At 70.4% G+C, this 56,435-nt stretch carries 55 protein-coding genes and 1 pseudogene (2 of these 56 only partly in view); 43 read left to right on the top strand and 13 right to left on the bottom strand.

Annotated elements, in window-relative coordinates:
* Positions 1-457, bottom strand: the 5' portion of a protein-coding gene (locus ACFMRZ_RS07680) for a hypothetical protein (protein ID WP_400178486.1). The gene continues 146 nt to the left of window position 1, outside the view; only the first 457 of its 603 coding nucleotides appear in the window; the start codon lies at positions 455-457; the stop codon falls past the left edge of the window.
* A gap of 119 nt (positions 458-576) precedes the next feature.
* Between ACFMRZ_RS07680 and ACFMRZ_RS07675 the strand changes: the two genes are divergently transcribed.
* Positions 577-1,398: an acyl-CoA thioesterase gene (locus ACFMRZ_RS07675; RefSeq protein ID WP_400178485.1), complete on the top strand. Its 822-nt coding sequence runs from the start codon at positions 577-579 to the stop codon at positions 1,396-1,398.
* A gap of 94 nt (positions 1,399-1,492) precedes the next feature.
* A complete protein-coding gene (locus tag ACFMRZ_RS07670) occupies positions 1,493-2,140 on the top strand; it encodes a response regulator transcription factor (RefSeq protein ID WP_280272536.1) in 648 nt (215 codons plus the stop codon).
* Here ACFMRZ_RS07670 and ACFMRZ_RS07665 read toward each other — a convergent pair whose 3' ends face one another.
* Both ACFMRZ_RS07665 and ACFMRZ_RS07660 read right to left on the bottom strand, forming a co-directional pair.
* On the bottom strand, positions 2,141-3,109 hold the full coding sequence (locus ACFMRZ_RS07665) for an Acg family FMN-binding oxidoreductase (RefSeq protein WP_400178484.1): 969 nt from the start codon (positions 3,107-3,109) through the stop codon (positions 2,141-2,143).
* Positions 3,110-3,223: 114 nt separating this feature from the next.
* Positions 3,224-3,982, bottom strand: a complete 759-nt coding sequence (locus ACFMRZ_RS07660) for a GAP family protein (RefSeq protein ID WP_400178483.1) — start codon at positions 3,980-3,982, stop codon at positions 3,224-3,226.
* A gap of 47 nt (positions 3,983-4,029) precedes the next feature.
* Between ACFMRZ_RS07660 and ACFMRZ_RS07655 the strand changes: the two genes are divergently transcribed.
* The 4 genes from ACFMRZ_RS07655 to ACFMRZ_RS07640 all read left to right on the top strand — a co-directional run bounded on the left by ACFMRZ_RS07655 (position 4,030) and on the right by ACFMRZ_RS07640 (position 7,404).
* Complete coding sequence (locus ACFMRZ_RS07655) at positions 4,030-5,223, top strand: sensor histidine kinase (RefSeq protein WP_400178482.1); 1,194 nt, start codon at positions 4,030-4,032, stop codon at positions 5,221-5,223.
* Positions 5,220-5,885, top strand: coding sequence for a response regulator (locus tag ACFMRZ_RS07650; RefSeq protein ID WP_400178481.1), 666 nt, complete (start codon positions 5,220-5,222; stop codon positions 5,883-5,885). Before ACFMRZ_RS07655 ends, ACFMRZ_RS07650 begins: the two co-directional genes overlap by 4 nt.
* Before the next feature lie 61 nt (positions 5,886-5,946).
* Complete coding sequence (gene pdxT, locus ACFMRZ_RS07645; RefSeq protein WP_400178480.1) at positions 5,947-6,561, top strand: pyridoxal 5'-phosphate synthase glutaminase subunit PdxT; 615 nt, start codon at positions 5,947-5,949, stop codon at positions 6,559-6,561.
* A gap of 90 nt (positions 6,562-6,651) precedes the next feature.
* Positions 6,652-7,404 (top strand): YebC/PmpR family DNA-binding transcriptional regulator, encoded by a 753-nt coding sequence (locus ACFMRZ_RS07640; protein ID WP_280272530.1) that lies wholly within the window; start codon positions 6,652-6,654, stop codon positions 7,402-7,404.
* A 57-nt stretch (positions 7,405-7,461) separates the two neighbouring features.
* On the opposite strand, the gene ACFMRZ_RS07635 is transcribed toward ACFMRZ_RS07640, so the two are convergent.
* A complete protein-coding gene (locus tag ACFMRZ_RS07635; RefSeq protein WP_280272529.1) occupies positions 7,462-7,737 on the bottom strand; it encodes a YggT family protein in 276 nt (91 codons plus the stop codon).
* A gap of 408 nt (positions 7,738-8,145) precedes the next feature.
* Positions 8,146-9,564 carry an alpha/beta hydrolase gene (locus ACFMRZ_RS07630; protein WP_400182800.1) on the bottom strand — a complete coding sequence of 473 codons (1,419 nt, stop codon included), beginning with the start codon at positions 9,562-9,564 and terminating at the stop codon, positions 8,146-8,148.
* 255 nt (positions 9,565-9,819) lie between these two features.
* On the opposite strand from ACFMRZ_RS07630, the gene ACFMRZ_RS07625 reads away from it, so the two are divergent.
* The 4 genes from ACFMRZ_RS07625 to ruvB all read left to right on the top strand — a co-directional run bounded on the left by ACFMRZ_RS07625 (position 9,820) and on the right by ruvB (position 12,628).
* The gene (locus tag ACFMRZ_RS07625; protein ID WP_400178479.1) at positions 9,820-10,269 is read left to right on the top strand and encodes an acyl-CoA thioesterase; all 450 of its coding nucleotides are present in this window, start codon (positions 9,820-9,822) and stop codon (positions 10,267-10,269) included.
* Positions 10,270-10,362: 93 nt separating this feature from the next.
* Entirely contained in the window at positions 10,363-10,932 is a 570-nt protein-coding gene (gene ruvC / locus ACFMRZ_RS07620; protein ID WP_400182799.1) for a crossover junction endodeoxyribonuclease RuvC, read from the top strand.
* On the top strand, positions 10,929-11,534 hold the full coding sequence (ruvA, locus tag ACFMRZ_RS07615) for a Holliday junction branch migration protein RuvA (RefSeq protein WP_280362945.1): 606 nt from the start codon (positions 10,929-10,931) through the stop codon (positions 11,532-11,534). The genes ruvC and ruvA overlap by 4 nt, the downstream gene beginning before the upstream one ends.
* Before the next feature lie 8 nt (positions 11,535-11,542).
* Positions 11,543-12,628 carry a Holliday junction branch migration DNA helicase RuvB gene (gene ruvB, locus ACFMRZ_RS07610; RefSeq protein ID WP_400178478.1) on the top strand — a complete coding sequence of 362 codons (1,086 nt, stop codon included), beginning with the start codon at positions 11,543-11,545 and terminating at the stop codon, positions 12,626-12,628.
* A gap of 6 nt (positions 12,629-12,634) precedes the next feature.
* Here the strand turns inward: ruvB and ACFMRZ_RS07605 are convergent, their stop codons facing one another.
* Positions 12,635-13,597, bottom strand: a complete 963-nt coding sequence (locus ACFMRZ_RS07605; RefSeq protein WP_400178477.1) for a hypothetical protein — start codon at positions 13,595-13,597, stop codon at positions 12,635-12,637.
* Positions 13,598-13,742: 145 nt separating this feature from the next.
* Entirely contained in the window at positions 13,743-14,375 is a 633-nt protein-coding gene (locus ACFMRZ_RS07600; protein WP_400182798.1) for a TetR/AcrR family transcriptional regulator, read from the bottom strand.
* Between the two features lie 71 nt (positions 14,376-14,446).
* On the opposite strand from ACFMRZ_RS07600, the gene ACFMRZ_RS07595 reads away from it, so the two are divergent.
* From ACFMRZ_RS07595 to ACFMRZ_RS07565, 7 genes are all read left to right on the top strand, one after another.
* Entirely contained in the window at positions 14,447-15,940 is a 1,494-nt protein-coding gene (locus tag ACFMRZ_RS07595; RefSeq protein WP_400178476.1) for a flavin-containing monooxygenase, read from the top strand.
* 105 nt (positions 15,941-16,045) lie between these two features.
* Positions 16,046-16,465: a preprotein translocase subunit YajC gene (gene yajC, locus ACFMRZ_RS07590; protein ID WP_400178475.1), complete on the top strand. Its 420-nt coding sequence runs from the start codon at positions 16,046-16,048 to the stop codon at positions 16,463-16,465.
* A gap of 103 nt (positions 16,466-16,568) precedes the next feature.
* A complete protein-coding gene (gene secD, locus ACFMRZ_RS07585) occupies positions 16,569-18,344 on the top strand; it encodes a protein translocase subunit SecD (protein WP_400178474.1) in 1,776 nt (591 codons plus the stop codon).
* A gap of 2 nt (positions 18,345-18,346) precedes the next feature.
* Entirely contained in the window at positions 18,347-19,537 is a 1,191-nt protein-coding gene (gene secF / locus ACFMRZ_RS07580; RefSeq protein WP_400178473.1) for a protein translocase subunit SecF, read from the top strand.
* 206 nt (positions 19,538-19,743) lie between these two features.
* Positions 19,744-21,396 (top strand): ABC transporter substrate-binding protein, encoded by a 1,653-nt coding sequence (locus ACFMRZ_RS07575; RefSeq protein ID WP_400182797.1) that lies wholly within the window; start codon positions 19,744-19,746, stop codon positions 21,394-21,396.
* Positions 21,397-21,430: 34 nt separating this feature from the next.
* The gene (locus ACFMRZ_RS07570; RefSeq protein WP_400178472.1) at positions 21,431-22,003 is read left to right on the top strand and encodes an adenine phosphoribosyltransferase; all 573 of its coding nucleotides are present in this window, start codon (positions 21,431-21,433) and stop codon (positions 22,001-22,003) included.
* Between the two features lie 51 nt (positions 22,004-22,054).
* On the top strand, positions 22,055-22,462 hold the full coding sequence (locus tag ACFMRZ_RS07565) for a hypothetical protein (protein ID WP_400178471.1): 408 nt from the start codon (positions 22,055-22,057) through the stop codon (positions 22,460-22,462).
* On the opposite strand, the gene ACFMRZ_RS07560 is transcribed toward ACFMRZ_RS07565, so the two are convergent.
* Positions 22,459-22,764 (bottom strand): hypothetical protein, encoded by a 306-nt coding sequence (locus tag ACFMRZ_RS07560; protein WP_280272517.1) that lies wholly within the window; start codon positions 22,762-22,764, stop codon positions 22,459-22,461. The genes ACFMRZ_RS07565 and ACFMRZ_RS07560 overlap by 4 nt on opposite strands.
* A gap of 278 nt (positions 22,765-23,042) precedes the next feature.
* On the opposite strand from ACFMRZ_RS07560, the gene ACFMRZ_RS07555 reads away from it, so the two are divergent.
* The 5 genes from ACFMRZ_RS07555 (at position 23,043) to ACFMRZ_RS07535 (ending at position 27,221) form a co-directional block, all read left to right on the top strand.
* Positions 23,043-23,486, top strand: coding sequence for a nitroreductase/quinone reductase family protein (locus ACFMRZ_RS07555; RefSeq protein WP_400178470.1), 444 nt, complete (start codon positions 23,043-23,045; stop codon positions 23,484-23,486).
* A gap of 197 nt (positions 23,487-23,683) precedes the next feature.
* The gene (locus tag ACFMRZ_RS07550; RefSeq protein ID WP_400178468.1) at positions 23,684-25,276 is read left to right on the top strand and encodes an ABC-F family ATP-binding cassette domain-containing protein; all 1,593 of its coding nucleotides are present in this window, start codon (positions 23,684-23,686) and stop codon (positions 25,274-25,276) included.
* 61 nt (positions 25,277-25,337) lie between these two features.
* On the top strand, positions 25,338-25,793 hold the full coding sequence (gene msrB / locus ACFMRZ_RS07545) for a peptide-methionine (R)-S-oxide reductase MsrB (RefSeq protein WP_280272514.1): 456 nt from the start codon (positions 25,338-25,340) through the stop codon (positions 25,791-25,793).
* A gap of 44 nt (positions 25,794-25,837) precedes the next feature.
* Complete coding sequence (gene msrA, locus ACFMRZ_RS07540) at positions 25,838-26,305, top strand: peptide-methionine (S)-S-oxide reductase MsrA (RefSeq protein WP_400182796.1); 468 nt, start codon at positions 25,838-25,840, stop codon at positions 26,303-26,305.
* A gap of 103 nt (positions 26,306-26,408) precedes the next feature.
* Complete coding sequence (locus tag ACFMRZ_RS07535; RefSeq protein ID WP_280370930.1) at positions 26,409-27,221, top strand: DUF1460 domain-containing protein; 813 nt, start codon at positions 26,409-26,411, stop codon at positions 27,219-27,221.
* 3 nt (positions 27,222-27,224) lie between these two features.
* On the opposite strand, the gene ACFMRZ_RS07530 is transcribed toward ACFMRZ_RS07535, so the two are convergent.
* Both ACFMRZ_RS07530 and ACFMRZ_RS07525 read right to left on the bottom strand, forming a co-directional pair.
* Positions 27,225-27,578 (bottom strand): MmcQ/YjbR family DNA-binding protein, encoded by a 354-nt coding sequence (locus ACFMRZ_RS07530; RefSeq protein ID WP_400178467.1) that lies wholly within the window; start codon positions 27,576-27,578, stop codon positions 27,225-27,227.
* Positions 27,579-27,629: 51 nt separating this feature from the next.
* Entirely contained in the window at positions 27,630-28,433 is an 804-nt protein-coding gene (locus ACFMRZ_RS07525) for a metallophosphoesterase (protein WP_400178466.1), read from the bottom strand.
* A gap of 350 nt (positions 28,434-28,783) precedes the next feature.
* Here ACFMRZ_RS07525 and ACFMRZ_RS07520 point away from each other — a divergent pair, with 350 nt between their 5' ends.
* Positions 28,784-31,075 carry a RelA/SpoT family protein gene (locus ACFMRZ_RS07520; RefSeq protein WP_400182795.1) on the top strand — a complete coding sequence of 764 codons (2,292 nt, stop codon included), beginning with the start codon at positions 28,784-28,786 and terminating at the stop codon, positions 31,073-31,075.
* A gap of 81 nt (positions 31,076-31,156) precedes the next feature.
* Positions 31,157-31,900, top strand: a complete 744-nt coding sequence (locus ACFMRZ_RS07515; RefSeq protein ID WP_400178465.1) for an SDR family NAD(P)-dependent oxidoreductase — start codon at positions 31,157-31,159, stop codon at positions 31,898-31,900.
* Positions 31,901-31,906: 6 nt separating this feature from the next.
* Here ACFMRZ_RS07515 and ACFMRZ_RS07510 read toward each other — a convergent pair whose 3' ends face one another.
* Positions 31,907-32,806 carry a DMT family transporter gene (locus tag ACFMRZ_RS07510; RefSeq protein ID WP_400178464.1) on the bottom strand — a complete coding sequence of 300 codons (900 nt, stop codon included), beginning with the start codon at positions 32,804-32,806 and terminating at the stop codon, positions 31,907-31,909.
* A 661-nt stretch (positions 32,807-33,467) separates the two neighbouring features.
* Between ACFMRZ_RS07510 and ACFMRZ_RS07505 the strand changes: the two genes are divergently transcribed.
* The 17 genes and pseudogenes from ACFMRZ_RS07505 (at position 33,468) to ACFMRZ_RS07425 (ending at position 52,582) form a co-directional block, all read left to right on the top strand.
* On the top strand, positions 33,468-35,054 hold the full coding sequence (locus ACFMRZ_RS07505) for a cutinase family protein (RefSeq protein ID WP_400178463.1): 1,587 nt from the start codon (positions 33,468-33,470) through the stop codon (positions 35,052-35,054).
* A gap of 54 nt (positions 35,055-35,108) precedes the next feature.
* Entirely contained in the window at positions 35,109-36,077 is a 969-nt protein-coding gene (locus ACFMRZ_RS07500) for a hypothetical protein (RefSeq protein ID WP_400178462.1), read from the top strand.
* A gap of 15 nt (positions 36,078-36,092) precedes the next feature.
* Entirely contained in the window at positions 36,093-36,971 is an 879-nt protein-coding gene (locus ACFMRZ_RS07495; RefSeq protein WP_280272504.1) for a hypothetical protein, read from the top strand.
* A complete protein-coding gene (locus tag ACFMRZ_RS07490) occupies positions 36,968-37,654 on the top strand; it encodes a hypothetical protein (protein ID WP_280370917.1) in 687 nt (228 codons plus the stop codon). Before ACFMRZ_RS07495 ends, ACFMRZ_RS07490 begins: the two co-directional genes overlap by 4 nt.
* Positions 37,651-37,947, top strand: coding sequence for a hypothetical protein (locus ACFMRZ_RS07485; protein WP_024805544.1), 297 nt, complete (start codon positions 37,651-37,653; stop codon positions 37,945-37,947). The genes ACFMRZ_RS07490 and ACFMRZ_RS07485 overlap by 4 nt, the downstream gene beginning before the upstream one ends.
* On the top strand, positions 37,947-38,207 hold the full coding sequence (locus ACFMRZ_RS07480; RefSeq protein WP_195095976.1) for a hypothetical protein: 261 nt from the start codon (positions 37,947-37,949) through the stop codon (positions 38,205-38,207). Before ACFMRZ_RS07485 ends, ACFMRZ_RS07480 begins: the two co-directional genes overlap by 1 nt.
* A gap of 13 nt (positions 38,208-38,220) precedes the next feature.
* The gene (locus ACFMRZ_RS07475) at positions 38,221-38,868 is read left to right on the top strand and encodes a hypothetical protein (RefSeq protein ID WP_280277177.1); all 648 of its coding nucleotides are present in this window, start codon (positions 38,221-38,223) and stop codon (positions 38,866-38,868) included.
* Between the two features lie 49 nt (positions 38,869-38,917).
* Positions 38,918-39,760 carry a hypothetical protein gene (locus ACFMRZ_RS07470; protein WP_400178461.1) on the top strand — a complete coding sequence of 281 codons (843 nt, stop codon included), beginning with the start codon at positions 38,918-38,920 and terminating at the stop codon, positions 39,758-39,760.
* Entirely contained in the window at positions 39,754-40,593 is an 840-nt protein-coding gene (locus ACFMRZ_RS07465) for a hypothetical protein (RefSeq protein ID WP_400178460.1), read from the top strand. The genes ACFMRZ_RS07470 and ACFMRZ_RS07465 overlap by 7 nt, the downstream gene beginning before the upstream one ends.
* Positions 40,587-42,059, top strand: a complete 1,473-nt coding sequence (locus ACFMRZ_RS07460; protein WP_400178459.1) for a hypothetical protein — start codon at positions 40,587-40,589, stop codon at positions 42,057-42,059. Before ACFMRZ_RS07465 ends, ACFMRZ_RS07460 begins: the two co-directional genes overlap by 7 nt.
* Positions 42,056-43,548 (top strand): annotated as a pseudogene (locus ACFMRZ_RS07455) (SCO6880 family protein). The gene ACFMRZ_RS07460 and the pseudogene ACFMRZ_RS07455 overlap by 4 nt, the downstream one beginning before the upstream one ends.
* Positions 43,549-43,633: 85 nt before the next feature.
* Entirely contained in the window at positions 43,634-47,272 is a 3,639-nt protein-coding gene (locus ACFMRZ_RS07450) for a hypothetical protein (RefSeq protein WP_400178458.1), read from the top strand.
* A gap of 127 nt (positions 47,273-47,399) precedes the next feature.
* A complete protein-coding gene (locus tag ACFMRZ_RS07445) occupies positions 47,400-47,708 on the top strand; it encodes a transposase (protein ID WP_280277250.1) in 309 nt (102 codons plus the stop codon).
* 262 nt (positions 47,709-47,970) lie between these two features.
* On the top strand, positions 47,971-49,662 hold the full coding sequence (locus ACFMRZ_RS07440) for a peptidoglycan DD-metalloendopeptidase family protein (protein ID WP_400178457.1): 1,692 nt from the start codon (positions 47,971-47,973) through the stop codon (positions 49,660-49,662).
* A gap of 92 nt (positions 49,663-49,754) precedes the next feature.
* Positions 49,755-50,291, top strand: coding sequence for a hypothetical protein (locus ACFMRZ_RS07435; protein WP_280365101.1), 537 nt, complete (start codon positions 49,755-49,757; stop codon positions 50,289-50,291).
* Positions 50,292-50,330: 39 nt separating this feature from the next.
* On the top strand, positions 50,331-52,190 hold the full coding sequence (locus ACFMRZ_RS07430) for a type IV secretory system conjugative DNA transfer family protein (protein ID WP_400178456.1): 1,860 nt from the start codon (positions 50,331-50,333) through the stop codon (positions 52,188-52,190).
* Positions 52,187-52,582 carry a DUF4913 domain-containing protein gene (locus tag ACFMRZ_RS07425; RefSeq protein ID WP_280274144.1) on the top strand — a complete coding sequence of 132 codons (396 nt, stop codon included), beginning with the start codon at positions 52,187-52,189 and terminating at the stop codon, positions 52,580-52,582. Before ACFMRZ_RS07430 ends, ACFMRZ_RS07425 begins: the two co-directional genes overlap by 4 nt.
* A 9-nt stretch (positions 52,583-52,591) precedes the next feature.
* Here ACFMRZ_RS07425 and ACFMRZ_RS07420 read toward each other — a convergent pair whose 3' ends face one another.
* Together ACFMRZ_RS07420 and ACFMRZ_RS07415 are read right to left on the bottom strand one after the other, a co-directional pair.
* Positions 52,592-53,092, bottom strand: coding sequence for a hypothetical protein (locus tag ACFMRZ_RS07420; protein WP_280274145.1), 501 nt, complete (start codon positions 53,090-53,092; stop codon positions 52,592-52,594).
* A 442-nt stretch (positions 53,093-53,534) separates the two neighbouring features.
* Positions 53,535-54,407 carry a peptidylprolyl isomerase gene (locus ACFMRZ_RS07415; protein WP_400178455.1) on the bottom strand — a complete coding sequence of 291 codons (873 nt, stop codon included), beginning with the start codon at positions 54,405-54,407 and terminating at the stop codon, positions 53,535-53,537.
* A gap of 124 nt (positions 54,408-54,531) precedes the next feature.
* On the opposite strand from ACFMRZ_RS07415, the gene hisS reads away from it, so the two are divergent.
* Entirely contained in the window at positions 54,532-55,809 is a 1,278-nt protein-coding gene (gene hisS, locus ACFMRZ_RS07410; RefSeq protein WP_280274147.1) for a histidine--tRNA ligase, read from the top strand.
* Positions 55,810-55,855: 46 nt separating this feature from the next.
* A protein-coding gene (locus tag ACFMRZ_RS07405) for a hypothetical protein (RefSeq protein WP_400178454.1) crosses the window boundary here: on the top strand, positions 55,856-56,435 show its 5' portion. It continues 65 nt past the right edge of the window; the window shows 580 of its 645 coding nt (coding positions 1-580); the start codon lies at positions 55,856-55,858; its stop codon lies beyond the right edge, outside the window.

Raw genomic sequence — 56,435 nt, 5'->3', positions numbered from 1 at the left:
GCAGTTCGATGGTCAGGTCGAAGTCGAGGCCACGGCCCAGGAGCATGGGGCCCGCGACGAACAGGACCGTGTCGGGGGTGGCGGGAAGCGTTGTGGCGCGGGCGGATCGGTCGGTGCTCTCGTCCCAGAGGGCGGGTAGCCAGCGGTGCTGCTCGCGCAGTGCTTGCAGGACTTCGCGGTTCAGGCCGGGGTAGTCGAACCAGGCTGTGCGATAGGTCGTTTCGTCGCGGCCGAACTCCAGGCGCAGCGAGGCCGGACGGATGTAGTCGTGCAAAGCGACGACCCCGGACGGGCGGCCCAGGGCGGGCAGGCGGGCGGCGACGGTGCGGGCGAACCCCACCGGATCGGCCGTGTCGGCGCCGTCGACCGCGACGACGGCCGGTCCGGGCAGGGCGAGCGCGCGCTCGGCGACGAGATCCGCCAGGGCGTCGGCGGTGATCGGAGCGAACGGGGGCACCCGACCATCATGCCCGCGCCGCGCCGGGCGAGATCCGGATCACCGGGCCGGTGAGCCGGGCACCGGAAGATGTTCGCCATTGTTTAACCTGAGCAGGTTGATTCCCGGAAGGACGGTTGATGGCGACGATCGAAGAGGCCCTCGAGATCGAACGGCTCGAGCGGGACATCTTCCGTGGCGCGTCCACGAAGACCCAGCTGCCGCGGACGTTCGGCGGGCAGGTCGCCGGACAGGCGCTGGTCTCGGCCGTGCGGACGGTGGACCCGTCGTACCAGGTGCACTCGCTGCACGGCTACTTCCTGCGGCCGGGCAACCCGCAGGAGCGCACGGTCTACCTCGTCGAGCGCATCCGCGACGGGCGATCCTTCTGCACCCGCCGGGTGACCGGCGTGCAGAACGGCGAGGCCATCTTCACCATGTCGGCGTCGTTCCACAGCGGCGACGAGGGCCCCGAGCATCAGGACGAGATGCCGGAAGTCCCACTGCCGCATGACCTTCCGGACGCCCGCATCTCCATGAGCCCCGAACGGCTGTGGGCCATGCGGGAATGGGAGCACTGGGACATCCGCACCATCCCGCAGGATCAGGTGACCCGCAAGGACGGCCTGGTCGCGCAGCAGCAGGTGTGGTTCCGCTACCGGCACTCGCTGCCCGACGACCCGCTGTTCCACGTCTGCACCCTGGCCTACATGAGCGATATGACGCTGCTGGGATCGTCGAAGGTCATCCACCCCGACGAGCCGACCCAGAACGCGTCGCTGGACCACGCCATGTGGTTCCTGCGCCCGTTCCGCGCCGACGACTGGCTGCTCTACGACCAGGCCTCGCCGTCGGCCGGCTTCGGCCGCGCGCTGACCGGCGGGCGGATCTTCAACCACGACGGCCAACTCGTCGCGGCCGTGGTCCAGGAGGGCCTGATCCGCAACCTGCGCGAGGGCTGACGCGCGCCCATCGTTTGACGGCCCTCCCCGGCGGGTAGCCGCTCGATAGCTGCATGGCTGCCCCGCGCGCCACCGTCGAGGCGAGGAGGCTGCGATGGTCGATGTGTTCGTCGTCGACGACCACGAGGTCGTCCGGCGCGGGCTGCGCGACCTCCTCGACGAGACGACCGACCTGACCTTCGTCGGCGACGCGGATACCTGCGCCGCGGCCCGGGCCCGCGTCCCGGCCGTCCACCCCGACGTCGTCGTCCTCGACTTCCGGCTGCCCGACGGTAACGGAGACGAGCTGTGCCGGGATCTGCTGACCGCCGTGCCGGGGCTGCGCTGCCTGATGCTCACCGCCTTCGCCGACGAACCGTCCATGCTCGGGGCGATAGTCGCGGGCGCCGACGGCTATCTGGTCAAGGACGCGCGCGGACCGGAACTCGTCGAGGCCATCCGGGAGATCGCGGCCGGACGGTCACTGCTGGATTCGCGCGCGACGGCCGCGGTCGTGGCGGCGCTGCGCACCCAGGCCGAATGGCAGGACGGGCCGCTCGCCGAGCTGACCGAGCGCGAACGTACCGTCCTCGGCCTACTGGGCCGCGGGCTCACCAACCGGCAGATCGCCCAGCGAATGTACTTGTCCGAGAAGACGATCAAGAACTACGTGTCGCGAGTGCTGCGCAAGCTCGACGTGCGGGGCCGGACCGAGGCGGCGGTCCTCGCCGCCCGGATGGGCCTGATCCACACCCGGCAGTGATCAGTGGTCGAGGACGTCACCGATCGCCCGGCGCGGTGTGGTCGGCAGCGGGGCGCTGTTGGCCGGCACCCAGCCGAGGCGCACCATCGTCTGCGGGAATGCGCAATCGTGCAGCACGGCCTCGCGAATGTCGCGGCGCAGATCCGGCATGCCGAGCGGCTCGGTCTGGATGCAGGTGGACAACCCGAGGTCGGTCGCGGTGAGCAGCAGTTCGCTGGTCGCCTCCCCCGCGGACAGCTGGAAGCGGCGATCGTCACCGGCCGTGCAGACCACCAGCCACTCCGCGGCGTCGGTGCTCGCGTCGGCGTCGGCCAGGCACGGATCGGCGAACGCCCGGCTGGGAAGTTCGTCGCCGGGGCGCGCCGGGGGCGTGTTGCGGGCCGGGACACCGTCCGGGCTGTCGTGCCGTCCGCTCCAGGCCACGAGTTCGCGCAGATACGCCGGATCCTCGGCATGCCGGCTCGCCGCGCAGCGGATCGATCCCGCCAGCCGGGCCCGCAGCACGGGCGGCACGTGGCGGACCGCGGCGCCGAACCGGTTGGCGCGGCGGGACACCGTCCGGATGTAGCCGTGCGGGACGTCGATCGCGGCATAGCGCCGCCGATCGCTCTGGCGCAGCAGGATCGCGGCGGTGAGTTCGATGTCGGTGTCGGTCGGCGGGCGCGGCGTCGTGGTGATCGTCGCCAGTAGTTCGGGTCGGTCCGGATCGGGCAGCCTGGTGACCGTGGCGGTCCAGCCCAGTCCGGCCAGCGCGACCCGCATGTGGTGCAGCGCCGCGCCGCAGCTCACCACCAGCGCGCGCTGCACCGGATCGGTGCAGGGCAGATGCCTGTCCGTATCGGCGTACAGCTCGAGACGGTCGGCGGCGACCCGCCAGCGCCACGGTTGGGTGTTGTGCACCGACGGCGCACGCACCGCCATGCCGAGGGCGACTTCGAGGGTTTCGTCGTCCGGCAGAGCACTGGCCATACTGGGCCGTCCTTCCAGATCGGAGTGTCGACGTCACCGACCAGGTTGCCCGGATCCGGCGTGACGGGCAGTGGGAGGAAGGTCCCCGAAACCGGGGCCCGGGGTCCTCACGCGCTAACCGCCGGTGAGGCCGCCGAGTGCGCCGCGGGCCAGCACGATGCCCGCGATGGCCAGCGCCCAGCCGGTCGCGCTGTCGGCGTACCGGGAGAAGAAGCGGTCCAGCTTGGCGAGCAACGGTTCGATCGCCGTGTGCAGCAGGGTGCGCCCGGCGGTCAGCAGCAGCGCGGGGACGATCATGACCGCGCAGTACCCGGCCAGCAGCGCGACCGCGAAACCGCTTGGGACGTCGCTGGATACGAGCAGCCCGATCGCGGCCAGATACGGGACCATCGAGACCGCTTCCAACGCACCGGCGCCGACCGCCAGCACGGCCAGCCCGGTGGCCGAGGACTGGCGGCGCAGCGTGCGGGCCCGCCAGACCGCGGTGCGATCGGGTTCGCCGCGCGCCCTGCGCTTGTTGGAGTCGAACCGCCACGACACCGCGAACAGCGCAATGCCCAGCAGCAGTTGTGGCACCAGGAAGACCGGGCTGTGGGTCAGCGTGCCGAGCCGGTCGAGTCCCGCGCCCGCGACCGTCATGAGGAGCACGCCCAGCGCGAAGTAGAAGACCGCGATGGCGGCGAGGTAGCAGAGCAGCCGCCGCGCCGGTGGCCGATCGGGCGCCAGCAGCAGCCACACCGGGACGATGAGCGTGCCGATGCTGGTGCTGTCGACCAGCGCCAGGCCGATGAGAGCCGGAATCAGTATCACGCCGGTCAGCCTCGCGCGGCGCGCGCGGGCGCGGCGTCGGCTGTCGGACCGATCGGCGGTCATCACTTCGGCGGACCCGGTTCCGGCCGGTGCTGTGCTGTGATGGTCCGGTGAAGCAGTGGGGCGCCCTGTCGGCGAATACGCAGGACGCGCTGGTGGCGCTGTTCGCGTTCGCCGTCGGCGGCGTCCTGTACCTGTCGGGCGTGTACCCGCTCAGTGGCGCGAGTGCGACGCCGCTGTCCGCGCGGTTCGCGGTGCTGGCGCTGCTGTGCGCGGCGACGTTGCTGCGGCGGCGGGCGCCGGTGGCGGCCCTGCTCGCCGGGCTGGCGCCGGTGGCCATCGATCTGGCGCTGGGTCCCACGGTGCCGGTGTGGATCGTGTACTCCGATCTGATCTACGCGGCGTGTCTGTATGGGAGCCATCGGGTTTCGCGGATCGTGACGGCGGGCTGCGTGGTGCTGACGGTCGTCTGCGCGGTCGTGGTTTTCGTACTCACGGGCGACTGGCGGGCTCCGGCGATCGTCGTCGCCGCGGCCGCCGTGTTCGCCGGCATGTCGATCTGGTGGGCGCTGGCCGTGCGGCACCACAAGGAACTGGCCGCGGCCGAACGCACCCGCGCGCAGGCGCTGACGCTGGTGGCCGACCTGGACCGGCGGGCGGCCGTCGCCGACGAGCGCCGCACCATGGCCCGTGACCTGCACGACGTGATCGCCGGGCACCTGTCCGCCATCGCGCTGCAGTCCGAGGCCGCGCTCGGCGTGCTCGCCCGCGACGATCCCGATTCCGCCGTCACCGGCATCCTCGGCTCGATCCGCGCCAACAGCGTCAGCGCGTTGCAGGAGATGCGCACCATGATCGGCCTGCTGCGGCGCGACGACGGCGGCGCGGACGGTGCCGTCGCGCCGCGCGGGCTGGCCCAGCTGGCCATCCTGGTCGACGCCGCCCGCGCCGCCGGAACCACTGTGCGCCTGCGTGATTCGGGCCTCGAGGCCGACCTGCCGAGCGCGGTGGACCAGGCCGCGTACCGAATAGTGCAGGAGGCGCTGACGAACGCCATGAAGCACGCGCCGGGTCGCGAGGTCGATATCGCGGTGCACGCCGACGCGGACGGCGTGGCGGTGTCGGTGCGCAACCGGCTGCCCGCCGCGCCGTCCCCGCCCGCCGCCGACCATCCCCCGCGCGGCCTGCTCAATATGCGCGAACGCGCGGCGGCGCTCGGCGGAAGTTTCTCCGCCACCACCGATTCCGACGACTGGGTGGTGGCGGCCCGGCTGCCGATTCGCGAAAGACCGGAGGTGGCATGACGATTCGGGTGCTGATCGCCGACGACCACGGAGCGATCCGGGCCGGGCTGCGGATGATCCTGGACACCGCCGAGGATATCGAGGTGGTCGGCGAGGCCGCCGACGGCGACATCGCGGTCGCGCAGACCAGGGCGCTGCGGCCGGACGTGGTGCTGATGGACGTGCGGATGCCCGGCGTCGACGGGATCACCGCCACCGCCCAGATCACCGCCGAGAGTCTGGCCGGGGTACTCATCCTCACCACCTTCGACCTGGACGAATACGTCTTCCGCGCGCTGCGCGCCGGGGCGTCCGGATTCATCCTGAAATCGGTGTCGAGCCAGGCGCTGCTCGCGGCGGTACGTTCCGTCGCCGCCGGAGACGGCGTCCTCGCGCCCGAGGTGACCCGCGCGGTCATCACCGCCTTCGCCACCACCGGGCCGCCCGCCGAGCCCGAACCGGACCTGCTCACCGGCCTGACCGAGCGCGAACGCGAGGTCCTGTCCTGTCTGGGCGAGGGCCTGTCCAACGCCCAGATCGCCGCCCGCCTCTACATCGGCGAAACCACCGTGAAGACCCACGTCTCCCGGGTACTCACCAAACTCGGTGTGCAGTCCCGCGTGCAAGCGGCCATCCTCGCCCGCGAGGCCGGGGCCGGCCACCGGCCTCGACGGCACGGGTGAGCGGGGCCACAGGAATTCGGGGGCGAACGGGCACGACGGCGCCGGCTCGTATGCTCGACTCGTGAAACCGACGATTGGTGTGCTGGCGTTGCAGGGCGATGTGCGGGAGCACTTCCACGCGCTGACGGCCTGTGGCGCCGAGCCGGTGAGCGTGCGGCGGGAGACGGAGCTGGCCGCCGTGGACGGGCTCGTGCTGCCCGGCGGCGAATCCACCGCGATCTCCAAGCTGCTCGAGGTGTTCGGGCTGCTGGAGCCGCTGCGGCAGCGGCTGCGCGACGGCATGCCCGCATTCGGCTCCTGCGCGGGGATGATCCTGCTGGCCCGCGAGGTTCTCGACACCCGGCCCGACGCGCAGTCGCTGTCCGGCATCGATATGACGGTGCGGCGCAACGCCTTCGGCCGTCAGGTCGATTCCTTCGAGACCGATCTGGAATTCACCGGACTGGACGACTCGGTCCGCGCCGTGTTCATCCGGGCGCCGTGGGTCGAGCGGGTCGGCGACGGCGTGGAGGTGCTGGCGCGGGTACCGTCCGGTCCGGCGGCGGGGCGGATCGTCGCGGTCCGCCAGGGCGGCGTCCTGGCGACCTCGTTTCATCCCGAGGTGACCGGAGATCTGCGGGTGCATCGGTTGTTCGTCGACTCCGTGCGGGAACGGGCGGCCGTGCGGCCCTCGTGACGCCGCCCGGCAGCGACCGCGGGACCGACCAGTAGACTGCTCGAATTGTCTATCGGATCCCGAGCACACCGACCTCGAAGGAAGTAGGGAATGAGCGGCCACTCCAAATGGGCCACCACCAAGCACAAGAAAGCCGCCCTCGACGCCAAGCGGGGCAAGCTGTTCGCGAAGCTGATCAAGAACATCGAGGTGGCGGCCCGGACCGGCGGTGGTGACCCGGACGGCAATCCGACGCTGTACGACGCCATCCAGAAGGCGCGCAAGAACTCGGTCCCGCTGGACAATATCGAGCGGGCGCGCAAGCGGGGCGGCGGTGAGGAAGCCGGCGGCGCCGAGTGGCAGACCATCATGTACGAGGGGTACGGCCCCAACGGCGTCGCGGTGCTCGTCGAGTGCCTCACCGACAACCGCAACCGCGCGGCCGGCGAGGTGCGGGTCGCGATGACCCGCAACGGCGGCAACATGGCGGACCCGGGTTCGGTGTCGTACCTGTTCAGCCGCAAGGGCATCGTCACGCTGGAGAAGAACGGCCTGTCCGAGGACGATGTGCTGATGGCGGTGCTCGACGCCGGCGCCGAGGACGTCAACGATCTCGGCGAGTCCTTCGAGATCATCAGCGAGCCGGGCGATCTGGTGGCCGTGCGCACCGCGCTGCAACAGGCGGGAATCGACTACGACTCGGCGGAGTCCGGCTTCCAGCCCTCCACCACGGTCCCCGTCGACGCCGACGGCGCCCGCAAGGTCTTCAAACTCGTCGATGCCCTCGAGGACAGCGACGACGTTCAGAACGTCTTCACCAATGTCGACGTCTCCGACGAGGTCCTCGCCGAACTCGACGACTGAGCACGCCGCGCCCGAGGCCGCCTTCCCGCCGGGAGGGCGGCCTCGAGTATGTATCGGCTACAGACTGAAGGCGATCGCACGAAGGACGAGCACGGCGACGAACACCACGGTGAACGCCAGATCGAGCGCCACACCGCCGAGCCGGACCGGCTTGAGCACCTTGCGCACCGGCGCGATCACCGGCTCGGTGGCGGCGTGCGTGAACCGCCGGACCTTCCACAGCCACTGCGGCTTGTTCCCGAGCATCTCCGCCCAGTCCACGATCAACCGCGCGATGAGCAGCAGCAGAAACACCGTCAGCACGTACCCCAGCACGGTCCCGACCACGCTCACGACACCACCCCGGTCCCCGGCCGCAGCATCGTTGTCTCGCTCATACCGGACTCCTTTACGCCGACGTCGGCTGTCTACCAGTGCCAACGCCCCGGCTCCCGAGAAAGTGCCGGCGTCCGCCGGACGGATCACGAGTTCGGTCGCCACGCCGGTGGGGTGATTGCAAAACGGTCGGTCGTTACGCAGGGTTGGGTATGTCCGTCGCATGCCCGTCCTGCTCGTGGCCCGCACCGATGCATGTGTCCTCGCACCGGACGGTTCGATATCTGCGGTGCGTGTGCGGTAAGTGGTTGGTCGCGCACGGTGGCGGGGTGAGCATGGTGACCGGGCGCGGGACGTGCACCTCGGCGCCGGCGCTGCCCGAGCACCTGGAACTGATTCCGTTACCCGAGGTCTGAGCCGCGGTACTCAGCGCCTCGGCAGGCCCAGCCGGGCGGACACCCAGGGGAACGACGAGGCGAATGCCGCCGACGCGAACTGCCAGGTGTGGCCGCCGGTGGTGGTGTGGATCGTGCAGTCGATCCCCGCGGACCGGCCTGCGGCGCAAAGCTTTTCGGCGGCGCCGACCTCACCGGTGTCGACCACGCCGTCGCGGCCGTGCAGGCCCGCCGCGTCGTCGTCCGCGGGCGGACGGCGGTTGCCGCCCGCGCGCCGCGGCGGGGTGAGGTCGTCGAACAGCCCCGCCACACCGGTGTAGGCGCCGTGCCCCGACATGACGGTGAGCGGGTCGAATCGATCCCACTGCGCGGGGTCGCCGCCGTAGAGCCGTTGCACCGTCCGGTCTTTCGTGCCCGCGGTCGGACCGAGGTCCCCGGCGATGTCGACGAAGGTATGGAACAGTTCCGGATGCATGACCGTCAGGTCGATCGCGCAGGTGCCGCCCATCGACCAGCCGACGACCGCCCAGTCCGCCGGATTCCGCGCGGCGCCGAAGGCCGACTCCACATAGGGCACGACATCGCCGGTGAGATGGTCGGCGGCGTGCCCGCGTGGTCCGTTCACGCACTCGGTGTCGTTGTTGAAACTGCCGCTGGAATCGACGAAGACGAGGATCGGCGCCTGCCCGCCGGAGGCCGCGGTGAACTTGTCGATGTCGGGCATGATCTGGCCGCTGCGCAGCCAGTCGCCGGGCGTGTTGAATTCGCCGCCGATCATCATCACCACCGGCAGCGCGGGCGGGGCGGCCCCGGCGAACCAGGCGGGCGGCAGGTACACGTATTCGGTGCGGTGCTTGAAACCGCTGGCGGAGTCGGGAATTCGCACCGGCACCACCACGCCGCTGGACATGTTCGTGTTCCGCAGCGCGGGCAGCGCGTCCAGGTCGGTCTGATGGGGGAGCGGCCCCGCGGTGAGCGCGTTCCACGCCGATTGCGCGGTCGGGTAGTAGCCCACCCACTGGTTGAGCACCACGCCCGTACCGAGCAGGGTCGCCGGGACGGCCAGCAGCGCCGCCGTCCGCCGCCACCAGCGCGCCCGCGGCCAGCCCAGCACGGCCACGGCCAGGGCCCCGACGGTCGCGCCGACGCACACCCACAGCAGCGGCGGAGCCGGATCGGAGGCCAGGCCCTCGTTGTTCAGGTACGCCCACGCGGCCACCGCCCCGGCAATCCCCAGCAGCGCGCAGATCGGCATCCGCACCAACCACCAGCGCCGGGCGCCCCGTGCGACCGCGACGATCAGCAGTGCCGCCGCGAGCAGTTCCACGGTCGGCGGCAGCCAGCCGTGCAGCAGTGCCACGCCGTGCTGAAAACCGTTGTACGGGTGCAGGTTCGCGGACGGCAGCGACGGTGGCGGCGGAGCCACGGTGGTCGTCGTCGGCACGTCCATCGGCGCGGGAAACACCGGGTCATTGTCGGCTGGCTTGCTCGAGATCGGCTGTGAATCCGCTGCGAATCCGATGGACCCGCGCTCAGTGGAACAGCTTCAGGCCCACCACGCCCGCGATGATCGGACAGGACGAGCAGAATCCAGGCCATATCCGACCACCGTAGGCGACCGGAAGGTCTGTTCCGCGGAGGCACACTCGATTCGCCGTCGCCGGCCGACCCGGAACTTGTCGGTGCCCTCTGGGAGAGTGTGCCGGTGGCGAATTCGTACGAACCGTTCTCGATCCGCATCGATGTCCGTATCGGCGATGTCGACCCGCAACTGCACGTCACCGGCGCCGCCTATCAGCAGTACGCCGACCACGCGCGCTTCGAATGTGTTCAGGCAGCGGGCATTTCCGTCGAGGAGTTGCTGCGCGCGGGCCTGGGGCCGGTGAACCTGGAGACCACCCTGCGCTACCACCGCGAACTGCGCGCCGGCGACAGCGTCGAGGTCACCTGCTCCTGGACGTGGTCCGGCGGCAAGACCTATCGCGTCGAGCACGCCCTCACCCGCAGCGACGGCGAACTGTCCGCCACGGTCAGCCACGTCAGCGGCCTGTTGGACCTGACCACCCGCAAGCTCGTCGCCGACCCGGCCGGGGAATGGGCCCGCCGTGCCGCCGACCCGACACTGCTGGGCCTGCCCGCCTGCTTACAGGTCTGAACGCGGGGATCCACCCCGTGTCGGTGGGGCGACGGCCGGGCGTACTCCGTTAGACTTCGAACAACTGTTCGCGGATGTGGAGGGGTGCTTTTCGTGCGGGTGATGGGCGTCGATCCCGGGCTCACCCGGTGCGGTGTGAGCATCGTCGAGGGCGGGCTCGGACGACAGGTGACGGCACTCGCCGTCGACGTGGTGCGCACCCCGCCGGATATGGACCTCGCTCAGCGCCTGTTGCTGGTCGCCGACGCGGCCGAGCAGTGGATGGATACGCACCTCCCCGGCGCGGTCGCGATCGAGCGGGTGTTCTCCCAGCACAACGTGCGCACCGCCATGGGCACCGCGCAGGCCGGCGGGGTGATCGCACTCGCCGCCGCGCGGCGCGACATCCCGGTCCACTTCCACACGCCCAGCCAGGTGAAGGCCGCCGTCACCGGGAACGGGTCGGCGGACAAGGCTCAGGTGACGGCGATGGTCACCCGCATCCTAGGCTTGCGGACGGCGCCGAAACCGGCCGATGCCGCCGACGCGCTGGCGCTGGCGATCTGTCACTGCTGGCGGGCCCCGATGCTGGACCGAATGGCGAAGGCGGAGGCCCAGGCGGCGCAGGCGCAGCGCAAATACGCCGAAAGGCTTGTCCAGCAACGGAAGGCGGTATCCGGGTGATCGCGTCGGTGCGCGGTGAGGTGCTTGAGATCGGACTCGACCACGCGGTGCTGGAGGCCGCCGGAGTCGGCTACCGGCTCAACGCCACCCCCTCCACCCTGGCCGGACTCACCCGCGGCGAGGAGTCCCGGCTCTACACGGCGATGATCGTGCGCGAGGACTCGATGACGCTGTACGGCTTCGCCGACACCGAGGCCCGCGAGCTGTTCGGCCTGCTGCAGACCGTCACCGGCGTCGGCCCGCGGCTGGCCATGGCGGTGCTCGCCGTGCTCGAACCCGAGGCTCTGCGCAAGGCGCTGGCCGAGAGCAACGTCGCGGCGCTCACCCGCGTGCCCGGCATCGGCAAGCGCGGCGCCGAGCGGATGGTGGTGGAGTTGCGCGACAAGGTGAATCTTGTTCCGGTGCAATCCGGCCCGCCCGGCACCGGGCCCGTCCCGGTCGTCACGCCGGTGCGCGAACAGGTGGTCGAGGCGCTCACCGGTCTCGGCTTCCCGGCCAAGCAGGCCGAGCCCGCCGTCGACACCGTCCTCACCGACCAGCCCGGCCTGGACACCGCCAAGGCGCTGCGCGCGGCGCTCGGCCTGCTCGGTAAGAACAAGTAGGGCAGCCGATGACCGACCCGCACGACGAGTCCGAATCCCAGGTCACCCCCAGCTATCTGCGGTCCGACGGCGAGATAGAAGCCAGTCTGCGCCCGCAGTCCTTGGGCGACTTCATCGGCCAGCCCCGGGTGCGCGAACAGCTGGCACTGGTGCTGCGTGGCGCCAAACAGCGCGGCGGCACACCCGATCACGTGCTGCTGTCCGGTCCGCCCGGCCTCGGCAAGACCAGCATGGCGATGATCATCGCCGCCGAACTCGGCTCCGCCCTGCGCATTACGTCCGGGCCGGCGCTGGAACGCGCGGGCGACCTGGCCGCCATGCTGAGCAACCTGGTCGAGGGCGACGTGCTGTTCATCGATGAGATCCACCGCATGGCCCGGCCCGCCGAGGAGATGCTGTACCTCGCGATGGAGGACTTCCGGGTCGACGTGGTCGTCGGCAAGGGTCCCGGCGCGACGTCGATCCCGCTGGACATCGCGCCGTTCACACTGGTCGGCGCGACCACCCGATCCGGCGCGCTGACCGGCCCGCTGCGCGACCGCTTCGGCTTCACCGGCCACATGGACTTTTACGAGGCCGACGAACTGCGCCTCATCCTGCTCCGTTCGGCCCGCATCCTGGACGTGCGGATCCATCCCGACGCGGCCACCGAGATCGCGGGCCGCTCCCGCGGCACGCCTCGCATCGCCAACCGGCTGCTGCGGCGCGTCCGCGACTACGCCGAGGTGCGCGAGGACGGCGTCATCACCCGCGCCGTCGCGCACGCCGCACTCGCCGTCTACGACGTCGACGACCTGGGCCTGGACCGCCTCGACCGAGCCGTGCTGGGCGCGCTGGTCCGCAGCTTCGGCGGTGGGCCCGTGGGTGTTTCGACGCTGGCCGTGGCGGTCGGCGAGGAGTCGGCCACCGTCGAGGAAGTGTGCGAACCCTTCCTGGTCCGCGCCGGCATGGTCGCCCGCACGCCCCGCGGCCGCGTCGCCACCGCCGCGGCCTGGGAACACCTGGGCCTGGTCCCGCCCCCCGATCTCGTCTTCGGCTCCATCGAGGTCCGCGGCCGCGAACCCCACCCCACCCTGGACCTGTTCGACTCCTGACCCTGTTCAGAGTTTGCGGATGCTGGTGAAGATCTGCTGGGCAACGTCGGGGGTGATCTCGCCGGGGACGCCGCGATCGGCCGCGATGGTCAGTACCAGCGTCGGATTCTGCGGGCCGGGAAAAGCGAAGGTGTAGACGGAGAATCGGGTGGTGGTGCAGCCGGGGTTGTCGGCGTGCCAGGTGCCGGAGGTTTCGACCATCTGGCCGGCGACGCCGGTGCTGGTGGTGAGGGAGACCGCCGGGGTGGCGGTGGCGTCGGACGGCGCGTTGAAGCCGTAGTCGGCGGCCTTCTTGCCGACATCGGTGGCGGCGGTCGCGGGGTTCGGCTGATCGGAGCGACTGACGAAGGTGATCGTCCGGTTCGATGACGGGCAGTAGTCCTCACCGTCGACGGCGGTTCCGGTGCCGGAGATCCGGTTGCCGCGACCGTCCTCGAAACCGCGGATCATGCTCTCCTTGTCGATCTTCCATCCGGCGGGAACGTCGTAGGCGATGCCGCGCGCGGGCACGGCGACGCCCTGGAAGCCCGGGACGACGGGTGTCGTCGTGGAACCCGGCTGCGCCGCCGTGGGCGGCGCGGTCGTGTACTCGGTCGTCGGCGCGCTGCTCGCCGCAGCGCTGGACCGCGCCGCGGAGGTGGTGGTCGTCCCCGCCGCGGTGTTCTCGCCGGACCCCGACTTGCTCACGGCCACAACAACACCCACGGCCACCAGCACCAGCACCAGGCCGCCGACCACGAGCCCGACGATCAGCCCGGTGTTGTTCCCGCGCGGCGGCGGGGCGCCGTACGGGGCGGGCGGCGGGTACTGGCCGGGAAACGGCTGCTGCCCATCCAGCGGCGGATACTCGTACGGCTGCGCCGCGGGCGGATACCCGTGCGGCTGCGGCGCGTACGGCGGATGCCCGGTCGGTGGTTGCGGCCCGGAGCCCTGTGCCGGTTGATTCCACCACTGCGGGTCTTCTGTCACGGTGTAGTTCCCTCTGTCCCTCGCGCGGCCGCCACCACGAAGGCACCGTGGTCTCGACCGCGGCACGCACACGCGTGGCTATCGTAGGCAACCCGCGTGCGGCCTCCCGTGCCGGAGAACCCGTCCGGCACGGAGCTTCCCGGGTTCAGTCCCTGCGGACTCCGTCGATGAGCAGGCGGCGAATGGCCTGGGTCAGGTCGGCGGCGGCCGCCGGATCGGGATCGCGCAGACCGTGCACGACACCGGCGAGCATCATGCCCGTGACCGCCTTGGCGGTGTTCGCGGTGTCCAGGTCGGCGCGCAGGTAGCCCAGTTCGACGCCGTGCTCGAGGTATCCGGCGGTGAGGGCGTCGGCGGTGTCGAGCAGTCCGTACAGGCGCTGGGTCAGCTCGCTGTCGATGCCGGTCGCCTGGAACAACAGCAGCTGCGAGACCCGGCGATCCTCCAGGAAGATCCGGTTCAGGGCGGCGCCGATGCGCTCCACCTGGGCGCGGTACTCGTCCAGCGTGGTCGCCGCGTCGGGGGCGTTGTCGGTGCCCAGCGAGTCGATGATGCGGGCGGCCAGATCGTCGATGACGTGGTCGATGATGTCGCGCTTGTTGGCGAAGTAGCGGTAGAAGGTGCCGTGGCCGATCCCGAGCGCTGTCGCGATGTCCGCGATACCCGTTGCGTGGTAGCCCTTTTCGGCGAAACAGGCGAACGCGGTGTCGATGATCTCCTGCCGGAGCTCGGCCTTGCGACGCTCGAGATGTGTGGATGGCTTCGGCACGACGCCGATGATACGGTGTTCCGCAACGGAATGATGTGTCATTCTGTAATAGATACTTCTGGTAACAGGGGAGGTTCGACGTGGCACCTCGGTACGACGCTGTGGTCGTAGGGGCCGGATTCGGCGGGATGGGCGCGGGTATCGAGCTGGACCGGCTCGGCCTGGGCAATTTCGTCATCCTCGAGCGCGAGGACGATCTGGGCGGCACCTGGCATGTGAACCGGTATCCCGGCCTGGCCGTGGACATCGCCTCGGTCACGTACTCCTATTCCTTCGAGCCGAATCCGTTCTGGTCGCGCCTGTTCGCGCCCGGCGCCGAGCTGAAGAAGTACGCCGAGCACGTCGCCGACAAGTACGACCTGCGCCGCCGGATGCGGTTCGGCCAGTCCGTCGGCGGCGCCCGCTGGGACGAGGAGCAGCGGCACTGGGTCGTCTCGGTGGACGGCGGCGAGACCCTGACCGCCCGTTATCTGTTGGCCGCCACCGGCTTCCTGTCCCAGCCCTACACGCCGCCGTTCCCCGGCATCGATACCTTCGCGGGGAAGATCCTGCACACCACCGCGTGGGAGGACGACGTCGACCTCACCGGCCGGAAGGCCGCGATCATCGGCACCGGCGCCACCGCGGTGCAGCTGGTGCCGGAGGCGGCGAAGCGGGTCGCCGAACTGACGGTGTTCCAGCGCACCCCGATCTGGGTGGTGCCCAAGGTGGACACCCCGATCCCGAAGCCGGTGCAGCGGCTGTTCGCCACGGCGCCGCTCACCCAGAAGGCCGCGCGCCTGGTGAACACCAGTGCGCTCGAACTGCTCATGGTGGCCGGCGTGCTGCACTACCGGCAGGCCAAACTCGGCAACAAGGGCGCGGCGCTGCTGGCCAAGGCGCATCTGCGGGCGCAGGTCCACGATCCCGAGACGCGCCGCAAGCTCACCCCGGACTACGACTTCGGGTGCAAGCGGCCCACCTTCTCCAACACCTACTTCAAGACCTTCAACGAACCCCATGTGCGGCTGGAGACCCACTCCATCGATCACGTCGAGCCCGACGGCATCGTCACCGCCGACGGCCACAAGACCGAGATCGACACCCTGATCCTGGCCACCGGCTTCAACCTGTGGGACGTCAACTTCCCGGCCATCGAGATCATCGGCCGCGACGGGGTGAATCTCGGAAAGTTCTGGCGCGACAACAGGTTCCAGGCGTACGAGGGCATCACCGTGCCCAAGTTCCCGAACTTCCTCAGCCTCAACAGCCCGTACTCCTACAGTGGCCTGTCCTACTTCACCACCATCGAGGCGCAGATGAAGCACATGGGCCGGCTGTTCGGCGAGATGTTCCGCCGCGGCGAGCAGGTGTTCGAGGTGACCGAGCAGGCCAACGCGCGCTTCCTCGATTACGTCACGAAGAAGCTGGGCTCGTCGGTGTTCTACGGCGGCCGGTGCGCCACCGCCCGCAGCTACTACTTCAACCAGCACGGCGAGGCGGCCCTGTTGCGTCCCAACAGCACCCTCACCACCCACCGGGAGGCGGTGCGCTTCCCGCTGGACGACTACACCTACGGGGAGCAGGCGGCATAGTCCGCGGCGGTGCGGGGTGTGCGGGTGTGGCGGTATTGCGGGGGACTGGCAGACTGTGTGGGTAAATACCCATCCCAACCCACAGACTAGGGACCGACTACGACGATGGAACTGCTGTTTCCGCTGCTGCTGGTAGCCCTGCTCGTGCCGATGTTCCTCGGTGTCCGCCGCCAGAAGCGGGAGGCGGAGAAGGTCGCTTCCATGCAGGAGGCGCTGAAGATCGGCGACCGCGTCACCACCACGTCGGGTTTGTACGGCACTGTGGTCGATGCCGACGAGACGACCGTCGACCTGGAGATCGCCGAGGACGTCGTCACCACCTGGCTGCGCGCCGCGGTCCGCGACGTGCGTACCGAGGAAGCCGACGCCACCGATTCCACCGCCACGGAGGCGGAAGAGACCCCCGCGTCCGACGACGTCGAGCCGGCGGCGGATGCCACCGACCAGCCCGCCGCCGAGAAGCCCGCTGCCGACAAGCCGGCCGCATCGGCCGAGGACGCCGCCACCCGGCTCGGCAAGGACTGAGCGCACCCGCCATCGCACCGCCGCGACCGCGCGGTGTGATGGCGTCGGCGCGTGCCCGCACGTTCCGCTCGCCCCACTCGACACCGCCTAGGAGAAAAGTACTGTGCCACCTTCCAAGGGAACGGGGCATCCACTGCGCTTGCTCGGCGTCTATGCCGCGCTCTTGGCCGTGATCTACGCGCTGGTGTTCTTCACCGGCGACAAATCCCCGGAGCCCAAGCTCGGCATCGACCTGCAGGGCGGCACCCGGGTGACGCTCACCGCGCGGACGCCGGACGGCAGCAAGCCGAGCCAAGACAGCCTGAAGCAGGCCCAGCAGATCATCGAATCCCGGGTGAACGGGCTCGGCGTCGCCGGGTCCGAGGTCGTCATCGACGGCAGCAACCTGGTGATCACCGTTCCCGGCGAAGACGGTCAGCAGGCGAAGGCCCTGGCGACCACCGCCAAGCTCTACATCCGTCCGGTGTTGCAGGCCGCGCAGCCGCAAGGCGGCGGCCAGGCGCCCGGTGGGGCCTCCACACCCGGTACGGAACCGCAGACACCGCCGACCGACCAGTCGCCGCAGCCGGGTGGTGCGCCCGATACGAGCGCCCCCGTCCCGGAACCCGCGGGCGGGTCGCCCTCCGGCGCGACCGGTGGTACGGAGTCGTCGGGTGAGACCGGCGGCGCCGCCCAGAACCGGGTCTTCCCGGCTCAGGCTCCGACACCCACCGACAATCCCGCCCCGCCCACGACGCCGGCGCCGCCGCCCGGCAATCTCACTCCGGGCCAGCAGACCCAGCAGGAGATCGCCAACGCCAAGGCGCTGCGGCAGAGCACCGATCCGCAGATCCAGAAACTCGCGCTGGCGACGCTGACGTGCGACAAGCCCGACCCGCTGACCGGCAACGACGACCCGAATCTGCCGCTGGTCACCTGCTCCACCGACGGTGCCCAGGTGTACCTGCTGGACAAGAGCCGCATCGACGGCCAGGACATCAAGGACGCCAGCGCGCAGTTCGATCAGCAGCAGTCGCGGTGGGCGGTCGACCTGACGTTCAAGAACGCCGATGCCTGGGCCGCGCTCACCGGCGAATACGTCTACAAGCAGATCGCTTTCACCCTCGATTCCAAGGTGATCAGCGCGCCGCAGGTGCAGCAGGGTCCGCAGCAGGGCGGCAGCACGCAGATCACCGGCAACTTCAACTCGAAGACCGGTAAGGAACTGGCCAACCAGCTGAAGTACGGTTCGCTGCCGCTGTCGTTCGCCACCTCCGAGGCGCAGACGGTGTCGGCGACGCTGGGCCTGTCCTCGCTGAAGGCTGGCCTGATCGCGGGCGCGATCGGTCTGGTGGCGGTGCTGCTGTATTGCCTGCTCTACTACCGCATGCTCGGCTTCCTGGCCGGATTCTCGCTGATCGCCTCGGGTGTCGCGGTGTACGGCATCATCGTGCTACTGGGCCGGTGGATCAATTTCACCCTCGACCTCGCCGGTATCGCCGGTTTGATCATCGGTATCGGTATGACCGCCGACTCGTTCGTGGTGTTCTTCGAGCGAATCAAGGACGAGATGCGGGAGGGTCGCAGCTTCCGCTCGGCCGTGCCGCGCGGGTGGGCTCGCGCGCAGCGGACCAACCTGTCCGGTAAGACGGTCAGCCTGATCGCCTCGGCCGTGCTGTACATCCTGGCCGCCGGGCAGGTGAAGGGTTTCGCGTTCACCCTCGGCCTGACCACCGTGCTCGACGTCATCGTGCTGTATCTGGTCACCGCGCCGCTGATGATGATGGCCTCGCGCTCGCCGTTCTGGGCGAAACCCTCGGTCAACGGCCTGGGCGCCGTGCAGCAGTTCGCTCGTGAACGCAAGGCCGCCGCGGGCGTGCTTGCCGGAAAGGAGGCGTGAGCATGAGCAACCATTCCGTCCTGGACGCCGGCCCCGTCGACGAGCCCATCGCGGGCACGCCGAAACACGGCTTCTTCGAACGCCTCTACACCGGCACCGGCGGCTTCCGGATCGTCGGCCGCCGCCGGTTCTACTACGCGCTCAGCCTCGCGCTCGTGCTGATCGCACTGCTCAGCATCGGCGTCCGCGGCTTCACCCTCGGCATCGACTTCGCCGGCGGCACCCGCATCCAGCTGCCGGCCACCTCGGACGTCAGCACCTCGCAGGTCGAGCAGACCTACAACAAGGCGCTCGGCCACGACCCCGTGACCGTGCAGAAGGTCGGCTCCGGCGCGGCGGCGTCGTTCGAGATCCGTTCGGACACACTGGATCCCGCCCAGCAGGAACAGGTGCAGGACGCGCTGTTCGATGCCTTCCACCCGAAGGATTCCAGCGGCGCGGTCAGCCGCAACGCGATCAGCGTCGCCGAGATCAGTGAGACGTGGGGCGGGCAGATCACGCGCAAGGCGTTGATCGCGCTGGTGGTGTTCGTCCTGCTGACGATGATCTACATCGCCATCCGGTTCGAGCGCGACATGTCGATCGCGGCGATCGCCTCGCTGTTCTTCAACCTGATCGTCACGGCGGGCATCTATTCGATCGTCGGCTTCGAGGTGACACCGGCCGCGGTGATCGGCCTGCTCACCATCCTCGGCTACGTGCTCTACGACAACGTCGTGGTGTTCGACAAGGTGGAGGAAAATACGCGCGGGGTGCTGCACCTGACCCGGCGCACCTACGGCGAGCAGGCCAACCTGGCCGCCAACCAGACGCTGATGCGGTCGATCAACACCACCGTGATCGGCATCCTGCCGATCATCGGCATGCTGGTGATCGCGGTGTGGCTGCTGGGCGTCGGCACCCTCAAGGATCTGGCGCTGGTGCAGCTCGTCGGCATGATCGTCGGCGCCTACTCGTCCATCTTCTTCGCGGTGCCGCTGCTGGTATTGATCAAGGAGCGGTTCGGTCCGGTGGCCGCGCACACCAGGAAGGTGCTGGCCAAGCGCTCGGCCGTCGAGCGGGAGCGCGTCGGCGAGGCCGCGGCGGAGCGGGCCGGCGCGGCCAGCGGCGTGGCCCGGCCGCGCCAGACCGGTTCCGGCGCACCGAGACCCGGCGCCCGGCCGAGCGGGAAGCGCAACAAGAGAAGGCACTGAACGTGCGGCGGGGGTGGCCGGGCCGCCTCCGGAACAGCTCGAGCAACGAACGAAGGTCCGGCGCAGTCCGTGGTCGACTACTGCCGGAATCATGGTCCGGAGGAGGCAGTTTGCGTAACCACGAAGCATCCGGTGGGTACCGCGGGTCGCGGCGGATCGGGCTCCGGGCGGCCGGAGTGCTGGTGGTGGGCGCGCTCGCCGGTGGCATGCTCGCGGGCTGCGGCAGCAAGAACCAGGTGCCCTCGATCGGGTACGCGGTCGACGCGGTCCCGGTCAACTACAACGGCGGCAGCACGCCGGGCGCGAGCAGCGGTGCGGCGGGCGTGTTCGCGCGCGTGCTCACCGGCTTCTTCTACACCGGTCCGGACGGGCAGCCGGTCGCCGACACCGATTTCGGCACCGCCAAGGAGGTGCCGGGGGAGACCCAGACGATCCAGTACCGGCTCAACCCGGACGGCACCTACTCCGACGGCGTGGCCACCTCGTGCGACGACCTGGTGCTGGAATGGGCGGCGCGCAGCGGCCGGTTCACGAAAGCCGGTCCGGGCGGGGTGATTCCGATGTTCGACGCGGCCTCGACGGCGGGCTATTCCGATATCGAGCGGGTGGAATGCCAGCCCGGGTCGAAGGACGCGACCGTCGTGTTCCGTCCCAACCGGCACTTCCTGGCCTGGCGGACGCTGTTCAATGCCGGGGACCTGATGCCCGCGCACGTGGCCGCCAAGGCCGCCGGGGTGTCCAATGTCGTCGCGGCGGTGCAGGCCGGGGATCCGGGCGCGATGGACCGGCTGGCCCAGTTCTGGAACACCGGCTGGCAGCTCACGCCGGGCAAGATCGACACCGACGTCCTGCCCTCCTCGGGGCCCTACCGCGTCGATTCCTACAGCGACAGCGACGGTCTGGTGCTGGTGAAGAACGAGAAGTGGTGGGGCAATCAGGCCCGCACGCCGCGCATCGTGGTGTGGCCCAAGAACACCGATCTGGCGAAGAAGGTGTCCGATCGGGAGGTCGGGGTCGTCGATATCGGCGCCGGATCGGTGAAAGACCTGAACCTGGACGGTTTCTCGGTCGAGCAGGTGCCGGGTCGCGGCGCCGAGCAACTGGTGCTGTCCACGGCGGGGATGTTCGGAAGCGCCGCGGCTCGGCGGGCGTTCGCGTTGTGCGTGCCGCGCCAGGCGCTGTTCGACAAGTTCGGCCACCCCGGTTTCGACAACGAGTCCGGGCTGGGCTCGGGCCCGCTCAATTCCCGCACGGTGCAGGCGGATTCGGTGTATTACCCGGCGATCACCCGGCCCGCGGACAAGTACCGGACCGGGGACCCGGCGGCGGCGCAGCAGGCGCTGGCCGCGGCCGGGGTGCCCAATCCGACCGTCCGCGTGGGCTATCGGGGACCGGACGACCGCCGGGCGCAGACCGTCGCGGCGATCGCCGAGGCGTGCCGGGCCGCCGGTGTCACCGTCATCGACGCCGGCGCACCGGACTTCGCGCCGTCCCAGCTCGGCGAGGGCAAGGTGGACGCCGTGCTGGGCAGCACCGCCGCGGCGCCCGGTCCGGCCGGTTCGCTGCCGGGTGTCGAGGCGGCCGCCGCGTTGCGCACCGGGGAAGGCTTGAATTTCGGGCGTTTCGGGAACGGGCGATACGATGCGATCACGGATCAGCTTGCGGCCGATGACAATTCGGCCACGGTGCTGGGTCTCGACAGCGAGGCGGAGAGCCTGCTGTGGAACGAGATGCCGTCGATCCCGCTGTTCAACACGCCGCGCACCATCGCCTTCGGTGACGGCATGGAGGACGGGATCGTGAACCCGGCCAAGGCGGGCGCGGGCTGGAACATGGATCGCTGGGTGTTGTCGCGCTGAGCGCCGCGGGCGCGGGATGAGGGAGTGGGTGCAGATGAGTAAACATGGAATGGTGGAGACGGAGGAGACCGCGGGTGAGCGGCTCGCGCGGGCGGCCGAGGCGGTGCAGCGGCTGACCCGCTGGCACGACGACTTCCCCACGCCGGGTGTGCGGTTCGCCGATCTGACACCGGTGTTCGCCGATGCCGACGGGTTCCACGCGGTCATCGAGTGCCTGGGTTCGTGCGCCACCGACGTCGATCTGGTGGCCGGGGTGGACGCGCGCGGCTTCCTGCTCGGCGCGGGCGTCGCCGCCGCCCTGGGGACCGGCGTGGTGGCGGTGCGCAAGGCGGGCAAGCTGCCGCCGCCGGTGCTGTCGCGGGAGTACACCCTCGAATACGGTTCGGCCGCATTGGAAATCCCGGCGGACGGGATCGACCTGTCCGGTCGCCGGGTGCTGCTGCTCGACGACGTGCTCGCCACCGGCGGGACCCTGGCCGCGAGCGCGGAACTGTTCGCCTCGGCGGGCGCCGAGGTGGTGGCCGCGGCCGTGGTGCTGGAGTTGAGCTTCCTCGGCGGGCGGGAACGGCAGGGCGACTATCCGCTGACCTCGATCGTGCGCCTGTAGTCCGCCGATGGTTGTGGGCCGCGGGGCCGGTGGTTATGCTCGGCCCTGCCCATGACTCGAACCAAGCGCACGAAGCTTTCCGCCGCCGTGGCCGGTGTGGTCGCGGCGGTCTTCGTCATCGGCGCCGCCACGGCCTCGGCGACGCCGTCCGCCGCCCTGCACGGTGGCGCGACCGTCACCGCGCACGTGACCGAGGCCAGGGCCGGACAGTCGTGTCGCATCGAGGGCACCGGGGTGGCCATGCCGTGGCACGCCGTCGGCGCCGACGGAACCGTGGACCTCGATTCCGGCGCGGTGCCGCCGGGACGCCATCGCGCCCGCGTGATGTGCGAGCGGCCGGGAGACGCGACCGAGTATCCGGTGGGCCGGCAGGAGGACGTGTTCACCGGGCGTTGGTCCCCGGCATTCGAGTTCCTCCATCATCACCGGCTGGAGTTCCTGACGCCGCGCACGGGTTAGAACCGTGCGAGCAGCCGCGCGATGATGCCGGTGACCACCAGCCAGAACACGGCCGCCAAGCCGTAGTTGATGATGACGTCCAGCTTGAAATTGCCGGTGTTGAACAGGCCCGGGAAGAACAGTGCCAGCGGTTCTGCCAGCCCCTTGATGAAGCTGAAGAACCTGTTGGCCTGGTTGGCCTCGAAGACCAGCAGCAGGATGTAGACGGCCTCGATGAGGGCGAAGAGGCCGCCGATCGCGCTGACGATCGCCGCGGCGGTGCCGGAGCCATGAGCGGTGCGATAAGTTCTGTATCTGTACATGTTCGGGGCATAACCGGTCTCGGGAATGCCGAAACAGACAGGCCCCTTGACCATTTCGCTGTCGGGCAGCCTCCGCCGTGTGGATCGCGCGCATAAGCCCAGGCCACTTGTGCTGACGGATTGCGGTGCGGTTCTTCCCATCTCGTCACTCGCCGACCGGTCGGTCCATGACATGTCTCCCGGTAAGCGAGAGCACTGCTCTTGACAAGACCGTCGCCGTGCGGCATGCTCTGAATATCGAAAGAGAGCAGTGCTCACAACAGCGAGGAATGGTCACCATGAACGCCACCCGATACATCGCCCCCACCGGACTCGAGCCGATCATGAACAAGGTCTTCAACGCGCTGCCGAAGCTCGGCGTCAGCGTCGCCGGGTCGCGGTTGCTGGCCGTGCGCGGGCGCACGTCGGGGGAGTGGCGGACCACGATGGTCAACCTGCTCGTGGACGAGACGGGCGCGCGCTACCTCGTGGCGCCGCGCGGTCACACCCAGTGGGTCCGCAATATCCGCGTCGCGGGCGGCGGCGAGCTGCGGCTGGGTCGCAAGACCGAACCGTTCACCGTCACCGAGGTGGCCGACGCCGACAAGGTTCCGGTGCTGCGGCTGTATCTGCGGAAGTGGGGCTGGGAGGTCGGCAAATTTTTCGAGGGTGTCACCAAGGATGCTTCCGACGCGGAGCTGGCGGCCATCGCACCCGGCTTCCCCGTCTTCCGGATCAACTGAGCCGCAACGGGTTTCGGCGGAAGCTGGGACGCGGTGTGACGGGGCTCGCGGAAAAAGGTCTTGCGCGCGCGTCGCCGCCCCGGTTAACGTGAAGAGGTCTTGTTCCCGACGATCGGAATGTGCATTGCTCTGCTGAGGTAGCCCCGAGCGGCCCGCGTTCGCGCGCCGTATCTCACGCCACCTCCCAGGAGCCGCACATGTCTCTGACCGTTTCTGTTTCCGATCTCACCTTCGCCTGGCCCGATGGCACCGCCGTCTTCGACGGTCTCGATGCCGTGCTCGGGCCGGGGCACGTCGGCCTGGTGGGCGCGAACGGCGCCGGGAAATCCACGCTGCTGCGATTGATCGCCGGTGAGTTGCGCCCGGCCCGGGGCTCGATCACCGTGCCGGGACGGCTGGGATATCTCCGGCAGGATATCGGCCTCGCCGCCGGGCAACGGGTGGACGCCGTGCTCGGCATCGCCGAGGTGCGAGAAGCCTTGCACCGCATCGAATCCGGCGCGGGCGACGAGACCGACTTCGACATCGTCGGCACCCGCTGGGACGTCGAGGAGCACGCGATCGCGCTGCTGGGGCGGCTCGGCCTGCACTATCTGGCCGACGCGGTCACGCAGTTGGACCGGCGGCTGGACACCCTCTCCGGCGGTGAGACCGTACTGCTGGGCCTGGTGGCGGAACTGCTGCGCGAACCCGACGTGCTGCTCCTCGACGAACCCACCAACAACCTGGATGCGGCCGCGCGCCAACGCCTCTACGAGGTGGTGGGCCAGTTTTCCGGCACCGTGCTCACCGTCAGCCACGATCGTGGCCTGCTCGACCGCGTCGGCACGGTGGCAGAGTTGCGGCAGGGCGGAATCCGGCTGTTCGGCGGCAATTTCGACGCCTACGAGGAGATCATCGAGGCCGAGCAGCAGGCCGCCCGCGCGGCGGTTCGCGACGCCCGCAGCGATGTGCGCAAGCAGTCGCGGGAACTGGTGGAGGCGCGGACCAAACTGGACCGCCGCAAGCGGTACGGGCAGAAGATGTGGGACAGCAAGCGCGAGCCGAAAATCATTATGGCCGAACGCAAACGGCAGGCCCAGGTGTCGGCGGGCAAGCTGCGCAACAGCCATCTGGCGAAGGTGGAGGAGGCGAAGGAACAGCTCGAGCAGGCGCAGGAACTGCTGCGCGACGACCGGGAGATCCGGGTCGACCTGCCCGGCACCCGGCTCTACCCCGGCCAGGATGTCGTCGAACTCGACGCGGTGACCCTCGCGAACGGACCGGTGGTGTCGCTGACGGTGACCGGGCCCGAACGCATCGCGCTCACCGGGCGCAACGGCGCGGGCAAGACGACGCTGCTGCACCGCATCGTCGCCGAGCCGCCGAAGGTGCCGTGGCGCCTGCTGCCCCAGCGCCTGGACGTCTTCGACGAGCGGCGATCGGTGTTCGAGAACGTCGCGGCGGCGGCGCCGCACGCCTCCGCCGAACAGATCCGCGCCCAGCTGGCGCGCTTCCTGTTCCGGGGCACCGACGCGGACGTGCCCGCCGGGGCGCTGTCCGGGGGTGAGCGGCTGCGCGCGGCCCTGGCCATGCTGCTGCTGAGCGATCCCGCACCGAAATTGCTGCTGCTCGACGAGCCCACCAACAATCTCGACCTCCCGAGCCTGCGTCACCTCACCGAGGCGCTGGCCGGATTCGAGGGCGCACTCGTCGTCGTCAGCCACGACCCCCGCTTCCTCGACGACATCGGCGTCACCCGCCGGCTCGAACTCACCGGCGAGGGCTTGGCGGACGCCGACCCGGGGTAGCGAGCGGGATTTTCCAGGCCCTGCCGGGCGTTGCATGGGTGGGTCGATACGAGGAGGTCATGTGGCACAGGAGTACAACCGGAATCCCGCGGCCGTCGCCGGGCTGTCGCCCGAGCAGTATCACGTCACCCAGGAGGACGGCACCGAGCGGCCGTTCACGGGTGCGTACTGGGACAACCACGAGGCGGGGATCTATGTCGACGTGGTGTCCGGCGAACCGTTGTTCGCCTCGGTCGACAAGTTCGACAGCGGTTCGGGGTGGCCGAGCTTTACCAAGCCGATAACCGGTGGGAGTGTGGTCGAGAAGCGGGACCTCAGCCATCTGATGATCCGCACCGAGGTGCGGTCCGCGCACGGTGACAGCCATCTGGGGCACGTGTTCACCGACGGGCCCCGCGAGGCCGGCGGGCTGCGGTACTGCGTCAATTCGGCGGCGCTGCGGTTCATTCGCGTCGAGGATCTCGAGGCGGAAGGATATGGGCAGTACAAGGCTCTGTTCACGAAGGAGGACGCGTGACCGATACGCGCAAGGCGATTCTGGCCGGTGGCTGCTTCTGGGGTATGCAGGATCTGATCCGCAAGCAGCCGGGCGTGCTGTCGACGCGCGTCGGGTACACCGGCGGGCGCAACGATCACCCCACCTATCGCAACCATCCGGGACACGCGGAGGCCGTGGAGATCGTCTACGACCCGGCGCGGACCGACTATCGGGCGTTGCTGGAGTTCTTCTTCCAGATCCACGACCCGACCACGAAGGACCGCCAGGGCAACGACATCGGTAGCAGCTACCGTTCGGCGATCTTCTACCTGGACGACGAGCAGAAGCGAGTCGCGCTGGAGACCATCGTCGATGTCGAGGATTCGGGGCTGTGGCCCGGCAAGGTCGTCACCGAGGTGACCCCGGCGAGTGAGTTCTGGGAGGCCGAGCCCGAGCACCAGGACTACCTGGAGCGGTACCCGGACGGCTACACCTGCCATTTCCCGCGGCCGGGCTGGAAGCTGCCGAAGCGGCAGGCCACGGCACAGTAATCGCGGAACGCGGACTGCCGGGTCCGGGCGGAGTAGCCTCGGTGCCGTCGGCCCGGGCGGTTCCGGGCCGCGGCCGCTCGCCGTCTCGTCCGGGAGGTAATACGTGCGTCTCGTCGCTCGCGTGGTGCTCGTCGTCTGTGCGTTGATCGGTGGCAGCGTGGCGACGGTCCCGGCGGCGGTCGCCGCTCCGGCCGGTGTGGTGAATACGGACGACTTCACCGCGCGCAGGATCGATGAACTGCTGGCGTCGAAGGCCGCGGCCGGAGCCCTGAGCAAGGGCGACCTGATCGAGCTGTTGTCGCGGCAGTTCCTCGGCACCCCCTACGCGGCCGACACGCTGATCGGCTCGGCCACCGAGCCGGAGCAGCTGGTCGCCGACTTCCGGCGGGTCGACTGCTTCACCTATCTCGACTACGTCGAGGCGCTGAGCCGCTCGGCGGACCGGGACCAGTTCACGGCGAACCTGGCCGACACCCGTTACGCCGGTGGCACAGTCGATTTCGCGCACCGCAAGCACTTCTTCAGCGACTGGTCGCACACGCCGCGCATCGCCGCCACCGACATCACCGCGACGCTGAGCCCCGCCGCGGCGACCGTTACCAAGAGCCTCAACGCGAAAGCCGATGGGGGAACCTACCTTCCGGGCCTGCCGGTGGTCGATCGCGACATCACCTACGTGCCCGCGGCGGCCGTGGACGACGGTGTCGTGGCCGGGCTGCGTACCGGCGACTATGTCGGCGCCTACGCCGACCAGCCGGGCCTCGACGTGACCCACGTCGGCGTCTTCGTCATGACCCCCGGCGGCCCCGTCTTCCGCAACGCCTCATCGCTGGCCGAGAACGAGAAGGTCGTCGACACGCCCTTCGCCGACTACGTGCGGACCACGCCCGGCATTCTCGTGCTGCGGCCGCAGTAACGCTCAATCCAGCTGGGCGAGTAGCTTTTTCGGGGCGACCACGCGGTACGCGTCGCGCACGATGCCGTCGATTTCCGGCCAGTCGACATCCACGTCCAACCGGACACCCAGCCAGCCGCGGTGGCCGACGTAGGGCGGGACGAAGAAGCGGTGCGGCTCGGCATCGACCAGGTCGGACTGGACACCGGGCGGCGCGGGGCACCAGATCGCCGGGCCCGGCTCGTCGTAGGCGGCGACGGTATACATGGCGAACTGCTTCCTCTCGCGCACGAAGAACGCCGGGCACCCGTGGCTGAGCCGCTCGCGGCTCTCCGGCAGCGCCAGGCAGATCCGCCGTAGCCGCGGTAACGGGTCCATGGCGGCAGTGTAGGCCGGTGGGCCGACAGATCCCGGTCCCCGAACAGGTCGTCAACCCACCGATACCTCGTAGACCCGATAGGGCGCCCGGATCACCGGGTAGGACACGTTGCGGACCGGAACACCGCCGGGCGTCTCGCCGCATTCGGTGCCGCCGTGCGCATGGCCGTGCAGCACCAGGTTCGCGCGGCCCGCGTCGGCCGCGTCGCCGAGTTCGGCGCACCCGAGACCGGGCAGGATGCGGGCCGGTTCACCGGCCAGGGTGGCGAGGACGGGGGAGAAGTGCATCAGCGCTATCCGCACGTCGGTGTCGAGGCAGTCCAGGGCCGCGCGCAGGCGCAGCGCGTCGGCGGGCCCGCGGCGATAGCGTTCGCGGTGCTCGGCGCTGCCCGAATCCGGGTCGCCGGTGCAGCCGGGAAAACCGCCGCTACCGCCCATGACGCCGGCGACGCCCACCCGGACGCCGGCGCAGTCGAAGGTGGTGGCCGTCCCGTCGAGCACGCGGACCCCGGCGGCGGCGAGCGTGGCCGCGATCCGGTAGCCCTGGCGGCGGTCGTGGTCGTGATTGCCTAGGACGGCGGCCATCGGCACGGGGACCTCGGCGAGTTCGGCACACAGCAGTTCGGCCTCGTCCGGGGCGCCGCCGTCGGTGAGATCGCCCGCGAGCAGCAGCAGATCGGCGTGCTCGCCCGATTTTCGCAGTGCCGGCCCGAACCGCCCGCGCACCGACTCCCGCATGTGCAGGTCGGCAACCGCCGCGATCCGGACCCGTGTGCGCTCGTGCCCGCTCGCGCTCGCGGCGCTGTCCCCTCCGTGCATGCCGCCCATCCGGCCACAGGTGGGAACGGCTGTCAATTGCTTATAGGGTGGCGGCTGTTCGTGCGGTGGCCGCGGGTCGCGGGTATCAGCCATGATCCAGCGAACCCGCCGCCCGCGCGCGGTGCGGGGGTGAATCGCGGCCCGCTTCGTCCGGGCCGGACCGCGCATATCCGGCGGACCCGGCACGTCTCGGACGAGCGGATTAAAGTTGGTGGTCTGAGCGGTTGGACGGTCGGATAGTGTGATCCGATCGAGCCAGGAGAGGCGGTGGCATGACTCAGCATCTGGAGAAGGCGAATGCCGAGCAATCGAGCGCGGACGCCGATGCCACCCCGGCCCCGGCCGCCCCCGAGCCGAATCCCGCTCAGGTGCCCACTCCGCGCAGTATGCCGATGCGCCAGCCCGGCACGCCCGCCGCCGTCCCCACCTCCGCCTCCCGCCGCGTCCGCGCCCGGCTGGCCCGGCGAATGACCGGTCAGCGCGGTATCGCCGCGGTCAAGCCGGTGCTCGAGCCGCTGGCCACCGTGCATCGCGAGTTGTATCCGAAGGCCAATCTGCAACTGCTGCAACGGGCCTTCGATGTCGCCGACGAGAAGCACTCCCATCAGTTCCGCAAATCCGGCGACCCGTACATCACCCACCCGCTCGCGGTCGCCAACATCCTCGCCGAGCTGGGCATGGACACCACCACGCTGGTCGCCGCTCTGCTGCACGACACGGTCGAGGACACGGGCTACTCGCTGGAGGAGCTGACCAGCGATTTCGGGCCCGAGGTCGCCCACCTGGTCGACGGCGTCACCAAGCTCGACAAGGTGAACCTGGGCGCGGCCGCCGAGGCCGAGACCATCCGCAAGATGATCATCGCGATGGCCCGCGACCCGCGCGTGCTGGTGATCAAGGTCGCCGACCGGTTGCACAACATGCGCACCATGCGTTTCCTGCCGCCGGAGAAGCAGGCCAAGAAGGCCCGCGAGACGCTGGAAGTCATTGCGCCGCTGGCTCATCGGCTCGGTATGGCGACGGTCAAGTGGGAGCTGGAGGATCTCGCCTTCGCGATCCTGCACCCGAAGAAGTACGACGAGATCGTCCGCCTGGTCGCCGACCGCGCGCCCTCGCGCGATACCTACCTCGCCAAGGTGCGGGCCGAGATCGTCAACACGCTGGCCGCCAGCCGCATCAACGCCATCGTGGAGGGCCGGCCCAAGCACTACTGGTCGATCTACCAGAAGATGATCGTCAAGGGTAAGGACTTCGACGACATCCACGACCTGGTCGGTATTCGCATCCTGTGCGACGAGGTGCGTGACTGCTACGCCGCGGTCGGTGTCGTGCACTCGCTGTGGCAGCCGATGGCCGGGCGCTTCAAGGACTACATCGCCCAGCCGCGCTACGGCGTCTATCAGTCGCTGCACACCACGGTGGTCGGTCCGGACGGTAAGCCGCTGGAGGTGCAGATCCGCACCCAGGACATGCACCGCACGGCCGAGTTCGGCATCGCCGCGCACTGGCGCTACAAGGAAACCAGGGGCAAACACTCCAACGACTCGACCGAGGTCGACGACATGGCGTGGATGCGGCAACTGCTCGACTGGCAGCGGGAGGCCGCCGATCCCGCCGAGTTCCTGGAGTCACTGCGGTTCGACCTGAAATCGCCGGAGATCTTCGTGTTCACCCCGAAGGGCGACGTGATCACGCTGCCGCAGAAGTCGACACCGGTCGATTTCGCCTACGCCGTGCACACCGAGGTGGGTCACCGCTGCATCGGCGCGCGGGTCAACGGGCGCCTGGTCGCGCTGGAACGGCAGCTGGAGAACGGTGAGGTCGTCGAGATCTTCACCTCCAAGGCGCAGAACGCCGGGCCCAGCCGCGATTGGCAGAACTTCGTGGTGTCCCCGCGCGCCAAGGCCAAGATCCGGCAGTGGTTCGCCAAGGAGCGCCGCGAGGAGGCGCTCGAGGCCGGTAAGGAACAGATCTCCAAGGAGGTCCGCCGGTCCGGTCTGCCGTTGCAGCGGCTGATGAGCGCCGACGCCATGAGCGCGCTCGCACACGAACTGCATTTCACCGACATCTCCGCGCTGTACGCGGCGGTCGGCGAGAACCAGGTGTCCGCGCACACCGTGGTGCAGCGGCTGATGGCGCAGCTCGGCGGCGTCGGCGATGTCGAGAACGAACTCGCCGAACGTTCGACGCCGTCCACCCTGCCCGCGCGCCAGCGCGTGAGCGGCGACGCCGGTGTGGAGATCCCCGGGGCCCCGGGCACGGTCGCCAAGCTCGCCAAGTGCTGCACCCCGGTCCCGGGCGACGAGATCATGGGCTTCGTGACCCGCGGCGGCTCGGTGAGCGTGCACCGCACCGACTGCACCAACGCCGATTCGCTACAGGCCCAAGCCGAGCGGATCATCGACGTGAAGTGGGCGCCGTCGCCGTCGTCGGTGTTCCTGGTCGCCATTCAGATCGAGGCCCTCGACCGCACCCGGCTGCTCTCCGATGTCACCAAGGTGCTCGCCGACGAGAAGGTCAATATCCTCTCCGCCTCGGTGATGACCTCCGGCGACCGCGTGGCCATCAGCAAGTTCACCTTCGAGATGGGCGACCCGAAACACCTGGGCCACCTGCTGAACGTGGTACGCAACGTGGAGGGCGTCTACGACGTGTACCGGGTGACCTCGGCGGCCTGAACCGCTTCTCGCCCAACGGATTTCGCCGCCCGGCACGCGCTCACTTGACTTGGAGTGCGCTCCACTGCCTACGGTTGCCGCATGACTGGACAAGCTGCATTGACCGGCCGGACCGCCCTGGTCACGGGTGCGTCGCGGGGTATCGGACGGGGAATCGCGGTGGCAGTGGCGGGAGCCGGGGCGGCGGTCGCCGTCAACTACCGCAGCCGGGCGGACGAGGCCGCCGCCACGGTGGCCGAGATCGAGCGCGCCGGGGGCCGGGCCGTCCCGGTCCGGGCGGATGTCGCGATACGGGCGGAGGTCGAGGCGCTGACCGAGCGGGTGGAGTCGGCGCTCGGCCCGATCAATGTGCTGGTCAACAATGCCGGGATCGCCACTATCCGCGGGCTCGACGACCTCACCGAGGAGGATTTCGACGCGACTCTGGCGACGAACCTGAAATCGGCGTTCCTGTGCATCCAGGCCGTCATTCCGGGCATGCGGCGAGGCGGCTGGGGGCGGATCGTGAACATCTCCTCGGTCGCGGCGCGCGGTGCGGGCGGCGTCGGCGTGCACTACAACGCGTCGAAGGCGGGACTGGAGGGGCTGACTCGCGGGTACGCCGCCCGGCTGGCGCCCGAGGGGATCACCGTGAACGCGGTCGCGCCGGGCCTGATCGACACCGAGATGGCCGCGCCGCTGAAGGCCTCGGGAGTCGTCGACCGCCTGCCCGTCGGCCGGATCGGCACACCGGACGAGATCGCCCAGGCGGTCCTCATGGTGACCGGCAACGCGTTCCTCACCGGCCAGACCATCGCCGTGAACGGCGGCGGCAGTTTCCTGTGAGCCGATCTACCTGCCGCGATCGGTCTCCGCGCGACGGGTGTCCGCGGGCGGTACCGGCAGGGCCGGGAGTGCCTGGGCGCGGGACAGCCGGACCGCCTCCACGGCCATCACCACGACCGACAGCAGCACGAACGCCGTCCCGACGGGTCCGCTGCGCAGCCGTTCGTCCAGCACCGTCATGCCGATGAACGCGGCGCCCAGAGGTTCGGCGACGGTGAACGCCGGAAGCGACGCCGACAGCGGACCGGCCTGATAACCACGCTGCTGGAGGTAGAGGCCGACCAGGCCGCTCGCGACCAAGGTGTAGGGCTGCCAGGAGGTGACGACCGCGCCGACGCCCTGCTCGAACAATTCGGTGACGTGTCCGGTGAGTGCGGCCGCCAGGCCGAACAACAGCCCGGCGGCGGCGCCCAGCAGCAGCGCCCGCACCGCCGGGGAGCGCGCGGTGAGTCCCACTCCGACCGCGCCGGCGATTACCGCGAGCAGCAACCCCAGCGGCACCGCCCACCGATGCCAGGGCGCGTCGGTGACTCCCTCGGTGGGATCGCCGACGATCAGGAACACCGCGAGCGCCACCGACAGCGCGGCCGCCTGCGCCCACATCAGCGCGCTCACCCGGCGACCGCTGTAGTGCGCGGCCAGGGGGAGCGCGAAGACCAGCGCGCTCACCAGGATCGGCTGCACCACCAGCACCGACCCCAGCGCCAGCGCCGCGACCTGGAAGGCGAACCCGCCGGCGTCCCCGACGATGCCCGCCCACCACCGCGGGCTGCGGACCAGCCGCGCCAGCAGCGCCTCACCCTCGGGCACCTCGGCCGCGGCCCGCTGCTGCGCCACCGCCGAGACCGCGAACAACACCGCGCCGACGAACGCGCACACCACTGCCGCCACCGGAAGATCCGCCACCGCCTCAGTCTGCCCGCCCGCGCTCGCCGCGCCACGGCACCCCGGGGCGTGTCGGCTGCTCCGGCGGCGTGAACAGGGCCACCGCGCCGACGACGTGGTTCCGGCGCCGCGATTGTCGAGGCCGATGGCGGACAAGGACACTGGACGCGAAGGCCCGGCGATATCGGAATACCGGCGTAATTCTGGCGAATCCGGGAAATTGGCTGTCTAGGCGAGTTGGAGCATTAGGCGAAGAGTTGCCGGCTGCCGTGGCAAACTGTCGGCATCATCCGCCGAATTCCCTGAGCCGAACGCCCCGCCCGCCGGGAACCACCGAGATCGCTTCGGCGCGTGCGGGATTCCCAATGATGGTGGCCGTCGTGTTGGTACAGATCACGGAACATGGTGGCGGCCACTAAAATTCTTCCGGTCGGTTTGCGGTCCGGCCGTGAATTCTTCCACGGGCCTATTCGCAATGTGCAGAATGCACTGCGCAGTTCGCTCGATTCTGTTACGGTCTATTGGGTTTCGGGCTCGCGCGGCAAGGGCGGCAACTCGAACGCGTGGTGATCGCTCGGTGGCGGTCGTCCACGACGGGTCGCTGCGCACTCGGCCCTCCGAACTGATGCATACAGCTGGTGAAGGGGGTCAGGTCTTGCTGGCCACGCGCACAACCTGGAGCATGCCGGCCGCGGCCGCGCTCGCCGTCGCCGCGGTGACGTCCCTCGGGGCGGCGCCCGCGCACGCGCAGCCATCCGGCCCCACCACCGAAATCGCGATCAATACCTGTCCCGCCCTGTACGCGTTGGGAATTCAAGGCACCGGCGAGTCCTCCCCGGACGCGGCCCCCACCACCGACACGGGCATGCTGTCGACGGTCTTCCTGCCGATGATGGCCCGCGCGGCCGACCGCGGCCTGGTCGACCGCGCCTACGTGCCCTACGAATCCGGCTTCGGCGGCGCGGTTCCCGGTGGCGCGGCGCCGTATTCGGAGTCGCTGGCCGGTGGCCTGACCCGGCTGCGCGCGATGGCCCGCCAGGTCGCCCAGCGCTGTGCGCAGACCAAGTTCGCCGTCGTGGGCTATTCCCAAGGCGCGCATGTGGCGTCGCTGTTCGCCCAGGAGATCGGCGCGGGCCGCGGCGTGCTCGCACCCGAACAGGTCGCGGCCGTGGCGCTGTTCGCCGACCCGACCCGCAACCCCGGCGCCCCACTGTTCCCCGGTGCGCCCGGCAAGGCCACCCCGGATGCCGCGCCCGGCACCGCCGGTGCGCAGGTCACCGCGTTGCAGGTGCTGCCCCAGGAGCCGGCCACCGGCGGCGGCATCGGACCCGACCGCGACCGGGCCGCCCACTTCGGCGCGCTCACCGGCCGCGTCGCGAGTTTCTGCGCCGCGGGCGATCTGGCCTGCGACGCACCGGCCGGCGCCCCGATCCTGCGGGCGGTCACGAATGTGGCGGGCCAGTCGAAACTTTCCGGCGGCGATCCGATCGCGGCCCTGGTGTCGATCTCGCAGGCGCTGGCGTTCACCTCGATCAAGACCGCCAGTGCGGTGGTGAACTCCGATCTGCAGGGCGCCGCGCCCGCCTCGCTGTCCTACGAGCCGCGGCAATCGATCTCGCAGCGCATCGCCGAGGCCTCCGATCCGCGCAGCCGCATCGCGCTCGCCGACCCGATGCGCGCGATGTTCAAGATGGGCGTGATCGGCCTGAACGCGGTGGGCACGGTGGTGCGTTCGGTGCTGAGCCCCGCCGCCATCGGCGAATTGGCGCGGGCCGCGCTGAGCAATCCGCCGGTCGCGCTGGTCCTGCTCGCCACGAGGCTGACCGGCGCGGTCACCCAGCTGGTCCCGCCGACCACGGTGTCGCGGCTGGTCACCGAGGCCTACGACGCGGTCGTGCAGAACATCACCGACAACCGGGAGCTGCTCGACACCGCGACCTGGGTCAGGTACTGGGACACCGTCCAGCGGCACGGCGCCTACGCCACCGCGGCGGTCGACGCGCGCGGTGACGCGCCGGTCCGGTTCGTCGCCGACTGGTTCGCCGCGGCGGCACGGGATCTGGCCGGGTCCAACGGCGTTCCGCAGGCCCCGAAAGGTACTTCGAACAGCGCGATTACCGGAATCTTGCTGCCGCCCCCCGGCGCGTCGAGTTCGCCGAATTCGTCGGGTACGGGACAATTTCCGTTTGGGACAGGCCCTGGCGGCGTGCCGACGGCCTCGCCCACCGCTGGTACCGCCGACAACAACTACCCGTTCTCCACGAACTGATCGCCGAGAGGGTCCGACGATGCTGCACGTGCCTGGCTCCGCGGGGATGGGGGAATGTTGAAGTCGTACAAAGACCTGGCGCGCTGGTACCCGGCGCTCGACCCGCCCGCCGCGGCGGCCCGCCCGCCGGTGCAGGCACAGCCGTCGTTCACCGACGAGCGCGCGGGCGGCGGCCCGGCCCGCTACCCGCACTACATCCGTGAGACCGAGCCGGAGCCGTTCGCCATCGCCTTCGGCGACGAACCGGCCACCAGCCCCAGTGAATTCACCGGCGGCTGGACCGACTGGGTGGGCGATCACGCCCCCGGCCCCGACGACGACTACCCGGAGCGCCCCGGCGCGGTGGTGCAGTTCCCGTGGGACGACGAGGCCGCCGACGAGCCGCGCCGCGTGCCGGAGGAGGTCGAGCCGCTCGGCCGGATCGGCCGGGACGGCCCGGGAGCGGCGGCCTCGCCGTACCGGCCGACCACCCTCCGCGCCCGGCCGAGTCCCTGGCGGGTCGCACTCATCTTGACGGTAGCCGTGCTGTTGCTGGTGATCGCCGGTGCGTGTGCGCTGTACCTGCTCTATTTCCGCGGCGGCGCAACACATTCCAGCGGTCCGGCCGCGCCCGCGGTGCGCCTCACCTCGGTCACCGCCGACGGCGCGGCCGCCGGTTTCTGCCCCACCGAACGTGCCGAACAGGTGATCCGCGGCGCCGAACCGGGCGGCACCGCCTCCGGTCCGGACGCGATCATGTGGTTCCAGCACTCGTTCTATGTCGAGCGCTCCGCCGAGCGCGCCCGCGAGGTGGTGGCCCCCGGCGCCGCGATCTCGCCGGCGTCGGTGATCCAGCGCGGCATCGACTCGGTCCCGGCCGGCACCCTGCACTGCGTGCGCGTGCTGACCGTCGCCGAGGACAGGTACACGGTGGAGGTCACCGAGCGCCGGCCCGGTCGCGTGCCGAAGACCTACGACAAACAGACGGTCACCACCGCGGTGATCGGCGGCCGCACCCTGATCACGAGCATCGCGGCCGGGTAAGAGGAGAGCTGACGGATGGGACAGGACTGGAGCCGGTGGCTCGACGAGGCGCCCGAGGCGGGCGACCCGGCGAGCCGTCAACCGCGTGCCAAGGCTCCGGTGGTGCGGTTGGGCAAGGGACGGCGTGACGGCGGCGGCGACGAGATCACGCCGCCGCGTTCGATACTCGTGGTGGGCGGCTGCGGTGGCGCCGGAACCACCACGACCGCACTCGGCATCGCCGGCGAACTCGCCGCGGCGGGCGCGCCGACCGTCGCCGTGGACGCCACGGCGGCCGGCAGTGATCTGGCGCTGCGCGGCGCCGACGAGCACCTGAGCCCGATCAGCCTGCAGCAGTGGCTCTACGGACGCGGCGACGACGAACCCGCGCCGCTGAAGGAGTGCCTGTCCCACGCCAGCTCCGGGATCGGGCTGCTGTGGCGCGATTCCGCCCCGCTGCGCCGCCGCGCGACCTACCTGACCGTCGCCCGCGCGGTCGCGGACGCCGGATACACCCCGGTCTACGACGGCGGCAGCCCGATCGCCGCCCGCCAGCTGCGCCCGCTGCTGGAGGACGCGGATGTCGCTCTGGTGCTGGCCATTCCGGCTCGCGTGGACGCCGCCAACCGGCTGCGCGTCACCCTGGAATGGCTCGACGACGAGTTCGGCGGTCCGGCCGAGGGGCAGGGCGGCGGCATCGTCGGCGACACCACGATCGTGGTGTCGCATCAGCTGCCCGGCAACGAATCTACGATCGCCGAACATTTGCGGGAACATCTGACCGGGTGGGTCCGCGACATCCGCGAAATCCCCTACGACCCACAGCTGGCGCGCGGGGAACTGGTGCGGCACAACGTCCTCGGCACGGACACACGCAGGGCTTATCGCACGCTCGTGGCGGGGGTGGCATCATGACCGCGGCCATGAAGGAACATCGCAACACCCCCGAACCCGGCGCGCTCGCGACCGGGGCGGACAGCCCCGCCGGCGCGGCGGGCGTCGTCGCCCCGCCGGAGTCCCGCCGCGCCCCCGTGTGGGAGCGTCCCGTGCCCGGCGCCGGGCGCGCCCCGCTGGTGTGGTTGCTCGGTGTCCACGGCGGCGCGGGCGCCAGCACCCTCGCTCACGTGCTCGCCCCCGCGGCGGATTCCCACCGGCGCTGGCCGGGCGTGCTCGAACGCGAATCGCCCTTCGTCGTGCTGGTCGCCCGCGAGACGATCGCCGGGCTGGCCCGCGCCCACGACCTGCTGCGCCAGCATCGCGCGGGGCTGGCCGGGCCGAGCGAGGTGCTCGGCCTGATCACCGTGGCCGCGCGGCCGGGCCGGATGCCCGCGGAGATTCGTCGCTACCGCGATGTGGTCGGCTCCCTGGCCGGCCGGGTGTGGCAGGTGCCGTGGCACGAGGAGTGGACGCTCGTCGAGCCCGATCAGCTGCCGGTGTGGTCGCCGTCCGATCCACCACCGCAGCAGAAGAAGCGCAAGCTCGATCCGCTGCAGGAAGTCCCGCACGACGTCGACGAGCTCGGCGCGAGCATCGTCGATCTGATACGCGAAAAAGTAACCAGCAGTTCGCACTTGGAAGAAGAAGAGGACGCTCGATGAGTACCATCCTGGCGGCCGTGCACGAGACGTACGGCGTTGTTCTCGCTCAGGTCGGAAATCCGACGCCCGAGGCGCCCCCGGCCTCGGAGAAATTGCTCAAATTGGTGCGGTACTTCACGTGGTTCGTACTGCTGTCCGGGATCCTCGGAATCACCTACGCGGGAGGCAAATTCGCATGGGAGAAGTGGACGGGTGGCGGCCTGGAGTCGCCGAAGATGGTGGCGGGCGCCATGATCGGCGGCATCATCGCGACGAGCGCCGGAACCATCATGAACGCGGTCATCGGTAGCTGATGACGGCCGCGACCGTGCTTGCCTACAAACAGATGCCGGCCGACGTGGTCGAGCCCGTCATGCAGCTGATCAACTGGCTGCTGTGGGTCGTGCTGTTGTTCTGCCTGGCCTGGATGATCATCTCGGCCGGGCGGCTGTGGTCGGCGATGCGCGACGACATGGCCGTGAACGACGCCTCCCACGGCATCGTGATGAGCCTGATCGGCGCGGTCGTGGCGAGTTCGGCGAGCGCGATCGCACTGACGCTACTACCGACGTGAACGGTGGGGTCCCATGACATCGGCCGAGATCGACGCACCCGCGCACCCCGTGCGCATCCGCCGAGCCGCCGCGGGCGTGCTCGGCGCCGCCGTGCTGGCGGCCGCCGGATGCGGCGGGAGTGGCGCCGGCGCGTCGCATCCGGATCCGCAGCGCCCGCCCACCGGCGTGCGCTGGCAGCCGTACCAGGGCGTCGCCCTGCCGGTGACCGATCAGGGCCCCAGAGACGATCGTGACGGCGCCGCAACCGGTTTCGACCGCTCCCCGGCGGGCGCGGCCGTCGCGGCCGTCACCCATTCCGTGCGGCTGGCGGTCGCCACCGACAGCCAGTGGCCGACGGTGGTCGCGCGGCAAGTCGTGCCCGGCCCCGCCCGCGACGAGTGGGCGGTGAACCGCGTCCGGCTGTCGATCACCGGGCCCGCGGCGGCACAGTACGCGCCGCGGGTGCTCGGCTACCGCATCACCGCTTACACCCAGGACAGCTCGAACGTGGATGTCTACACCGAATACTCCGACGGCTCACGCGCGGTGAACCACACCATCGTCGAATGGTTCGGAGCGGACTGGAGGTTACGACTGCCCGATCCGGACGCCGACACGCGTCCGGTCGACGACATCGACCGCGTACCCACCGACATCGTCACCCTGGAGGCCCCGACATGAGAGAGCGCAGCGAGCGCGGGCGGCTCCCACACGGCGGCGAGGGGGAGCCATGAGCGACAAGACCTCCACCCGGGCCTATTCCGGGGAGGACCGCGGCATGTCCTTCGGCGTCATCGCCTCCGCCGCGGTACTCGCGTTGATCGTGGTCGTGGGCGTGTTCATGTATGTCGGGCGAGACGATTCGGGCGGCGACAAGCCCGCCGACTCGGTCCCGTCGCCCGCCGCGGGCACCGGGGCGACCGGGTTCGCCGCACCCACCGTCGACCTGTTCGGCCGCCGGGTCGACATCCCGAACAACCCTGCGGGACAACCGCTTTCGCAGGATCCGTCCCAGGAGAAGAGTCCCACCGACGACGATTGGCTGACCGCGGCGCCCACCGGCACCACCGACCCGCGCGGCTGGCAGCGCGTCTACGGCGCCACGGTCCCCTTCTCCACCAGCGACGGTCCCACTCGGATCGACGAGCACGGCCTCGCCGTCGGCTATTCGCACACCCCGCAGGGCGCGGCCTTGGCGGCGGCGCAGATCACCTACCGCCTCAATGCCCGTCCCGCCGACCGCGCCCTGTACACCACGCAGGTGCGGGCGACGGATCAACAACTGGCCGCCTACGACAAAGCGCTGGACGGTGGAAAACTGCCGAAGCAGCAGCCGGAGCGGATCACCCGATATCTGGTCGCCCCGGACGCGTTCCGGGTCGAGAACTACGCCGACGACATGGCCATCGTGCGGCTGGCCGCGCGCGGCCCGGTGAACGACGGCAAGCAGCTGTGGGCCGCGGTGCGGCTGGTCCTGGTCTGGGACGCGGGGGACTGGCGGCTCAAGCCGACCGAGTCCAAGGGCTCACCGACCGAGTACATCGACTCGATCGCGGGGTGGACGACATGGTGAGCGGTCCGAACGGCGGAATCTCGCTGCGCCTACTGGGTTTCGCGGCGGTGCTGACCGTCACGCTCGCGGTGGCGGCGACCGTGGTGACGATGCGGCGCGACGGCTCGGCCGCGGCGTCGGGGAGCGGCCCGAGCCCGGTGGTGAGCACCAGCACGGTGGCCGCACCGGCCCCGGCCGGTTTCGGCGCACCGGATGCCGACATGTTCGGCCGCCGCGTCGATCTCCCGAACGACCCTGCGGGACAGGCGCTTTCACAGGATCCTGCCGCGCAGCGGCGGCCCGACGACCCGCAGTGGCAGACGGCCGCGCCGAATCCCGCGCAGGGCGAAGGGATCTGGCAGCGCATCTTCGGCGGCCCGGTGGTGCGGTTCTCCGGTTCCGACGGCCCGAGCCGGGTCGAGGGCCGGGCGGCGGTGGGGTACGCCCGCACGCCGCAGGGCGCGGTGCTGGCCGCGGAACAGCACTACTGGCGTACCAACGCCAATCCGACCGACCGCGAGCTGCTGCTGCGGCTGGTGGCGGTGTCACCGGAGTACCTGGCCGAATACGATCGGCTGGTCGCCGCGGGCAAGGTGTCCGATCGCCTGCCCGAGAAGCTGACGCCGTTGTTATACGCCTCGGACGCGTTCCGCATCGATAGTTGGGATCCCGACCACGCGGTTGTCGAAATCGCGAGAAAGGCAAGAGAAGTCATCGATGGCCAACCGACATGGGTGGGCATGCGTCTTGCGGTCGTCTGGCGCGACGGCGATTGGAAGTTGACGGCTGTGGACGGGCAACAACTGGTCCGGATCGATTCACTGCGAAGCATCGAGGGGTGGACCACATGGTGAGGCGACTCGTCACGATCCTCGCGGTCGTGTTCACCGTCATGATCGCGACACCGACGGTGGCGTACGGACAGACCTACGGGTTCGACCAGACCTGCAACGAGATCCACGACGATCTCGACGGTCTCGGCCTGCCCGGGGTATCTCTCGGCGACGCCGCGTCGGCGGCGTGCAAGGCGGGTAACGCCGCGACGCATCCGGGCGACGCGGCCGGCGCCGTGCGCGACAAGGCGTGGGACTCCACCTTCGGCAAGGTGGTCGACTCGCTGATGAACGGGCTCGGGCAGGCGCTGATCCTGGCGCTGACCTTCTGGATGAAGGTGCCCAACGAGCGGATCAGCGACGGCGGTCAGCTGTTCCAGAAGATCAACGACTACACCTATCAGGCTCAGATACTGCTGCTCATAGTGTCGGTGATCCTGTCGGGCGCCAGATTGGCGGAGGCGCGCAGAGGCGCCGCGCTGAACGAGGCGGGTGAGTCGTTCAGAATGTTCGCCCGGGTGGTGTTCAGTTCCTGGATGCTGGGCGCGGTGATCGTGGCCGGCACGCAGGCCTCGGACCGGTTCGCCGCCTGGGTGATTCAGGACGCCACCGACGGCAACGCGAAGAACATCGCCGAGTTCATGGTGAAAACCGCCAAGCTGCAAGCGTTCTCGCCCGGTCTGGTGCTGATCATCGCGGTGGTCGGCCTGCTGGGCGCGCTCGCGCAGATCGTGCTGGCCATCGTGCGGCAGGGCCTGCTGGTGGTGGCCGCGGGCATGCTGCCGCTGGCGGCCGCGGCGTCGGGCACCGGGATGGGCAAGCAGTCCTATCCGAAGCTGCTGAGCTGGATCATCGCGTTCATGCTGTGGAAACCGGTGGCCGCCATCGTCTACATGATCGCGTTCATCGCCGTGGGCAACACCGACGAACTGACCTCGACGGCCGGGCTGCCCGACGCCGAGCAGGCGCAGCGCATGCTGGTCGCGATCGTGCTGCTGTGCAGCGTGGCCTTCGTGCTGCCCGCGCTGATGCGCCTGGTCGCCCCGACCGTGGCGATGATCGGCACCGGCGGTTCGGGTCTGGGCGCGACCGGCGGCCTGCTGCTGGGCGCGGCGGCCCTGGGCGCGGTGGGCACCAAGGCGGTCGGTGTGCGCAGCACCGCCTCGGCGGGCGCGCCCGGGTATGTCGGCCGGGGCGGCGGGCGTCCGCCCGGCGGCACCGGCCCGCGCGGTGGCGGTGGCGGCGGTGGTCCGCGCCCGGCGCCGCCGCGTCGCGGTGGTGGCGGCGGAGGCGCTGTGCCCGCGGCGGGTCCGCGCGGCTCGGGTGCCGCGCCGCCGGGTGGCGCCTCGCGGGTGATGAACCGGATCTCGACGGCCCGCGCCGCGACCGGCGGGCTGAACCGGGCCGAGGCCGCCATGGGCGACGTCGCCGGTGACCGCTGGGCCAACCGCTCACCCGACCTCGGCAGGAGCACCATCCCACGATGACGACGACCGAGACATCCTACGAGCGGCGCTCGTACGGTTTGTGGCAGAAGCCCCGCAGCGCAGGCCTTTTCGGACTGCGCTGGGGGAGACGGTGCTCGGTTTCGGGGTCGTCATCACGGCGCTGCTCACGGCGCTGGTGGCGGGACCGAAGCCGGCGTTCTTCGTGGCCGGCATCGGCGCGGTCGTGATGGTTCCACTGGTCTGGCGGTCGGGGGGCCGCTCCGGATACGAGACGGGATTGATGATGTTCCATTGGTTGCGCGGTCGCGGCAGGGGCGAGCACGTCTACCGCGGCGGCCGGTTCTCCCGCGTCCCCGGCGGCGTGGCGCGGCTTCCCGGCCTGATGGCGCCGTCGAAGCTGTACGAGGGCATCGACGCGGGCGGCTACAGCTTCGGCATGATCCACCTGCCCCAGTTCGCCCAGTACACGGTCGTGCTGCGGGCCTGGCCGCAGGGCCACGAGGCGGTGGACCAGCCGGTGATCGACCGCTGGGTGGCGGCGTGGGGCACGTTCCTGGCGTCGCTGGGCCAGACCTCGGACATCATCGCCGTCGTGCCCGTCATCGACACGGTGCCGGAGACCGGAAACCGTTTGCTCACCGAGGTTTCCACCATCACCCGCCCGGAGGCGCCGGAGCTGGCCCAGCAGGTGATGTTCGAGCTGGCGACCGAATTGCCGCAGGAGCGTGTGCAATTGCTGCCACGGGTGGCGATCACGTTCAAGGCCACCACCGCCGAGCGCCGCAAGAACCCGGCCGAGGAAGCGGTCGAGATCGGCCGCCGGCTGCCGGGCATCTGCGCGGCGCTGGCCGAGGCGGGCGTGCGGGCGCAGCCGATGTCGGCCGACGAGGTGATCGGATTCATCCGGCGCAGCTACGATCCGGCCTCGCAGGCCGATCTGGAGGTGTCGGTCGGCGAGCCGGGCGGGCACGGCCTGGATTGGGCCGACGCGGGTCCGATCTCGCACGAGGAGCGCTGGGACCACTTCCTGCACGACGGCGGCCGCTCGGTCACCTGGGAGATGGACACCGCCCCCGAGGGCGCGGTCGACGAGCGGGTGCTGCAACGCCTGCTCGCGCCCAATCCGGAGGTCCCGCGCAAGCGCATCGCGATCGTGTACCGTCCGCACTCGGCGGCCGACGCCGCGGAGATCGTCGACGACGACTACAAGAACGCCCTGGTGGCTCAGCAGAGCGAGCGCGGTGTCGTGTCGGCCTCGGCGACCCTGCGCGTGGGCGCGACCCAGCAGGCCCGTGAGGAGCAGGCCCGGGGCCACGGGGTGACCCGCTTCGGGGCGCTGGTGACCATCACCGAGCCCCTGCGCGGCGACCTGCCGCGTATCGAAGCCATCACCCGCGACCTGTCCACGCAGGCGCGGCTCAAGATCCGGCGGTGTTACCGCTACCAGGCGGCGGCCTTCGCGGCCTCCCTCGGCTGCGGTGTCATCCTGCCGGAGCACGCGAGCATTCCGAAAGCATTGGCGGGGTGAGATGAGCGCGGCGAGCGAACCGAGTACACAGGGCGCCGCGCGCACGACGGAGCCGAGCGCCGGCGAGGCGGAGGAGTGAGCGTTCATGGCAGGTGAGCACGAGCCACCGGTCCGGTCGCGCGGCGAGCCGCCCCGATACCGCGAGCGAGTGGTGGACCCGGAGAATCCGGTACCCGTGCGCCGCGGCACGCGCCGCGGCCGGGACGGCGAGTGGGAACTCGAGGCGTACACGCCCGGCGATCCCGACTCGGCCGACTGGCCTGCCGACTGGGACGAGGTCCCGCTGCGTCCCATCCGCAGGCGCGCCCCGGGGGAACCGGGTGCGGGCGGGCCGCACGCCGAGGCCCGGCGCGGGCATGCCGGGCGCGAGACGGCCGAATCCCGCACCGCCCGTGCGGAAGTCCGTGATCCGGGCGCATCGGGCGACCGCGCGTCCGGCGCGGCCCGGCGGCAGCGGGACGACACCGACGCCCCCTCCCGGCGGCCCCGCACGGCCCCGCGCGAGGTGGAGCGATCCGACGTGGAGGAGATCGAATCCCGCACCGCCCGAGGAAAATTCCGGACCGCGATCGAGCGGGACCGCCCGGCGGAAGACCAGGAGGCCCGGCGCGCGGAGGCCCGCGGCTCCCAGCGCGGCCGCACCCGCGAATCCCGTTCCGGCCGTACGCAATCGGACGGCCCCGATTCCCCACGCGTGGGCGAGCCCACGGCAGCGCTGAACCGGGGACGGCAGGACACCGAACCGTCCGGCGCACCCGTGCCCACGGGCCGAGACCCGCGCGGATCGGCCGATCGCGTCGCCGCGCCGACCGAACCCGCTGCCACGCGCCCGGATTCGAACGGCACCGACCGCCCCGATGCCACACCACCCGCGCCCGCCGACGACTCACGGGCTGCTGTGGATGCGCCTGTTTCGGACGGGCACGTTGCCGACTCGGCCGGGCGGGGCGGGGAGTCCGGTTCGGCGGGTGTGGGGTCGCGGGAGTCCGGAGTGCGTGCGAACGGTTCCTCGCAAAGTACGGGCGGTTCCGGGGCCGCGCGGGCAGAATCACAGCGACTGAACATGGCGTCCGGCGAAAACGATTCGGGGCGTGCGGATTCGCGCGGCGCGGACGGGGCCGGCGCCGAGGCGGTGCGCGCGGAGCGGCGCGCCGGGGACCACGACGGTACAGGTGGATTCGTAGCGGCTCCCGAGGAGGTTCCGGCGGGTGGCACATCCGCCACCGCGCATCCGCGTGGCGAACTTCGTTCGGGTGCCGGTGAATTACCGGGGAGTGCGGCTATGGACAACGACGAAACCGGATACTCGCTGGACGTCGGCCCGCCGCCGTTCACGGACATACCGGCCGACCTATCCCAGGGCAACGGCGGCCCGCGACACAACCCGAACGGCGCACCCGGTGCCGAAACCCGTTCCGGCACCGGCCCTGCGCGCCGCGACGAGGGTTCTGCGCGCCACGACAACGGCTCTGCGCGCCGCGACGAGGGTTCTGCGCGCCGCGACGAGGGATCCGCGCGCCGCGACGAGGGATCCGCGCGCCGCGACGAGGGATCTGCGCGCCGTGAGGAGGGCTCTGCGCGTCGTGACAATGGATCCGCGCGTCGTGAGGAGGGCTCTTTGCGTCGTGAGGAGGGATCTGCGCGTCGTGTAGGGGGCTCTGCGCGTCGTGACGAGGAGTCCGCGCGTCGGGACGAGCGACAGCGCGGCGACTCCGCGCACCGCGCGCCGTCCGCCGACCGGCGCGGCCGCCGCGAGCCGCTGCCCGGTGAGACCGGTGGCCCGCGCCCGGCACAACGCCGCGGGCACGACGAGCCGACCCTGCGTCATCGGGCACGCGCGGGCGAGCGCGGCGACTCCGGACGCACCGACCGCTCTCGCGGCTCGGATCGCCCACTGCGCGAACCGGTCTCGCCGCACCCCATGCGCGCCCCGGTCCCGCCGCGCTTCGCCGGACCCCGGTCCGCGCCCACGGGCTCCGACCCGCGTCCCGCGCGCGGATCGTCGCGGAAAACCAAGAACGGCAAGCCGAAGCGGCAGGGTCCGCCCCTGCTCGACGACGCCACCAGGGCCAGGTACGAGGCCATCGCCCGCGAGCGCGGCGGCCTGCGCGCGGCCTGGGCGGCCTTCCGCATCCGCACCGACGATCTGCGCCGCGCCAATGCGGCGGCCCGGTACGAGGCGATCGTCGAGGACGGTTTCGAGCGCGATGCCCAGCCGCTGACCGATCGCGGCTACCTGGGCCCCGGCGGCGGGCGGATGAGCGTCGTCGGCCGCCCGGTCGAATACCGCGCGACCACCGCACAGGTGGCCGGGCTGTGGCCGTGGTCGGTGGGCGCGGGCGCACCGCTGATCGGCACCCCGCTCGGCTCCCACCTGCACACCGGCGCGCCGGTCTGCTTCGACCCGATGAACTGGTTCATGCGCGGCAGCTTCATCACCGCGCCGAGCCTGTTCGTGCTGGGCCTCAACGGTTTCGGCAAGTCCTCGCTGGTGCGCCGGATCGTGCTGGGCGGTGTCGCCCAGGGCATCACCCCGCTGATCCTCGCCGACGTCAAACCCGACTATCGCAAGATGGTGGAGATGGTCGGCGGCCAGGTCATCGACCTCGGTTACGGCCACGGCGCGCTGAACCCGCTCGCCGCCGGAGTGCTCGGCGCGATCGTGCCCCGGCTCGCGGACGTCCCGGCGCTGCAACTGCAAGTGACACAGGAACTCCGGGCCCGGCAGGTCACCCTGATCGCCGGTCTGGTCGAACTGGTCCGCGGCGCGCGGGTGCGCGATTACGAGGAGACCCTGGTCTCCACCGCGCTACGGATCCTGTACCGCGAGGGCAGCGGCTACACCCCGGACAACCCGCCCATCATGGAGAACCTCGCCGACGTCATCACCGTGGGCGGTCAGGAGTTGATGCTCGACGCCGGCGCCGAGAGCAGCGAGGAGTACCACGAGGCGACCAAGGGCCTGCGCCGCTCGCTGCGCGCGCTCACCCAGGGTCCGTTCGGCGCGGTGTTCAACGGCCAGACCACCACGCCGATCGATACCTCGGCGGTGGCCGTCTGCATCGACGTGTCGCATATCCCGCAGGGGGACAAGAAGCTCAAGGCCGCCGTGATGCTGTCGTGCTGGGCCGACGGCTTCGCCTCCGTCGAGGCGGCGCACGTGCTCGCGGACGCCAAGCTCGGCCCGCAGCGCTACTTCCAGGTCGTGATGGACGAGCTGTGGCAGGTCCTCGGCCTGGGCGACTTCATGGTCGACCGCGTCGACGAGCTGACCCGCCTGCAGCGCGGCCTGGCCACCTCGCTGATCATGATCAGCCACACCATCAAGGACCTGCAGTCGCTCGGGTCGGAGGCGGCCATCGCCAAGGCGCTGGGCTTCCTGGAGCGCGCGCGTGCCAAGATCTTCGGCGCGCTGCCGCCCGAGGAGATCAAGCGCCTGGACTCGACGATACCGTTCACCTCCGCCGAGGAGGAGATGGTGACGGGATGGTCGGCGCCGCAGGCACTGACGGGCGAAGCGCTGAAACCCGGGCAGGCCCGCCCGCCGGCGCCGGGCACCGGCAAGTTCCTGCTCAAGATCGGCGAGGATCGCCGCCCGGGCATCCCGTTCCAGATGGAGTTCACCGTCTCGGAGCGGGAGAGCGGGATCCACGAGACCAACCAGCGTTTCAGCGAGTTCACCGAGTCCACCTCGCGCTCCGGCGACGAGGGGAGCGCCGCGTGAGGCGGGGTGCGTACGGCTTGCGGCAGTTCGGGGAATCCAGCCGGTTCCGGCGTGAGCCGAGCCGTGAATCGGCTGTGCTGCACCACTATTCGCTCAGTCGGCTGCCGAGCATCGGGAGGTTCGTCGGATGATGCCGCACAGGTCCTATCGAAGAGTGTCGCCGGAGGTGCGCCGCGCCGCGGTCGAGCAGGTCAACGCGCTGACGGGAAAGCTACGCAGCGAGTCGGAGGCCTGCCGCGTGGTCGCCGAGCAGATCGGGGTGCACACCAACTCGGTGCGCAACTGGGTCCGCGCGGCCGAGGGCCCGGGTCTCGAGCGCATGGACGCCTCCGCGCTGCGCCGCAAGGTGGCTCTGCTGCAACAGCAATTGGCCGCCGCCGCCGAGATGAACCGCACCCTGGTCGAAACCCTCAACGACGCCAAACGCGGCACATGACCGGTGCCACCGGCCGCGCGGCGCCGCCCGCCGCACCCCGTGCTGGTTTCCGCACCTCGGCTCCGGCCGGGCGGCGTGAACGTGCGAGGGGTGCGGCGGCGCTGGAAGCCGCCGTGCGACAGAATGTTTCGGCGGCGCGGCGGGTCGTTCCCGGCGCGCGCCGCGGGGTGTGCGGAGGAGTGGAGACGGGAAGGGGTGCTGTGTGGTCGGCTGAGGGGCCCGCGCCGGTGCGGTCGCGCGGAGGCGATGCCGCGGAGGTGCGGTGAGCGCGAAGACCCTGATCTGGACGGGCTTCGGCAGCGTGATCGCACTGGTCACGCTGATTCTCGTGGTGCTGGTGCCGGCGTCGGAGAACGAGTGCGACACCACTACCGTCCCGTCGTCGACGGCGCCGCTGGGTGGATATCCGCCGGGTGATCCCCGGGCGCTGGCTTCCTCCGCCTCGGTCACCGCGACGGGCACGGCGGCGCGCCCCCAGACCCCGGGCGTGACGAACGCGCCTGCGGCCATGACGAAGTCGACCGCGACCGGGGCGCCCTCCCTGGCCGCCGGGAACGCCCCGATCCGGCGGACCTGGCCGCTGCCCGGCGGCTCGTTCTACGTCTCGGACACCTTCGGCGCCCGTGGCGGCGCCCACCTCGGCGTCGACCTCGCGGCCGCGGACGGCACCCCGATCTTCTCCGTCGCCGACGGCGTGGTGGTGGCGGCGGGCCCGGCGTCGGGCTTCGGCAACTGGATCGTCATCGACTCCATCGACGTCAACGGCCGCCCGTTCTCGGCGGTGTACGGGCACGAGTGGGACAGCGGGGTGAAGGTGCGGGTGGGCCAGACCGTGCGCGCCGGTGACGAGATCGGCGCGGTGGGGTCGGCGGGCGAATCCTCCGGCCCGCACCTGCATTTCGAGATCGTGCCGGGCGGCCGCTTCGCGGGCGGCCGCCAGATCGACCCGCTGCCCTGGCTGGACGGCGCGCCCACTCCGAATGGCGGTGGGGCCTGGCCGTATTCGTCGGATCCGCGGTGCCTGCGCGGTTTCGGCACCGCCGGTGGCGCCCTGGCCGACGGCAAGGTGCCGCCCGAACTCGAAATCTGGTATCGCCGTGCGGGTTCGCTGTGCCCGGAGATCACGCCGTCGATCCTGGCCGCGCAGGGCCGCCAGGAATCGGGGTTCCGGCGCGGCCTCACCTCACCGGCCGGTGCGCAGGGCCTGGCACAGTTCCTGCCCACCACGGCCCGCGCGACCGACCCCGACGACGGTCAGCCGTATCTGCTCGACGCCGACGGCAACGGCACGGCCAGCCTGTGGGACGACGGCGACGCGATCATCGCCCAGGGCCGCTACATGTGCTCGATCGCGCATCAGGTGGAGCGCTGGATCGGGGAGGGCAAGGTGCGGGGCGATGTCGTCCCGCTCAGCCTGGCCGCCTACAACGCCGGAGAGGGCGCGGTGCTGGCCTCCGGCGGCATGCCCAACCAATACGCCGCGCACTTCTCCGAAACCCAGCCGTACGTGGCCAATATCCTCGCCATGGAGGCGCAGTACCGGGCGCCGGGCGCGATGGGCCGGTATCAGCCCGGGGGCCGGGGCAGCGGCACGGATGTCGTCGAGGCCGCCGAACAGTGGCTCGGCACGCCGTACGTGTGGGGTGGCGGCGGTCCGGCCGGTCCCACCGGCGGCGGTCTGGACGGTCCCGGGCTGACCGCCGCCGCCGTCTTCGCGGCCTCCTCCGGACAGGTGTCGCTGCCGCGCACCGCGGAACAGCAATGGGAGATGGGCACGGAAGTGCCTGGGAGCAAGGCACAACCGGGCGATCTGGTGTTCTCGCGGTTCGGTCCGCGCGGCCCGGCGGAGGTCGGCGTCTACACCGGCAACAGCACGATGATCCAGGCCGCGAACCCTTCCGGCGTGCGCGAGGTGCCGGTCCCCGGCGACAGCCGGCTGCGGAGGATGCTGTGAGGACCGCACACAGGCGAAACGGACACGCCGGGACCGGATCCGCTCCGCTGTTGCCGAACCACCGGTCCCGCCGGATAACCTGGAAGAACACGGTGAAATACGCGAACTTGGTGGTGATGCTGGTGGCAGGCGTCGCGATGCTGACCGCGGGATGCGGCGGGGACGGGTCGGAGGCGGCCGTGCGCTCACCCACGTCCACGGTCCGGCAGCTCGAGGCGGTCCCCGCGCCGGATCCCACCACCCCCGACGGCGTGGCGGTGGCCGCCCTGCGGGAGATCTACACCTGGCGCCCGGCCGCCGAGGACCAGGGCGCCTCGCTCGCGCGGGCGCGAAAATGGCTCGGCCCCAGCCTGATCCGCACGCTGGACACGCCGCCCGGCGCCGAGACCCCGAAACCGACACTGCGCTGGGTGGATTGGGGCCGGGCGGGCGCCACGGTCGAGGCGTTCACCTTCGCGTCGGGCGAGAAGGCCCCCACCACCGGCGATCCCGACCACGAGCAGTACAAGATCGGAATCGAACAGACCGTCGTCTATCCGGACGGCCGGCGGGAGCCCTTGCCGCCGGCGACGGTGATCGCCACGGTCGCGCGCACCCCCGACGGCTGGCGGCTCGACGGATTCCGCTGAGCGTCACCCACGAATACGGTCTCACCCCAGGAGGCGGAGATGGCGAAGAAGGTACGGGACCCGGCCGATCCGGGCCCGGACGTATCGCTGTACATGATCTACATCGGTTTCGCGGTGGTCGGAATCGTGTGGCTCGCACTGCATCTCGGCAACCACATGTCGGTGACCAAGCAGGACATCCCGATCAACCCGATCGCGATCGTGGCGGGCCTGGCGCGCGGCAAGTACGAGTGGCCGCGCGCCTCCACGGTGATCCTGCTGCTCGTGGTCCTCGCCGTGGTGGCCGCGGTGGTGGTGCGCCGGCGGCTGAAGAAGAACAAGAGCAAGGGCGCCCTCCCGGTCGACGCCAAGGCCCAGTACATGGGCAACGGCGGCGCCATCTCGGCGCTCACCGCCGCCGGTGCGCGGGAGAAGGCCGAGCAACTCGGCGTGCGCCTGGGCTACGACGACGCCCCGGGCGTGCCGATCGGCGTCGCCGTCGCCGACGGCGTCCCGCTCTACGGCTCCTACGAGGACCTGCACCTGGACATCTGGGGCCCGCGCCAGGGCAAGACCACCTCGCGCGTGATTCCGGCCATCCTCGACGCGATCGGCCCGGTGCTGGCCACCTCGAACAAGCGCGACGTGGTGGACGCGACGCGAGATGTGCGGGAGGCCAAGGGATCTCGCACCTTCGTCTTCGACCCGCAGGGTGTGGCGGGGGAGCCGCCGACCTGGTACTGGGATCCGTTGCGGTGGGTGAACGCGCCGCACCCCGGCTGTGAGATGCGCGCCTCCCGCCTGGCCGGCCACTTCGCCGACGGCGACGACGGATCGGACCAGGGGCCGGACAACTACTTCGATCCCGAGGCCGAGGATCTGCTCGCGGGCCTGTTCCTGGCGGCCTCGGTGTCGCGGCGGTCGATCATCGACGTCTGGGAATGGGTCACCGATCCGAACAACGGTGAGCCGGTGGAGATTCTGCGCACCGCGGCGAGCCAGTACGGCGTCGAGGCCTACGGCCTGAATTTCACGGCTTCGGGCCTGGCGCAGCAGTACAACGCCGACCCGCGCACCAAGAGCAGCATCTTCGGTACCGCGAAGAAGATGGTCCGCTGCCTGAAACTGTCGAATGTGCTGCCCTGGGTCACCCGGGGCGCGGGCGACTCCCGGTACGAATTGGACGAATTGGAGTTCCTGGACGGCAACTGGACCCTCTATTGCCTGTCTCTGGAAGGCCGCGGTTCGGCCGGTCCGCTGGTGAGCGCGCTGACCGAAGCGGTGATCGAGCGGGCGATGGACAAGGCGTCGCGGTCGCGGGGCGGCCGCCTGCCGATCCCGCTGCTGGCCGTGCTCGACGAGGCCGCGAATATCGTGCGCTGGAAGGATCTGCCCAAGCAGTACAGTCACTTCGGTTCCCGGGGCATCGTCGTGATGACGGTGCTGCAGTCGTGGGCGCAGGGCGTCCGGTGCTGGGGCCCGTCCGGTATGGAGGCGCTGTGGGCCGCCGCGAATATCAAGGTGCTGGGCAGCGGAATCGACGACATCGGCTTCCTGACCGCCCGCTCGGAGGCGATCGGCGACTACGACTCGATCTCGGCGTCGGTCTCGGAATCCAAAGGCGGCAAGAGCTATTCGAAGTCGCTGGGGTCCTCGCGCACCCTCAATGTGAACGCGTTGGTGACGCTGCCGCGCGGCCGCGCGGTGGTCTTCTCCTCGGGTGCGCCGGCGACGCTGGTCCGCACGGTTCCGTGGTGGGACGGCGACTATTCTGACGAGGTGCGGCGCTCGATCGAGCGGCACGATCCGCAGCGGCAGCAGACCACCTTCACCGATCTGGTGGAGGAGCGCAGCAACTACGACGCGCCGCCGACGCCGCCCGAGACCTACGGACAGCCCGAGGAGGTTCGCCCGCTGTGAGCGACCAGCAACACGACCTGATCTACGCCGACGTCGTGGAATTCGTCGAGAATTACCTGAGTCTGATCTATCGCCGCCAGGTCACCGACCTCACGGACACCGTGTGGTGCCCGGAGTGGTGGAAGCATGCGGAGGCCGTGGTCCGGCTGCAGGCGCTGTGGCGGGCCTGGGAGCATCTGCGCCAGGACGAGACCACCGGGATGAGCGTGTGGTTCCTCGATCACGCGGATCCGCACATGAACAAATTGCTGGATCCGCGTGGGCCGTTCAAGTTCTGCAGTGTGCGCCACGGTCACAAGGAGATGCTCAACCCGCTGCCCCTCAAGTCACCGCAGCACGGCATGTTCGGCGACCCGACCATCGATCCGGCGGCGGAAGACTTTCGCTCCTGAGCGAGCCGCTCACTCGCGGACGCGGACGCGGCCGCGTTCTTCGATTTGCCGCGCGCGGGTGACCGCCGGGGACTCACCCGGCCGGGCGCGGACCGCCGCCTGGGGCGGGTGGGCCTGGCTGACCTCCATGAGCATGCGGACCGCCGCCAGCTCCGGTGCGACGCCGGCACGCTGCAGGTGGGCGGCCAGCGCCTGCCTGCGCTCGATCGAGTCGTACCGTTCCAGCTCCCGCACCTTGCTGCGCGCGGCCTGCCCGGAGCTGCGGTTGGTGCTCAGGCGTTCGGAGACGCGGTCCTTCTCCAGGGACACACCCCGTTCCAGCCGGGGCCGCTCCAGCATTCGCACCAATTCCAAGTTGCGCGGGTCCTTCGACTTGGCCTCGCGGGCGTCCCGGAGCATGCGCTCGCGAGCCTCCTTGACCCGCTCCTGGGTCACTTTCACGCGGGCCTCGGCTTCCCGTTGGCCACGTTCCCGGGTGCGCAGCGCGACCAGGGTCGCAAGCTGCAACATTTGCCTCATCAAAGCCGCTGTTTCGCGACCGATGTCGTCGAGTTCCTCGGCCATGCCTGCTCCCCGATGCTGCAGTGATCACTATGGATGATTGTGGTGCTTCGTCGTGGACAACGCCAGCCGAACGGTGGTTCGCGCGGTGCTGTCCCGCCTGCAAACGCGGACATCGGAACTACGTCTCGGTACATACCGCCCGGTAGGACGGGTACTACACCGCTCCGTACTCCGTTCTTCGAGGTTACCAGCGAAACGCAGGGCAGCCTTACCAGGATCGTGTACCGAAAGCATATATCGCACAATTCCGGCGGGGTGGCCGAAGCGCCGGACGTTCTTCGATATGAGGGTGCCCTCACCTAACGCGCGTCCCGGCGGCCGCGCGACGGGCCCGGCATCGGTCGATGCCGGGCCCGAAGTCGCGGCGGCCCTGAGCAATTCGCGCGGGTCAGGCGACCTTCACCGCATCGAAGGTGACCGGCAGGTTCGGCTTGCCGCCGCCCGGCCGCGGGTCCAGCGAGCCGTCGTCACCGGCCGCGGCGATCTTGTCGAGGGTCTGTAGTCCGGCCTCGTCGATGGTGCCGAAGATGGTGTACTGCGGCGCCAGCTGGCTGTCGCCGTAGACCAGGAAGAACTGGCTGCCGTTGGTGCCCGGCCCGCCGTTGGCCATCGCGATCACACCCCGCTTGTATTGCACGGGTGAGGGATTGACGGCCAGCTCCTGCTGGTCGAACTGGTCGGTGGGGTACTCGTTGTCGAAGACGTACCCCGGCCCGCCCTTGCCCTCGCCGGTCGGGTCGCCGCACTGCAACATCTTCAGGCCCTTCGTACTGAGCCGGTGGCACGGCGTGCCGTTGTAGTAACCCTGGTTGACCAGACTCACGAAACTGTTGACCGTGCACGGCGATTCGCCCGCGTTCAGGGCGATGCCGATCGGGCCCTGACTGGTCTGCACGGCGACGGTGTGCTGCTCGGTCGAGGAGACGTCGGCCTCCTTGGGCTTCTGCGCCGGTTTCGCCGCGGGCTGGCCGCTGTCGCGGTAGGCGCAGCTCACCGTCGCCGGCTTGGCCTGGGGCTCGGGCGGCGGCGGGGCCTGCGGGGTCTCCGACTGCGAGGTGTCCGGATCGGCCGCGGCGGCCGGGTTGTCGTCACCGCGGGTCAGGTAGTAGATCCCGACCCCGGCCGCGACCACCACGACCACGCCGAGCGCGGATCCGGCGATCGCGAGCCGTTTACGCTTGCGGGCCCGCTCGGCCTGCCGGGCCAGTCGTCGCTCCAGCTTGCGCTTGGCCGCCTGTCGCCGCTGTTCGTTGCTCGGCACTACCCAGTTCCTCCCGTTGCGGTCTGCTTACGGCCTAAGAGTGTGCCATCAGTACCTGAGAGGCGTGTCGGCCGCAACGGGTCGGTTGGACTATCCGCCGGGCGGTGAGGGAGACTGGGCGATCGTGACCAAGACCAGCAGCTTCACCGCCCCGAAGGGTTTCCCGGATTACCTGCCGCCGGCGTCGGCGCAGTTCGTCGCCGTGCGGGACGCGCTGGTGCGCGCCGCGCGGCTGGCCGGGTACGGGCATGTGGAGCTGCCGATCTTCGAGGAGACCGGGCTGTTCGTCCGGGGTGTCGGCGAGTCGACCGACGTGGTCAGCAAGGAGATGTGGACCTTCCCGGACCGCAAGAACCGCAGTATGACGCTGCGGCCCGAGGGCACGGCCTCGGTGATCCGCGCGGTGATCGAGCACGGGCTCGATCGCGGCGCGCTGCCGGTGAAGCTGTGTTACGCGGGCCCGTTCTTCCGGTACGAGAATGTGCAGGCCGGGCGGTACCGGCAGTTGCAGCAGGTCGGCGTGGAGGCCATCGGCGTGGACGATCCGGCGCTGGACGCCGAGGTGATCGCCGTCGCCGACGCCGGTTTCCGGTCGCTGGGGCTGGACGGGTTCCGGCTCGAGATCACCTCGCTCGGGGACGACACCTGCCGCCCGCAGTACCGGGAACTGTTGCAGCAGTTCCTGTTCGGGCTGCCGCTGGACGAGGAGACCCGGCGGCGGGCGGAGATCAATCCGCTGCGGGTGCTCGACGACAAGCGGCCCGAGGTACGAGAACTGACCGCCGCCGCGCCGCTGATGATCGATCACCTGTCCGAGTCGGCGAAGGCCCACTTCGAGCAGGTGCTCGGGCATCTGGACGCGCTCGGTGTGCCGTACGTGGTGAACCCGCGGATGGTGCGCGGCCTGGACTACTACACCAAGACGACGTTCGAGTTCGTGCACGACGGGCTCGGCGCGCAGTCCGGCATCGGTGGCGGCGGTCGCTACGACGGGCTGATGGCGGAGCTGGGCGGGCAGCCGCTGTCCGGCATCGGGTTCGGTCTCGGCGTGGACCGGGCCATCCTCGCGCTGGCCGCCGAGGGCAAGGCTGCGGCCGACCCGGCTCAGGTCGACGTGTTCGGGGTGCCGCTGGGGGAGGCCGCCAAGAGCCGCCTGGTCGAGCTGGCCGGCCGGTTGCGGGCCGCGGGCATCCGGGTGGATCTGGCCTACGGCGGGCGCGGGGTCAAGGGAGCGATGAAGGCCGCCGACCGGTCGGGTGCGAAATACGCTCTGGTGCTGGGTGATCGAGATCTGGCCGAGGGGGAGATCGGCCTGAAGGATCTGGCCACCGGCGATCAGCAACAGGTTCCGCTCGACGACGCGGTCACGGCCGTCACGGCCGCCCTGGCCGTCGATCGGTAGTACCGTCACGGGATACGGCCAGCCCGTATCGGACGAATGTGAACCCGTGACCGAAGACTCGAAACCCGAACGGCCGCAGGCGGTCGGCCTGGATCTGATCGCACCGGAGCTGTACGCGCCGATGCTGCGGCGGCTGACGGTGATCGCGACCGTCGTCGGCGTGGTCGTCGCGTTGCTGCTGGCGCTGCTGGTGAGCTGGCCGGTCGCGGTGCTGGCCGGGGTGATGCTCGGCGCGCCCACCGCGCTCTACGCCGTGTCGGTGCAGCGTCGGCGAATGTGGCTGGCGGGCACCGTGATCGAGGCGCAGACGCTGTTCGGACGGCGGCGGCTCGATATCGCCGCCGCCGGTGGGGTGGAGATTCTGGTCTACCCGGGGCGGCTGAGCCGCATCGTCCTGCGCATTACCGCCGATCGTGCGCGGCAGGTCGTCCCGCTGGCCATGTACGCCGACGGCGGTAGCGGGCGCGAGCTGCACATTCTGGGCCTGCGTACCCTCGCCGACGCCCTGGCCGCGAGCAAACTGGCTGCGGCGCTGGCGGTCTCGGACCTGCTGGTGGGCCAGCTGCGGGCCGAGGCCCGCGACGCCGCGCTGGGGGAGCGGCCGCTGTACCGCGCCGTGCAGCTGG

It is taken from the genome of Nocardia sp. N2S4-5, assembly GCF_044628355.1.
GTDB lineage: Bacteria > Actinomycetota > Actinomycetes > Mycobacteriales > Mycobacteriaceae > Nocardia > Nocardia wallacei_B.
The sequence above is the reverse complement of the archived record's forward strand: the minus strand, read 5'-3'. Positions and strand labels throughout refer to the sequence as shown.

Excerpts from the sequence above, each read along its gene's own strand:
- ACFMRZ_RS07505 (WP_400178463.1), top strand. The coding sequence starts at position 33,468 with ATGCCGGCCGCGGCCGCGCTCGCCGTCGCCGCGGTGACGTCCCTCGGG.
- ACFMRZ_RS07490 (WP_280370917.1), top strand. The coding sequence starts at position 36,968 with ATGACCGCGGCCATGAAGGAACATCGCAACACCCCCGAACCCGGCGCG.
- ACFMRZ_RS07470 (WP_400178461.1), top strand. The coding sequence starts at position 38,918 with ATGAGCGACAAGACCTCCACCCGGGCCTATTCCGGGGAGGACCGCGGC.
- ACFMRZ_RS07575 (WP_400182797.1), top strand. The coding sequence starts at position 19,744 with ATGCTCGCGGGCTGCGGCAGCAAGAACCAGGTGCCCTCGATCGGGTAC.
- ACFMRZ_RS07630 (WP_400182800.1), bottom strand. The coding sequence starts at position 9,564 with ATGGACGTGCCGACGACGACCACCGTGGCTCCGCCGCCACCGTCGCTG.
- ACFMRZ_RS07555 (WP_400178470.1), top strand. The coding sequence starts at position 23,043 with ATGAACGCCACCCGATACATCGCCCCCACCGGACTCGAGCCGATCATG.
- ACFMRZ_RS07675 (WP_400178485.1), top strand. The coding sequence starts at position 577 with ATGGCGACGATCGAAGAGGCCCTCGAGATCGAACGGCTCGAGCGGGAC.
- ACFMRZ_RS07640 (WP_280272530.1), top strand. The coding sequence starts at position 6,652 with ATGAGCGGCCACTCCAAATGGGCCACCACCAAGCACAAGAAAGCCGCC.
- ACFMRZ_RS07670 (WP_280272536.1), top strand. The coding sequence starts at position 1,493 with ATGGTCGATGTGTTCGTCGTCGACGACCACGAGGTCGTCCGGCGCGGG.
- secF (WP_400178473.1), top strand. The coding sequence starts at position 18,347 with ATGAGCAACCATTCCGTCCTGGACGCCGGCCCCGTCGACGAGCCCATC.
- ACFMRZ_RS07530 (WP_400178467.1), bottom strand. The coding sequence starts at position 27,578 with ATGGACCCGTTACCGCGGCTACGGCGGATCTGCCTGGCGCTGCCGGAG.
- ACFMRZ_RS07660 (WP_400178483.1), bottom strand. The coding sequence starts at position 3,982 with ATGACCGCCGATCGGTCCGACAGCCGACGCCGCGCCCGCGCGCGCCGC.
- ACFMRZ_RS07665 (WP_400178484.1), bottom strand. The coding sequence starts at position 3,109 with ATGGCCAGTGCTCTGCCGGACGACGAAACCCTCGAAGTCGCCCTCGGC.
- ACFMRZ_RS07445 (WP_280277250.1), top strand. The coding sequence starts at position 47,400 with ATGATGCCGCACAGGTCCTATCGAAGAGTGTCGCCGGAGGTGCGCCGC.
- ACFMRZ_RS07550 (WP_400178468.1), top strand. The coding sequence starts at position 23,684 with ATGTCTCTGACCGTTTCTGTTTCCGATCTCACCTTCGCCTGGCCCGAT.
- ACFMRZ_RS07495 (WP_280272504.1), top strand. The coding sequence starts at position 36,093 with ATGGGACAGGACTGGAGCCGGTGGCTCGACGAGGCGCCCGAGGCGGGC.
- ACFMRZ_RS07565 (WP_400178471.1), top strand. The coding sequence starts at position 22,055 with ATGACTCGAACCAAGCGCACGAAGCTTTCCGCCGCCGTGGCCGGTGTG.
- ACFMRZ_RS07460 (WP_400178459.1), top strand. The coding sequence starts at position 40,587 with ATGGTGAGGCGACTCGTCACGATCCTCGCGGTCGTGTTCACCGTCATG.
- ACFMRZ_RS07500 (WP_400178462.1), top strand. The coding sequence starts at position 35,109 with ATGTTGAAGTCGTACAAAGACCTGGCGCGCTGGTACCCGGCGCTCGAC.
- ACFMRZ_RS07570 (WP_400178472.1), top strand. The coding sequence starts at position 21,431 with ATGAGTAAACATGGAATGGTGGAGACGGAGGAGACCGCGGGTGAGCGG.
- ruvB (WP_400178478.1), top strand. The coding sequence starts at position 11,543 with ATGACCGACCCGCACGACGAGTCCGAATCCCAGGTCACCCCCAGCTAT.
- ACFMRZ_RS07450 (WP_400178458.1), top strand. The coding sequence starts at position 43,634 with ATGGCAGGTGAGCACGAGCCACCGGTCCGGTCGCGCGGCGAGCCGCCC.
- ACFMRZ_RS07475 (WP_280277177.1), top strand. The coding sequence starts at position 38,221 with ATGACATCGGCCGAGATCGACGCACCCGCGCACCCCGTGCGCATCCGC.
- ACFMRZ_RS07485 (WP_024805544.1), top strand. The coding sequence starts at position 37,651 with ATGAGTACCATCCTGGCGGCCGTGCACGAGACGTACGGCGTTGTTCTC.
- ACFMRZ_RS07465 (WP_400178460.1), top strand. The coding sequence starts at position 39,754 with ATGGTGAGCGGTCCGAACGGCGGAATCTCGCTGCGCCTACTGGGTTTC.
- yajC (WP_400178475.1), top strand. The coding sequence starts at position 16,046 with ATGGAACTGCTGTTTCCGCTGCTGCTGGTAGCCCTGCTCGTGCCGATG.
- ACFMRZ_RS07515 (WP_400178465.1), top strand. The coding sequence starts at position 31,157 with ATGACTGGACAAGCTGCATTGACCGGCCGGACCGCCCTGGTCACGGGT.
- ACFMRZ_RS07420 (WP_280274145.1), bottom strand. The coding sequence starts at position 53,092 with ATGTTGCAGCTTGCGACCCTGGTCGCGCTGCGCACCCGGGAACGTGGC.
- ACFMRZ_RS07430 (WP_400178456.1), top strand. The coding sequence starts at position 50,331 with ATGGCGAAGAAGGTACGGGACCCGGCCGATCCGGGCCCGGACGTATCG.
- ACFMRZ_RS07480 (WP_195095976.1), top strand. The coding sequence starts at position 37,947 with ATGACGGCCGCGACCGTGCTTGCCTACAAACAGATGCCGGCCGACGTG.
- ACFMRZ_RS07560 (WP_280272517.1), bottom strand. The coding sequence starts at position 22,764 with ATGTACAGATACAGAACTTATCGCACCGCTCATGGCTCCGGCACCGCC.
- ACFMRZ_RS07650 (WP_400178481.1), top strand. The coding sequence starts at position 5,220 with ATGACGATTCGGGTGCTGATCGCCGACGACCACGGAGCGATCCGGGCC.
- msrA (WP_400182796.1), top strand. The coding sequence starts at position 25,838 with ATGCAGGATCTGATCCGCAAGCAGCCGGGCGTGCTGTCGACGCGCGTC.
- ACFMRZ_RS07520 (WP_400182795.1), top strand. The coding sequence starts at position 28,784 with ATGCCGATGCGCCAGCCCGGCACGCCCGCCGCCGTCCCCACCTCCGCC.